The sequence below is a fragment of the Armatimonadia bacterium genome, assembly GCA_039679385.1.
Lineage (GTDB): Bacteria > Armatimonadota > Zipacnadia > Zipacnadales > JABUFB01 > JAJFTQ01.
Genome location: JBDKVB010000050.1, coordinates 1 through 57671, shown reverse-complemented (window position 1 = coordinate 57671; position 57671 = coordinate 1). Strand labels below are relative to the sequence as shown.

Annotated in this window: 52 protein-coding genes (1 of these 52 running past the window's edge); 20 read left to right on the top strand and 32 right to left on the bottom strand. The window is 64.8% G+C overall.

Annotated elements, in window-relative coordinates; genetic code table 11:
• The 4 genes from ABFE16_04995 to ABFE16_04980 form a co-directional block, all read left to right on the top strand.
• Positions 1–240: the 3' portion of an O-antigen ligase family protein gene (locus tag ABFE16_04995; protein ID MEN6344640.1), read on the top strand. The gene continues 1845 nt to the left of window position 1, outside the view; the window shows 240 of its 2085 coding nt (coding positions 1846–2085); the start codon falls outside the window, past its left edge; the stop codon is at positions 238–240.
• 107 nt (positions 241–347) lie between these two features.
• Positions 348–794 carry a type II 3-dehydroquinate dehydratase gene (aroQ, locus tag ABFE16_04990; protein MEN6344639.1) on the top strand — a complete coding sequence of 149 codons (447 nt, stop codon included), beginning with the start codon at positions 348–350 and terminating at the stop codon, positions 792–794.
• Positions 791–1858 (top strand): Xaa-Pro peptidase family protein, encoded by a 1068-nt coding sequence (locus tag ABFE16_04985; GenBank protein ID MEN6344638.1) that lies wholly within the window; start codon positions 791–793, stop codon positions 1856–1858. The genes aroQ and ABFE16_04985 overlap by 4 nt, the downstream gene beginning before the upstream one ends.
• Before the next feature lie 109 nt (positions 1859–1967).
• A complete protein-coding gene (locus ABFE16_04980; GenBank protein MEN6344637.1) occupies positions 1968–3116 on the top strand; it encodes a copper amine oxidase N-terminal domain-containing protein in 1149 nt (382 codons plus the stop codon).
• Between the two features lie 96 nt (positions 3117–3212).
• Here the strand turns inward: ABFE16_04980 and ABFE16_04975 are convergent, their stop codons facing one another.
• On the bottom strand, positions 3213–3953 hold the full coding sequence (locus ABFE16_04975; protein MEN6344636.1) for a hypothetical protein: 741 nt from the start codon (positions 3951–3953) through the stop codon (positions 3213–3215).
• Positions 3954–4159: 206 nt separating this feature from the next.
• Between ABFE16_04975 and trxB the strand changes: the two genes are divergently transcribed.
• The 3 genes from trxB to ABFE16_04960 are packed head-to-tail and all read left to right on the top strand — an operon-like array spanning position 4160 to position 7199.
• Positions 4160–5086, top strand: a complete 927-nt coding sequence (gene trxB, locus ABFE16_04970; GenBank protein ID MEN6344635.1) for a thioredoxin-disulfide reductase — start codon at positions 4160–4162, stop codon at positions 5084–5086.
• A 27-nt stretch (positions 5087–5113) separates the two neighbouring features.
• Complete coding sequence (locus tag ABFE16_04965) at positions 5114–5656, top strand: tetratricopeptide repeat protein (GenBank protein ID MEN6344634.1); 543 nt, start codon at positions 5114–5116, stop codon at positions 5654–5656.
• The gene (locus tag ABFE16_04960) at positions 5646–7199 is read left to right on the top strand and encodes a glycosyltransferase family 39 protein (protein MEN6344633.1); all 1554 of its coding nucleotides are present in this window, start codon (positions 5646–5648) and stop codon (positions 7197–7199) included. Before ABFE16_04965 ends, ABFE16_04960 begins: the two co-directional genes overlap by 11 nt.
• A gap of 32 nt (positions 7200–7231) precedes the next feature.
• On the opposite strand, the gene ABFE16_04955 is transcribed toward ABFE16_04960, so the two are convergent.
• From ABFE16_04955 to ABFE16_04880, 16 genes are all read right to left on the bottom strand, one after another.
• The gene (locus tag ABFE16_04955; protein MEN6344632.1) at positions 7232–8428 is read right to left on the bottom strand and encodes a glycosyltransferase; all 1197 of its coding nucleotides are present in this window, start codon (positions 8426–8428) and stop codon (positions 7232–7234) included.
• A gap of 59 nt (positions 8429–8487) precedes the next feature.
• Complete coding sequence (locus ABFE16_04950) at positions 8488–9366, bottom strand: hypothetical protein (GenBank protein ID MEN6344631.1); 879 nt, start codon at positions 9364–9366, stop codon at positions 8488–8490.
• A 36-nt stretch (positions 9367–9402) separates the two neighbouring features.
• The gene (gene rho / locus ABFE16_04945; protein MEN6344630.1) at positions 9403–10668 is read right to left on the bottom strand and encodes a transcription termination factor Rho; all 1266 of its coding nucleotides are present in this window, start codon (positions 10666–10668) and stop codon (positions 9403–9405) included.
• Between the two features lie 140 nt (positions 10669–10808).
• Positions 10809–11366: a hypoxanthine phosphoribosyltransferase gene (gene hpt, locus ABFE16_04940; protein ID MEN6344629.1), complete on the bottom strand. Its 558-nt coding sequence runs from the start codon at positions 11364–11366 to the stop codon at positions 10809–10811.
• A 2-nt stretch (positions 11367–11368) separates the two neighbouring features.
• Positions 11369–12922: a glutamine-hydrolyzing GMP synthase gene (gene guaA / locus ABFE16_04935; protein ID MEN6344628.1), complete on the bottom strand. Its 1554-nt coding sequence runs from the start codon at positions 12920–12922 to the stop codon at positions 11369–11371.
• A gap of 379 nt (positions 12923–13301) precedes the next feature.
• On the bottom strand, positions 13302–14141 hold the full coding sequence (locus ABFE16_04930) for an amidohydrolase family protein (GenBank protein ID MEN6344627.1): 840 nt from the start codon (positions 14139–14141) through the stop codon (positions 13302–13304).
• A gap of 58 nt (positions 14142–14199) precedes the next feature.
• Complete coding sequence (locus ABFE16_04925) at positions 14200–15030, bottom strand: amidohydrolase family protein (GenBank protein MEN6344626.1); 831 nt, start codon at positions 15028–15030, stop codon at positions 14200–14202.
• Positions 15031–15094: 64 nt separating this feature from the next.
• Positions 15095–15496, bottom strand: coding sequence for a hypothetical protein (locus tag ABFE16_04920; GenBank protein ID MEN6344625.1), 402 nt, complete (start codon positions 15494–15496; stop codon positions 15095–15097).
• A gap of 31 nt (positions 15497–15527) precedes the next feature.
• Positions 15528–16316: an HAD-IIA family hydrolase gene (locus ABFE16_04915; protein ID MEN6344624.1), complete on the bottom strand. Its 789-nt coding sequence runs from the start codon at positions 16314–16316 to the stop codon at positions 15528–15530.
• Positions 16317–16362: 46 nt separating this feature from the next.
• Positions 16363–17118, bottom strand: coding sequence for an S-methyl-5'-thioadenosine phosphorylase (gene mtnP / locus ABFE16_04910; GenBank protein ID MEN6344623.1), 756 nt, complete (start codon positions 17116–17118; stop codon positions 16363–16365).
• A 40-nt stretch (positions 17119–17158) separates the two neighbouring features.
• Positions 17159–19141, bottom strand: coding sequence for a DUF6785 family protein (locus tag ABFE16_04905; protein ID MEN6344622.1), 1983 nt, complete (start codon positions 19139–19141; stop codon positions 17159–17161).
• A 144-nt stretch (positions 19142–19285) separates the two neighbouring features.
• Positions 19286–20743, bottom strand: coding sequence for a hypothetical protein (locus ABFE16_04900; GenBank protein MEN6344621.1), 1458 nt, complete (start codon positions 20741–20743; stop codon positions 19286–19288).
• Between the two features lie 148 nt (positions 20744–20891).
• On the bottom strand, positions 20892–21890 hold the full coding sequence (locus ABFE16_04895) for a 2-hydroxyacyl-CoA dehydratase (GenBank protein MEN6344620.1): 999 nt from the start codon (positions 21888–21890) through the stop codon (positions 20892–20894).
• 37 nt (positions 21891–21927) lie between these two features.
• Positions 21928–22698 (bottom strand): 7-carboxy-7-deazaguanine synthase QueE, encoded by a 771-nt coding sequence (locus tag ABFE16_04890; GenBank protein ID MEN6344619.1) that lies wholly within the window; start codon positions 22696–22698, stop codon positions 21928–21930.
• Positions 22695–23252, bottom strand: a complete 558-nt coding sequence (locus ABFE16_04885; GenBank protein MEN6344618.1) for a DUF366 family protein — start codon at positions 23250–23252, stop codon at positions 22695–22697. The genes ABFE16_04890 and ABFE16_04885 overlap by 4 nt, the downstream gene beginning before the upstream one ends.
• 184 nt (positions 23253–23436) lie before the next feature.
• On the bottom strand, positions 23437–24081 hold the full coding sequence (locus ABFE16_04880) for a hypothetical protein (GenBank protein MEN6344617.1): 645 nt from the start codon (positions 24079–24081) through the stop codon (positions 23437–23439).
• 302 nt (positions 24082–24383) lie between these two features.
• Here ABFE16_04880 and pyk point away from each other — a divergent pair, with 302 nt between their 5' ends.
• From pyk to ABFE16_04855, 5 genes are all read left to right on the top strand, one after another.
• On the top strand, positions 24384–25835 hold the full coding sequence (pyk, locus tag ABFE16_04875) for a pyruvate kinase (GenBank protein MEN6344616.1): 1452 nt from the start codon (positions 24384–24386) through the stop codon (positions 25833–25835).
• A gap of 89 nt (positions 25836–25924) precedes the next feature.
• Positions 25925–27715: a phosphodiester glycosidase family protein gene (locus ABFE16_04870; GenBank protein ID MEN6344615.1), complete on the top strand. Its 1791-nt coding sequence runs from the start codon at positions 25925–25927 to the stop codon at positions 27713–27715.
• A 91-nt stretch (positions 27716–27806) separates the two neighbouring features.
• Positions 27807–30755 (top strand): prolyl oligopeptidase family serine peptidase, encoded by a 2949-nt coding sequence (locus tag ABFE16_04865; GenBank protein MEN6344614.1) that lies wholly within the window; start codon positions 27807–27809, stop codon positions 30753–30755.
• Between the two features lie 125 nt (positions 30756–30880).
• Entirely contained in the window at positions 30881–31762 is an 882-nt protein-coding gene (locus tag ABFE16_04860; GenBank protein MEN6344613.1) for an SUMF1/EgtB/PvdO family nonheme iron enzyme, read from the top strand.
• Positions 31763–31838: 76 nt separating this feature from the next.
• Positions 31839–32987, top strand: a complete 1149-nt coding sequence (locus ABFE16_04855) for a hypothetical protein (protein ID MEN6344612.1) — start codon at positions 31839–31841, stop codon at positions 32985–32987.
• 40 nt (positions 32988–33027) lie between these two features.
• Here ABFE16_04855 and ABFE16_04850 read toward each other — a convergent pair whose 3' ends face one another.
• The 3 genes from ABFE16_04850 to ABFE16_04840 all read right to left on the bottom strand — a co-directional run bounded on the left by ABFE16_04850 (position 33028) and on the right by ABFE16_04840 (position 36362).
• The gene (locus ABFE16_04850; protein ID MEN6344611.1) at positions 33028–34113 is read right to left on the bottom strand and encodes a M14 family zinc carboxypeptidase; all 1086 of its coding nucleotides are present in this window, start codon (positions 34111–34113) and stop codon (positions 33028–33030) included.
• A gap of 22 nt (positions 34114–34135) precedes the next feature.
• Complete coding sequence (locus ABFE16_04845; protein MEN6344610.1) at positions 34136–34846, bottom strand: phosphoribosylanthranilate isomerase; 711 nt, start codon at positions 34844–34846, stop codon at positions 34136–34138.
• A gap of 160 nt (positions 34847–35006) precedes the next feature.
• The gene (locus ABFE16_04840) at positions 35007–36362 is read right to left on the bottom strand and encodes a TrpB-like pyridoxal phosphate-dependent enzyme (GenBank protein MEN6344609.1); all 1356 of its coding nucleotides are present in this window, start codon (positions 36360–36362) and stop codon (positions 35007–35009) included.
• A gap of 260 nt (positions 36363–36622) precedes the next feature.
• Here ABFE16_04840 and rlmN point away from each other — a divergent pair, with 260 nt between their 5' ends.
• The 5 genes from rlmN to sfsA all read left to right on the top strand — a co-directional run bounded on the left by rlmN (position 36623) and on the right by sfsA (position 41659).
• On the top strand, positions 36623–37693 hold the full coding sequence (gene rlmN / locus ABFE16_04835) for a 23S rRNA (adenine(2503)-C(2))-methyltransferase RlmN (protein MEN6344608.1): 1071 nt from the start codon (positions 36623–36625) through the stop codon (positions 37691–37693).
• Positions 37694–37743: 50 nt separating this feature from the next.
• A complete protein-coding gene (locus ABFE16_04830) occupies positions 37744–38685 on the top strand; it encodes a bifunctional enoyl-CoA hydratase/phosphate acetyltransferase (protein MEN6344607.1) in 942 nt (313 codons plus the stop codon).
• Positions 38686–38775: 90 nt separating this feature from the next.
• Entirely contained in the window at positions 38776–39822 is a 1047-nt protein-coding gene (locus ABFE16_04825; protein MEN6344606.1) for a PfkB family carbohydrate kinase, read from the top strand.
• A gap of 155 nt (positions 39823–39977) precedes the next feature.
• Positions 39978–40964: a M28 family peptidase gene (locus ABFE16_04820; protein MEN6344605.1), complete on the top strand. Its 987-nt coding sequence runs from the start codon at positions 39978–39980 to the stop codon at positions 40962–40964.
• The gene (gene sfsA / locus ABFE16_04815; GenBank protein ID MEN6344604.1) at positions 40964–41659 is read left to right on the top strand and encodes a DNA/RNA nuclease SfsA; all 696 of its coding nucleotides are present in this window, start codon (positions 40964–40966) and stop codon (positions 41657–41659) included. The genes ABFE16_04820 and sfsA overlap by 1 nt, the downstream gene beginning before the upstream one ends.
• Positions 41660–41689: 30 nt before the next feature.
• On the opposite strand, the gene ABFE16_04810 is transcribed toward sfsA, so the two are convergent.
• The 11 genes from ABFE16_04810 to ABFE16_04760 form a co-directional block, all read right to left on the bottom strand.
• Complete coding sequence (locus ABFE16_04810) at positions 41690–42661, bottom strand: riboflavin kinase (GenBank protein MEN6344603.1); 972 nt, start codon at positions 42659–42661, stop codon at positions 41690–41692.
• 12 nt (positions 42662–42673) lie between these two features.
• Positions 42674–43627, bottom strand: a complete 954-nt coding sequence (truB, locus tag ABFE16_04805; protein MEN6344602.1) for a tRNA pseudouridine(55) synthase TruB — start codon at positions 43625–43627, stop codon at positions 42674–42676.
• Positions 43624–44631 (bottom strand): bifunctional oligoribonuclease/PAP phosphatase NrnA, encoded by a 1008-nt coding sequence (locus tag ABFE16_04800; protein MEN6344601.1) that lies wholly within the window; start codon positions 44629–44631, stop codon positions 43624–43626. Before ABFE16_04800 ends, truB begins: the two co-directional genes overlap by 4 nt.
• Positions 44624–44998, bottom strand: a complete 375-nt coding sequence (gene rbfA / locus ABFE16_04795) for a 30S ribosome-binding factor RbfA (protein MEN6344600.1) — start codon at positions 44996–44998, stop codon at positions 44624–44626. Before rbfA ends, ABFE16_04800 begins: the two co-directional genes overlap by 8 nt.
• 55 nt (positions 44999–45053) lie before the next feature.
• On the bottom strand, positions 45054–45341 hold the full coding sequence (locus ABFE16_04790; GenBank protein ID MEN6344599.1) for a DUF503 domain-containing protein: 288 nt from the start codon (positions 45339–45341) through the stop codon (positions 45054–45056).
• Between the two features lie 73 nt (positions 45342–45414).
• Entirely contained in the window at positions 45415–47502 is a 2088-nt protein-coding gene (infB, locus tag ABFE16_04785) for a translation initiation factor IF-2 (GenBank protein ID MEN6344598.1), read from the bottom strand.
• Positions 47503–47635: 133 nt separating this feature from the next.
• Positions 47636–49048 carry a transcription termination factor NusA gene (gene nusA, locus ABFE16_04780; GenBank protein ID MEN6344597.1) on the bottom strand — a complete coding sequence of 471 codons (1413 nt, stop codon included), beginning with the start codon at positions 49046–49048 and terminating at the stop codon, positions 47636–47638.
• Positions 49049–49070: 22 nt separating this feature from the next.
• Positions 49071–49556, bottom strand: a complete 486-nt coding sequence (gene rimP / locus ABFE16_04775; GenBank protein ID MEN6344596.1) for a ribosome maturation factor RimP — start codon at positions 49554–49556, stop codon at positions 49071–49073.
• 229 nt (positions 49557–49785) lie between these two features.
• A complete protein-coding gene (locus ABFE16_04770) occupies positions 49786–50436 on the bottom strand; it encodes a DUF1559 domain-containing protein (protein ID MEN6344595.1) in 651 nt (216 codons plus the stop codon).
• Between the two features lie 301 nt (positions 50437–50737).
• Positions 50738–53095 carry an endopeptidase La gene (gene lon / locus ABFE16_04765; protein MEN6344594.1) on the bottom strand — a complete coding sequence of 786 codons (2358 nt, stop codon included), beginning with the start codon at positions 53093–53095 and terminating at the stop codon, positions 50738–50740.
• Positions 53096–53162: 67 nt separating this feature from the next.
• Positions 53163–53567 carry an Hsp20/alpha crystallin family protein gene (locus ABFE16_04760; GenBank protein ID MEN6344593.1) on the bottom strand — a complete coding sequence of 135 codons (405 nt, stop codon included), beginning with the start codon at positions 53565–53567 and terminating at the stop codon, positions 53163–53165.
• A 208-nt stretch (positions 53568–53775) separates the two neighbouring features.
• Between ABFE16_04760 and ABFE16_04755 the strand changes: the two genes are divergently transcribed.
• The 3 genes from ABFE16_04755 to ABFE16_04745 all read left to right on the top strand — a co-directional run bounded on the left by ABFE16_04755 (position 53776) and on the right by ABFE16_04745 (position 56623).
• Positions 53776–55053, top strand: coding sequence for an asparagine synthetase B (locus tag ABFE16_04755; GenBank protein MEN6344592.1), 1278 nt, complete (start codon positions 53776–53778; stop codon positions 55051–55053).
• Positions 55054–55191: 138 nt separating this feature from the next.
• The gene (purQ, locus tag ABFE16_04750; protein MEN6344591.1) at positions 55192–56025 is read left to right on the top strand and encodes a phosphoribosylformylglycinamidine synthase I; all 834 of its coding nucleotides are present in this window, start codon (positions 55192–55194) and stop codon (positions 56023–56025) included.
• Positions 56026–56095: 70 nt separating this feature from the next.
• On the top strand, positions 56096–56623 hold the full coding sequence (locus tag ABFE16_04745; protein MEN6344590.1) for a hypothetical protein: 528 nt from the start codon (positions 56096–56098) through the stop codon (positions 56621–56623).
• Between the two features lie 101 nt (positions 56624–56724).
• On the opposite strand, the gene ABFE16_04740 is transcribed toward ABFE16_04745, so the two are convergent.
• The coding region (locus tag ABFE16_04740) for a hypothetical protein (protein MEN6344589.1) at positions 56725–57671 on the bottom strand (947 nt) is incomplete at its 5' end.

The following is a 57671-nucleotide window of genomic DNA, read 5'->3' as shown; positions in this document are numbered from 1 at the left end:
GCGTGGCTGGCCCTTGGTCGGGATGCCGCAGAGCATGGCGACTACCGGCGAACTGCGCAGGAGGCTCAGAAGGCCATCGAGACCGCAGACGCCTACCTGAACGCGCAGAAGGGCTTCCAGGAAGTCCTCGGTATGGCCGGGCAGTATGACCCGCAGCGCCTTGAGAAGGTCCAAAGGGCGGCCGAAGAGGCACACGAACTGCAGGACTCCGCTCGGAGCAAACAATCCGCTCGCCCCTGAAGGTATGGGCGGAGAGGGCGTCGAAATACCGCTGCCCGAGGTCAGGCTGGACCGAAGCCAAGCAGCCCACCTGTCCCGGTCTCTCGTGATTCGGAGGGAGGGCGCACATGCCGCGAGTGTTGGTCGTACACGGCCCCAACCTCAATATGCTGGGGATGCGTGAGCCGCAGATCTACGGAAGCCACACCCTGGAAGAGATCAACGCAATGCTGCGCGAAGTGGCTGAGGAGCTTGGCGTGGAGTTGCGCATCATGCAGTCGAACTTCGAGGGTGAGCTGGTCGAGGCGATCCACAAGGCCCATGGCTGGGCGGACGCCATCATCCTTAACCCTGCCGGCTACACGCACACCAGTGTCGTCCTGCGCGATGCACTGATGACCGTTAGGCTCCCGACTATTGAGGTACACCTGAGCAACATCTGGGCGCGAGAGGAGTGGCGGGAGAAGTCGGTCACTGCTCCGGCTTGCGTGGGAGTCATCGCGGGCTTCCAGTCCATGAGTTACGTGCTGGCGCTTCGGGCTGCCGTTTCGCTGGTCGAGCGAGGGTCTCGATGACGACTTGCGCGCCCCGGAGACGGCGGCTGCGCCAGTGGCTCGCCGAGAACAACTGCGACGCCTTCGTTGTCACCTCGTCGGCGAACGTGTTCTACCTGTCAGGCTTCCGCGGCGAGGGAGTGCTGGTGATCGGTGCCCGCGATGGTCTGAGCACCGATCGTCGCTATGAGATCGAGGCAGCCTCCGTTCCCGGGCGCTGGCAGGTCTATCACCATCGCGAGGGACACCTGAGCGGCGCCGCCGAGCACCTGCGGAAGCTCGAGGCCAAGCGTGTAGCCTTCGAAGCGAACCACCTGGTATACTCGGGCTTCGAGACTTTGGCCGGCCAGGTGGGCGGGCTTGACCCGGTGCCCACTCGCCAGGTCATCGAGCGCCTGCGGGCCGTGAAGGATCGCGCTGAGATCGCCCAGATGGCTCATGCGGCACAGATCATGGACGGCGCTCTCGAGCGCGTGGCGCGGAAGCTCAAGGCCGGGAAGGTCGAGCGAGACATGGCCAGGGAGCTGGAGCACCTGGCCCTCACCGACGGCGCAGAGAGCATGGCTTTCGAGACCATTCTGGCCTTCGGACCATCCGCTGCTCTTCCGCATGCGCGCCCGGGCGACCGTGTACTGGAGAGTGGCCAGGTCGTCACTATCGACTGCGGCGCGAAGGCCGGCGGGTACTGCTCGGACATCACGCGAACCTACGTGGTCGGCAAGCCGGACAAGACGACGCGCGAAGTGTACCAGGCGGTGTATGACGCGCAGCAGGCGGCCGTGAAGGCTGCACGGGCTGGAATGCGAGCGGCCGAGCTGGACGCAATCGCTCGCGAGAGCCTCAGTCGGAGCGGGTTCGTGAACGAGTTCAGCCACGGCCTCGGACACGGGGTCGGGCTGGAAGTGCACGAGCTGCCCAGAGTGAGCCCTCGCAGCGAAGACGTGCTGGAACCGGGGATGGTCATCACCATCGAGCCGGGGGTGTACCTCGAGGGCTGGGGCGGCGTGAGGATCGAGGACAGCGTTGTGATCACGAAGTCGGGCTGTGAGGTGCTGACTCAGGCATCGAAGTACCAGCTCCGATAGAGTTGATCTTCGCACCTTTTTTGACATCCGATTCGGCCGTATGCTATACTCACAACAAAGCCCAAGGCATCTTGAGCCTCGGTGCGCCGTGCCCGGGAGGAACCCAACCGTGCCCAAGCACCTCATTCTCTGCCTCTGCGCCGTTGCTTTGGTCGTCCCCAGCTTCGCCGACTCCAGGATTCTGGACAGCGGCGCGCCGCTGGCGATCCAGCTCCAAGCCGACGACGCCATCCTCGACACTGCAGCAGGACCGGCGGTGCGCGGGACTCTCGTCCTGTCTCCCGCACCCCTCAAGCCTGCCTGCGACAAGCTGCTGTTCTTTGTCGACGACCAGGTCAAGCTCGAGTCCACAGAGGCCAACCCCACCTTCGCGCTGGATACCACCAAGCTCGAAGATGGTGAGCACGCCCTGCGTATCGAGGCCCATCGCAAGGGCGGGCTCTTCATCAGCACCGGCTCCCTGCAGATTCAGGTAGCAAACAAGGGAGGCTCTGCTGTCCTGGGCGCCTTTGATAAGGTCACGCCCGACGAACCGGCGCCGCCCTTCGAGAAGCTGTATCGTGCCCGGCTCTCGCAGGAGGCCATCTGGTTCAACGGTCAGGAGGGAGACGTCGAGCGTCATCCCTTCATCAGCAGCGACCGCATGTACGTAACCCTCACCGACCTGCTGCGCCACATCGGTGGCCGGCTCGTCTGGGGGCCGAAGTCGGACTACGTCGAGGTCTACCGCAACGACAAGACCGTGCGCGTAGTCCCCGGCAGCAAGATCGTCAAGGTCAACAACGTCCCCGTTGACCTCAAGGACCCGGTCATCACCCGCGGCGGCCTGGCTTACGTTCCGGCGCGAGCCTTCTGCGGCCTCTTCAACATCTACGTCGAGTGGAGCAAGCCGGAGAACCGAGCGTACGTCTACGCTCCGCAGCCGGGCTACGCTATCGAGCGACGCGATTACCCCTGGATGACCAACGCGGCCGGCTATCGCACGACCTTCGGTGCCGAGCCGGGACGACTGAGCTTCGACAACCATAGTGGCCTGCCCATCCACATTCTCTTCCAGGGCAACGGCTTCCGCGCTGACTTCCAGGTCCGCGGTCTCAGTGGCATGGGGCCAGTCTACCTGCCGGCAGGAACCTACCGGGCTACCGTCTGGTCACGGCAGGGCGAGGACTTCGAGACCTACGTGTCCGTCGTCTCCGGCATCCACGAGCACTTCGATATCACGGTCGGCGGCATGACCCTGGACAAAGAGCAGCGCTAGGCTGACCACTGGCCGGCGACCTACCATGGCAAACGCGGAGACGCCCCTTGCGGGGCGTCTCTTTGGTTTCCGGGATGGCGTTGCCGCGCCGGGCACTCAGCGAAGGAGGGTTCCCTCCCACTTCTCGCCATGTCGCGGCGTCTCCTGGCGGATCAGTGCGACGAAGTCCTCCAGGCAGCGGCGTGCATCCCCCAGTGGGTAGTAGAAGGCGTCCCAGTTCTCGCTGTCTTCCCCGTCATGGTTCGGCAGCACCCACTCGAAGCGCCAGGCATACGCCAGTTCCTTGTAGGCGGCCCCACAACGCGCCTCGATGTCCTCCAGGTCTCGCAGCGAGAGTATCCCCTTCTGCCGCTGAGTGCGGCGCAGCAGCTTGCGGCGCATCACGTCTGTGACGATGCGCGATACCTCCTCAGGTGCCCGCTCCTGGAGCATCACCAGCTCTTCACGCGACAGGGGAGACAGGAAGCAGGACACGATCGGTGTCTCGCGAAGCTCTGGAGCCTCCATCAGCGCCGAGGCGATGTACGGGTTGCCCTCGAAGAAGGCATCCTTGCCCGAGGCAAGAACGGCCTGGAGGTCTTGCAGGGCCAGTGCCTGGATGTCCTTTCGCACCTCCAGCACTACGTAGCCGTCGCGACCGCGCAGGCTCTCGAGGAACTCGCGCGACCGGAAATGATAGTCCACTCCGTCCCGCTCGCCCGGTCGTGGTTCGCGGCAGTTGTACAGAACGGGTGCTTGCAGTGTCTCCCACAGCCCGGGGTACAGCCTGGCGAGGGCCTTGGTAAGCGGGCTCTTGCCGATGCACGACGGGCCGGACAAGATCACAAATCGGGGCATGGGCTCACTCCCTGGAGGTAGTGCCGGGGGCACAGGTCGCTCTGGACGGCGTGCAAGTTGCCGCGCGGCAAGCGGTGTGCTAAACTCCCCCATATCATACACTAACCGTAGCTCCCCGTCGCCATCATCGCCGTCTGGTCGATCGTGTGCGAGGGCCGTGCTTGCAGTGGACCGCCGGCCGGGAGTGAACGTGGAGGGCCTGCAGCGTGGCCACGAACATGACCAAAGAGCTGGTGGTAGTCGGCGGCGGTGTGGCCGGCTGCACCGCAGCGATCTATGCGAAGCGCTACAACCTCGACCTGGTTCTGCTCGAAAAGGCTGCTCCAGGTGGGCAGACGGCTACGGCGTCGCACATCGAAAACTACCCGGGCTTTCCCGAGGGCATCAGTGGTATCGAGCTGGCAGAGCGAGTGCACCAGCAAGCCCAGAACCTCGAGGTGGATTTCCTTCTCGGTGTCGCCCAGGGCGCTCAGCGCGAGGACAAGGGCTGGCTGCTCTCGACCTCGAAGGGCCCGATCCTGACGACGGCGCTTGTCGTCGCGACCGGAGCATCGCCACGGCATCTCAAGGTCCCTGGTGAGCGTGAGCTCTTCGGGATGGGTGTCTCATACTGCGCCACCTGTGACGGGATGTTCTATCGCGGCAAAACCGTGGCCGTGATCGGTGGCGGAAACACCGCAGTCGACGAGGCCGTCTACCTGTCCGACCTGTGCGAGAAGGTCTACCTGGTTCACCGTCGCAAGGAGCTCCGTGCCGAGGCCTTTCTGCAGGAGCGCGCCTTCGCTCGCCCGAACCTGGAATTCGTCTGGGACTCGGTTCCCACGCAGGTCCTGGGCAGCGGCGAGGTCAGTGGTCTGCGGGTGCAGAACAAGAACACCCTGGAGGAGCGCGACATCCCGCTCGACGGTGTCTTCGTCGCCATCGGTCACGAGCCGCAGACTGACTGGCTTGCCGGCGTGGTTGCGCTCGAGAACGGGTTCATCGTGACCGACTGTAACATGGCGACTTCGGCGCCGGGCATCTTCGCCGCCGGGGACATCCGCAACACACCGCTGCGGCAGATCACCACGGCGGTCGGAGACGCGTCGATTGCTGCTTACTCGGCCTGGCAGTACGTCCTGCGGACACGCTGAGGCCTACCACGGACCGGAGAGGGCACTATGCCCTTGCTGATCTGCCCGAACTGCGGGCAGTCCTACAACCCGCGGTACATTATGTACTGCGCCCGATGCGGCGAGCCGGTTCCGAACGAGCGCGGGAAGCTTCCGCGCCCGGGGCCCTACGACGGCTTGGGCTCACGTGGTGGCTTCCAGGGCACCCGACGTGCCCCGACCCACGCTGCGACGTCCGGTGCACCCTCTGCTGAGCCGCGACCGCTTACGCAGGCCGTGCAGGACATCGTGCTCGAATACCGCAACCACCTCGTCGACAAGCCCGAGGACCATGAGACGCGCTTCTCGCTCGCGCTGGCCTACCTGTACGCAGGGCAATGGCAGCAGGCCGAGACAGAGCTGGTGACCGTGGCTGAGGCCCTGCCCGACCTCGCCGATGTCCACGCTCGACTGGCCCTCTGCAGGGCGCGGCTGGGACGGGTCTCGGAGGCCCTCGCGTCGGCTCGTCGTGCACTCCAGCTTGAGCCCGAGAACCCTCGCTACCGCTCCCTGGTCGAGCAACTCGAGCGAGCCGGTGCCAATGCAGGCTGAACCGTCGCCCCTTGGCCCGCCCTCTCGTCTGGGAGCCCTGCTGAGCCTGGGCTCCCTGGTCGTCTTTGCCCTCCTCCTGATCCCTGCTCTGGGCAGCCGCGAGTTCTGGACTGACGAGGTCGTCACCGCCGGTCATGTGGTCGCCCTCAACAACACCTACGACGCCTTTCACCCCCGCGCGTACTATCTTCTCCTGTTCGAGTGGAAGCAGCTCTTTGGGGACTCTGACCTGGCTCTGCGAGCTTTCTCCTTGCCCTGGGCGTTCCTGGCCTGGTTCCTGCTCCTGCGCCTCTCCAGGCTGATCGTCCCAGCGCCTGAGGCCCTGCTGGGGCAATGGCTCTTCGTGCTGTCGCCCTTCGTCGTGCTCTACTTCCGGATGGCGCGGTTCTACTCGCTGGTGACGGCCGCTGCCTTGTTGGTCGCTTACGCCGCGTTGCTGGTCCTGCAGCAGGGCCGTTGGCGCCACTGGCTGCTGTTGGGGTTCTCCTGCCTGGGGCTGCTGACGGTCAGCTACTCGGCCTCAGTGCTACTGGCGCCGCTGATGCTGCTCTGCGCCTGGCGGGCCTGGCAGCGCCGTCAGCTCCCTCGGCTGATCATCTGTGCACTGCCCTATCTGCCCTTCCTCGTCTACCTCTGCTTGCATCTGCCGGCGACGGCCCAGCGCATCTCGACGATTGAGGCGGCCGGTCATGCCAACTTCCTGCGCAACCTCGTTGTCATGCTCGGTTTCCCTGTCTACTCGCTTCTGATGGGGGAGACCACCGACCCCTGGCGGATCTACCTGACTGTTCCGGCGTTGCTGGTGGGTTTGCTTGCCCTTCTGCGTGGGATCAGGCGGGAGGGCACGTCGAGTGTCGAGGGCTGGCCACTGGTGGTGTGGGCCTGGCCTCTGGCCGTGGTCACGGTGTCGCTGGTCGTCGCCTTCGTGGCCCGCAGCGAGCCGCTGAACAGCACCGCCCGTTCGGCCATCTTCGCCGCACCCCTGGCCTATCTGGTGCTCGCCGTCGGACTCACGGGTCTGCAGCGCCGAGGCCTTCGTGCCTTTGCGATCGCCCTGTTCCTGGTAGCGGATGTCTACGGGCTGGCGAACTACTACCTCGGGCGCCAGTTCCTCAACCCCGCCTATGCGGTGCCCTGGCGCGAGATCGTGGGGGCGATCGAGGCCCGGCAGCAACCCTCCGACCTGGTCCTCTCCTACTTCGACAGCACGCCGCAGCGTTACGGGAGCCTTCCCAACCTCATCGTCGGGCGTCCGGACTTCTTCCCGGAGGCGTTGGTGCCTGTACAGGAGTGGCCACGCTGCGGGACTCGACTGTGGCTTATCGCCAGGGATCGTGGTTCAGGGGAGGCGCGGCGTCTGCAAGGTGAGACGATCGAGCAGCTTACGCCGCGGGCGTCGCGCGTTGAGGTGCTCTCCTTCATGCCCTACGAGACCCTGGACCGCAGAATCCGCGAGGCGGTCCTGCACCGGCCAGTCGAAGAGGCTTACGTGAGGGTGTACCTGTTCACGCCACCGGAGCCCACGCAGAAGCGAGCGCCGTGATACCTCGGCGAGAGTGAGGGACAACAGGGGAGTCAGGACGTGCGGCGCTTGCGGCGGGGTGGCTCTTCCTCAGCCTTGTGCCGTTCCTGCGCCAGGGCGTAGACTGCGAGCAGCCGGTCGGTGACCACCGACAGGTCATAGCTGCGAACATGCTGCAGGGCCCGCTGTGTAATCCCCGAGCTCAGAGACGGGTCCTCCATGAGGCGCAGCACCTGGGTCGCAAGGCCCTCGGCACCCTCCTCCGCATCACTCAACAGCCCCGTCTGCCCATGCTCAATCATGTCCTGCGCGCCCGGCGCTCGAACCGCCACCACCGGGGTGCCGACCGCCATCGCCTCAGTGTACGACAGCGGCTGGGTCTCGCTCATGCTGGCGGTCATAAACACGTCCAAGGCTGCCTGATAGTGTGGGACGTCCTCATGCTCCACGACGCCGGTGAAGGTCACACGGTCGGCGATCCCCAGGTCGTCGACGAAGGTCTGCAGCTCCCGGCGTTCGGCTCCATCTCCCACCATCAGGAACACGGCGCGCGGGTTCTGGGCCATCACCTTGGCCGCTGCCTCCAGCACTGTCGGCAGGTCCTTCTCCGGCGACAGCCGTCCGATGAAGCCCATGACGAAGCTGTCGGGGGCGAGGTTGTGTTGTTGCCGAATCCGCGGCCCCTCGGGTTGTGGTAGCCTATCGAGTTCGATCGGGTTTGGGACGATCTCGATGGGGGAGACAACGCCCTGGGCTCGCAGACGTTGCCGTGCCGAGGCCACGGGTGTAGTCACAACCTGGGCCTTGTTCAGGTAGCTGGTGACGCTGGTCTTCAGGTAGGCATCGACGAGGGCTTCAGGGAGCGGAACAAGGCGAGCGTAGAGCTCGTACTCGGTATGCACAGTGGTGACCAGCGGGAGACCTGCCCAGCGAGCAAACCAGCCTCCCCAGACGCCCACCCACATCGGGTGCTGGGTGTGCACCAGGTCGAAGCCGGTCTCGCGCAGAGCGCTCAGCACGGGCTTCGAGTAGGGGAAGGCGATGTCATAGTCCCAGTCGCCGGGCATTGGGACGGCCGGGAAGCGTAGCACCCGCGGTGGGTCGGTCTCGGGGTCATAGTCGCCGGGGCAGGGCGCGAAGATGTAGACCTCGTGCCCACGGGACTCCAGACCACGTCGATAGGCATCGACGCAGTTGGCGACGCCGTTGAGGGTCGGATGGTAGGTGTTCGTGAAAATCGCGATGCGCACGGCGGGCGGTCTCCGGTAGAGCAGATCGGGCGGTGCCTGACGGTGTTCTCCGCCGGTCCCTATTTGCTGGGCGTTCCCTTGGCCTTCATCTCGAGAACTTGCAGCACCTGCGGATGGGCGAACACATCGACCAGCAGTTGGTCCTGCGCCTCGCCGGCCGGCGCGAAGAGCGGCTCCAACTGGCGCACCAGCTTGTCCTTGTTCGCCTTGTACTCCGGCTCCGTCAGGGACCGTGCCTCTGTGAACAGCGCCTGAACCTGCTCGGCCGTCATGCTCGAACCGCGCGACACCAGTTCCTCCGCGAAGGGCCGAATCTCGGAGCTGAACTCTTCCTGCGGCAGTTGCCGGTACCCCTCAAGCATCTGTGTGGCCTGGATGCGAGCGTCGAGCTCGCCGGCCGCAAGGGCGATCTGCTGTTCGTTCAGGACGCCTCGCAACTGCGCGGCAATCCGTTTCACGGCTTCGGCAGTGGGCCACTCAAGATCAGACATCTTCGCCTCAAGGCCGCGAATCTCGTCATCCAGGGAGACGGCCCCGGGCGAGTTGGTCTTCGCTGCGCCGCCCCGGTCGCTGGTTGGCGCTGCCTCATGCTTGGGAGCGGCATCGGCTGTATCCGACAGCAGTTCCTGCCGGCGGCGCTGCAGCAGCGGCACGAGTTGGCTCAGAAGCTTGCCCTTCTCGTCCTCGCTCTTCTGGCGGTCGACGGAGGCTTGCTGCAGGACCTTGGCGAGGCCCGGAAGCTGCTTGCTATCCAACTGCAGCGAGTTGACGAACTGCAGTGCCTCGATCTGCTGACGAAGCTCGGTCACGCTCGTCGCCGGGTCCTTCTTGGGGGCTGGCTGGCAGCCGACCAGACAGAGGGCCGCCAAGGCCGTAAGGCAGAGCACGCCAGTGACTGACCTGGGGTTGAAGAGCCTGGACTTCCAGAACTTCAGCATCTGTCTGCCCACCCGTCTGGCCGGAGGTCCGGCCATCTAGCGGCGCTTGAAGGACCCCATCGCCATGCTCAGGAATTCCTGGTTTGTCTTCGTGCGTCGCAGGCCCTGGATGAGGGTCTCGGTAGCGTCCACGGTCTCCATCGCGTTCAGAGCGCGGCGCAACTGCCACACGCTCTGCATCTCTTCGTCGGAGAACAGCAGCTCCTGATGGCGCGTGTTGGACTTGGCGATATCGACGGCCGGGAAGGTGCCACGGTTCGCCAGGTCGCGGGAGAGCACCAGGTCCATGTTGCCGGTCGCCTTGAACTCCTCGAAGATCATCTCGTCCATTCGGCTGCCGGTGTCGATGAGGATAGTCGCAAGGATGGTCAGGCTGCCGCCGTTTTCGATGTTGCGGGCAGCGCCCAGGAAACGCTTGGGTCGATACAGAGCCGCCGGGTCAAGACCGCCGGACAGCGTTCGGCCGCTGGGCTCAATGGTCAGGTTGCTCGCACGGGCCAGACGCGTGATGCTGTCCATCAGGATCACGACATCCTCGCCCTGCTCGACGAGACGCTTTGCGCGTGCCAGGACCAGCTCGGCGACCCGCATGTGGTTCTCCGGCATCTCGTCGAAGGTCGAGCTAATGACCTCGCCGTCGACCGAGCGGGCGATGTCCGTGACCTCTTCAGGGCGTTCGTCGATGAGCAGCACCATGAGCCGAATGTCGTCGTAGTTCTGGGTGAGGCAGTTGGCGACCTGCTTGATGATTGTCGTCTTGCCGGCCTTCGGGGGCGCAACGATGAGACCGCGCTGCCCTCGTCCTACCGGGGTCACCAAGTCCAGCATACGCCCCGTGGTGTTGCTTGGGTTCTCGGTCTCAAACCGAAGACGGTCCATGGGGTAGATCGGGGTCAGGTCTTCGAAGTGGGGCCGACCGCGCACTGCCTCGGGCGGCATTCCGTTGATCGTCTGGACGCGCAGCAGGGACCAGTATCGCTCCGTGTCCTTCGGTGGGCGCACCGGACCACTGACCAGGTCGCCGTGGCGCAGATCGAAGCGCTTGATCTGCGTGTCGGCCACGTAGACGTCCTGCTCCGGATCGGGCGTGTAGCCGCTGGTGCGCAGGATGCCACGGCCATCAGAGAGGGTCTCCAGAACGCCATAGCGGTAGCTGTGGCCGTTCTTTTCGCTCTGGCCCGCAAGGATCCTCATGCACAGATCGTGCTTGCGCGCCGTGGAGTAGCCCGGAATCTGCATGTCCGAGGCGATGCTGCGGAGTTCGTCAACCGTCTTTCGCTGCAGGTCTGCCAGTTCGAGCATGTTCTCACATCACATTGTGTAGGGTGGGGCGGCACACGTGCCGTCCTGGCAACGCGGGTGCGTTTGCTGCCTCCCTCGGCACGAGGAACCTATCCCCGGCCCAGGGCGAGATACGCCTTATGGGGTTTGTCTACAGGGCTTCACTGATACGCTTCCGGCCTGAGCACTGCCACGAAGGGAAGACTGCGGTACCTCTCCGCATAGTCCAGGCCGTAGCCAACCACAAAGTGGTCGGGTATCTCGAAGCCCACATATTCGGGACGGAAATCTACAGCGCGGCGGGAGGGCTTATCGAGCAGGCAGCACGTCTTCACCGAGGCAGCGCCTCTTGACCTCAGGGACGCAACGAGGACGGACAGGGTTCGGCCGCTGTCGACGATGTCCTCCACCACCAGCACGTGGCGACCCTTCAGGTCACCACAGGTCTCGTAGCCCACACGCACTTCACCTGAGGACACGGTGCCGCTGCCGTAGCTGGAGGCGGCCACGAAATCCAAGCATAGCGGCACCTGCAAGGCTCGCATCAGGTCCGCTGCGAACACAACAGCACCCTTAAGCGCAACTACCAGCACAAGGTGCTGCCCCGCATAGTCGGCGGAAACCTCGGCGGCCAGCTCCTGGACCCGTTGCCGAATCTGGCCCTCGGTCAGCAGCACGTCGCCGATGTCGTTCTTCCAGGGACATGAGTCGTCCGGCATAGCTACTCCCACTCGATGGTGCCTGGGGGCTTGGAGGTGATGTCGTAGACGACCCGGCTGACGCCCCTGATCTCATTGGTAATGCGGTTGGAGATCCTGGCCAGCACCTCGTAGGGGATGCGGGCCCAGTCGGCGGTCATGAAGTCATCGGTCTCGACCGCGCGAACGACAACTGGATGGCCGTAGGTGCGGCCGTCTCCCATGACCCCGACGGTATGCATCGAGGTGAACACTGCGAAGCTCTGGGCGATCTGACGGTCGAGGCCGGCTGCCTTCAGCTCCTCGCGAACCACCGCATCCGCCTCTCGGACGATCTCTATCCGCTCCGGGGTTATAGCGCCAACAATCCGCACTGCAAGTCCCGGGCCGGGGAAGGGCTGACGCCACACGATCTCCTCAGGGAGCCCGAGGCGCAACCCAATCTCGCGTCCCTCGTCCTTGAACAGCCAGCGGAGGGGCTCCAGATTCGTGTGCTTCATGTCCTTGGGCAGGCCGCCGACGTTGTGATGAGTCTTGATGGTGGCCGTGGCGCCGCCGCCGCTCTCGATCACGTCAGGATAGAGCGTGCCGTGGGCGATGTACTTGAAGTCGCCGAGCTTGGCGCTCTCCTCCTCGAAGGTGCGGATGAAGGTCTCGCCGATGATCTTGCGCTTCTGCTCCGGGTCCTCGACGCCCTCAAGCCGCTTCAGAAAACGTTCGCGGGCGTCGATGCCAACGAAGCGGTCGCCCAGCAGCTTCCCGAAGTGCTCGCGCACGCCCTCCGGCTCGTTCTTGCGCATCAGGCCGTGGTCGATGAACATGCACAGCAGGTGGTCGCCGACGGCCCGGTCGAGCAGAGCCGCACAGACCGAGGAGTCGACGCCGCCGGAGAGAGCGCACAGAACCCGGTCCGGGCCGACGGTCTCCCGCAGCCACGCGACGGATTCCTCGATGAAGTTCTCAGTCTGCCAGTCCTGCGTGCAGCCGCAGACCTCCAGCAGGAAGTTGGCCAGCAGCTTCTCGCCCATGGGCGTGTGCTGGACCTCGGGGTGGAACTGAACGCCGTAGAGGTGGCGCTTGGGATCGGCCATCGCGGCGACCGGCGAATGCTCCGTGGAAGCAAGAACTTCGAACCCAGGCGGGGTCTGCGTGACCTTGTCGCCGTGGCTCATCCAGACCTGCATCTCGGGCCCGCAGCCTTTGAGCAGCAGGTCCTCCTGCCGAACCTGGGCCGTCTGCCGGCCGTATTCACGCCGGCTGCCACCAGGCGAGACCGTGCCCCCCAACAGGTGTGCCATTAGTTGCTGACCGTAGCACAGCCCCAACACCGGGATACCGGCCTCCAGCAGCTTGGGATCAAGGGTCGGTGCGCCTGCCTCGTAGACACTGGCAGGGCCGCCCGACAGAATGATGCCCTTTGGCTGCTGAGCGAGAATCTCGGCAGTGGGAGTGTTGAAGGGGATGACCTCGGCGTACACCTTCTGAGCCCGAACTTTGCGCACGATCAATTGCACATACTGCGCGCCGAAGTCGAGCACGAGAACGCGCTCGCCGCGATGCCCGTGGCGTTGTGTCACTGACGCTCATTCCTGTCCCAAAGAGGGTTCATTGTTACGGGTGAATTGGGGTATAGGTTCCTGTCCGCCGCCTCATACCGGGGAGCGGGCCCAGCTCGACGCGCCCTCCGTTGCCAAAGGGCCAAGCCTCCCTATCCGGAACCACCGGTTAGCGAGGGCAATCCGCGTGTAGGCCGGAGCATGCCTGAAGTCTCACAAGAGCGCGCGACGGCGCTCGGGAGGTTCGTGTCCTCGGAATGAATCAGGGCTAACGACATCCTGGGAAGTGCGTAGGAACGCTGGGGGATCCGCTGAAGTCACCGCGAGTATAGCAACGCCTCTGGCCTTTGTCAACAGAATCTGTCGATCCCAGCCCTTGAGTTCAAGGGATGCAGACCGTCTACCAAGCCACTGACTCCAGCCGCAGCAGCCTCATCGCGTTCCCACTGGCGATGGCTTCTCGTTGACTCTCCTCCAGCGGTGCATCGTGACGCAGCCACTCGACCTGTGGCAAGGGGTGGCCGGCGTACATGAAATCCGTCGCGAAAAGCAGCTTCTGCCAGTGCCGCTCCAGGAACCCCGGTGTGTAGCCCTTGTCCCTCGTAAGGGCATTGTACCCCGATCCCGCTGAGATATCCGCCCACATGTTGGGATACTGCATCATGAGCCGGTCGACAGCCCCGCCTGGTGTGATCGGGCCGGGCGGATAGCCACCCTTGCGGTTGTCATCGCCCGAGATGGCCGTCCAGAAGCCCGGGCCATGGCCGACGAAGGTGCAGTCGGGGAACTCCTTCAGGCACCTCTCCAGCCGGGGCAGACCGACTTCGTCCCACAGGTAGGTCGGCCCCATGTCAAAGACCATCGCCCAGCCGCGGTCGGCACACTCGGCATAGATCGCCCGGTTGAGCGGATCGTCGAAGGCCAGCCCGTTGTACATCTCGCCGAAGCCGCAGCAGCCGCGGCTCTCATAGAGGCGGATCAGCTCCGGCATCTGGGGCATCCGCGGGTCGATGTTCACGAAGGGAATCAGGCGCTCGGGGTACATCTCGTAGGCCGCCAGCGCCTCACGAGTGAGCCAGTAACCCGGACAGACCTCCGGGCTTTCCAGGGGAAGCAGGACAGCCTTGTCGATGCCCTCGCGGTCCATGCGGTCAATCCACTGGTGCACCGACATCTCACGTCGTCCGCTGAGGGCGTGAGGGACCGTGTCGCCGAGATGAACGTGGAAGTCGATCAGCATGTCTCGCCCCCCTGGTCAGTCGCTTGCGGAAGTCTTCGTGCGCCCTTGGCGGCGGGTGCTAGGCTTCCATACCAATGACCCGCAGAGCGTTGCTGCCGCTGATGGCGTCGAACTGCTCGGGCGTCAGCTCGATCTCTTCGTTGATCCAGTGCACTTGCGGCAGGTGCTGCCCGCAGAACATGAGGTCTGTGGCGAACAGTAGCTTCTGCCAGTGGTTGTCGATGAACTTGCGGGTGAAGTCCAGGTCGCGAGTGAGACCGTTGTAGCCCGAGCCCGCCGAGAGGTCGGCGTAGAGATTCGGGTACTCGCCCAGCAGTCGGTCCGCGGCGCCACCAGGAGCGATCGGTCCCTTGGGGTAGCCGCCCTTGCGCTCATCGTCGCCGGACAAGGCCGCCCACCAGCCGGGACCGTGCGCCACGAACTTGCAGTTCGGGAACTCCTTGAGGCAGGCCTCGAGTCGGGGCAGGCCGACCTCGTCCCAGCAGAGCGTTGGGTCGCTGTGGAACACCAGTGCCCAACCACGCTCGTCGCACTCGCGGTAGATGGCCTTGTTCAGCGGATCATCGAAGGCCAGACCGTTCTTGAGCTCTCCGAAGCCGACGCAGCCCCGGGACTCGTACAGCTTCACCAGGGCCGACATGTTCGGCATCCGCGGGTCGATGCTGACGAAGGGGATGAGCCGCTCGGGGTACGTGGCCCAGTCCTTGAGTGCATCGCGGGTGAGGTAGTACCCCGAGATGGCCTCCGGGCTCTCCAGCGGCAGCAGCACCGTTTTGTCGATGCCCTCGCGGTTCATGCGGTCGATGAGTTGGTGTACCGAGATCTCCAGACGCCTCAGCGACCCCACTGGCACGGTATCAGCGAGATGGACATGGAAATCGATCAGCATGGCAGGACTCTCCTGGACTCAGCGCTGGCGACACAACAGCGTGTCGCAAGGACTCTGGAAGCAGCTAGTGCGGGGCCACAGTCGGCTGTTGGACCGGTGCGACCTTCCGCAGCAGCATGTCCGCGTGTTTCGACCACACCAAGGCGATACCCTCCATCGTGCTACGGTGGAGCTTGGCGTCCTGTTGGGTGACACATATCAGGCGCAGACCGGCGGCATAGAGGACGGGTGCCCCTGCTTCGGTCCTGATCTCCACTTTGGGGTCCTGCCCCGCCCGCAGAATGCTGAGCACTTCGACCAGACGGTGGGCAACGACCTGCTGACGTTCGGCCGCGGTCATGCCGCCACCCGAAGCCACGGTGAACAGCGTGTCGCTGCCGATGCCGACGACAGCCGTGTCTGCCGGCGCCGCCCAGGCGCAAACAGATGCCAGCGCCAGCGCAAGTGCGATGATGAATCCTCGCATGGGAATTTGCCTCCTCAGAGGAAACGGACTATCAGGGGAGCGTAAGCTCGCCCACACTCTCGAGCACGAAATCCGGCTGCAGGGCTGATTCACCGAGATTGCTGCGACTACCTGCCCCCGTCAGGACCAGGGCCGACCCCATGCCATTGTTCCGTCCGAAGGCGATGTCCGTCTCCAGGCGATCGCCAACCATGAGGCATTCCGCCGCAGGGACGCCGAGTCGGTCCAGAGCCAGCCGGGCCATGACAGGTGAGGGCTTGCCGGAGTACAGCTCGACCTTCCTGCCACTGCAGGCCTCGACCGCTGCAGCGATCGACCCGCAGTCGGGAACGAAGTCGCCACCCTTCATCGGGCAGGCAACATCGGGGTTCGTCGCCAGCAGTCGCGCACCCTTCCGTAGCGCATGGAGTGCTATGTCGAGCTTGCGGTAGGTGAAGTCGCGGTCCCAGGAGAGCACGACGACCTCGGCCTCCTCGGGCTCGTTCACCAGTCGGATTCCGACTGCCGTCAGGTCCTCAATCACCGGGGCCTCGGCAATGACGTAGGCGCGTGCACCAGGCATCTCCTGCGCCAGGTAGTGGGCCATCGCACCGGAGGAGTTCAGCACCTCGTCCTCGCTTGCTGCAATTCCGAGCGCAGACAGCTTCGCCGCATAGGAGCGCCGGGTGGCGATGGGCTTGTTGGACAGGAACATGACCTTGCGCCCGGCTGCACGCAGGGAAGCGACAGCCGCCTCTGCCCCGGGGATCAGTTCCGGTCCGAGGTAGATCGTGCCGTCGAGGTCAAACAGGTAGGCCTGGTAGTCGTGCGGTGTTCTCACGGGATCCGTCGGTCTCCCTTTGGGCTACGGGCCGAGTGACAGCAGGTCAGGGGCAGGAGCACTCCCAGTCCTCCTCAAGCGTCCGTGCGACCTCGACGAGGACCTCACGCAGGAAGGGCAGACGTCGGCTCATCAACTCGCCGACTTCGCCGCCGGTGAGCGGCTGGTCTGCGATGCCCGCTGCGTAGTTTGTGACCACGCAGATCGTGGCGTAGCACAGGCCTGCCTCCCGAGCCAGCACGACCTCCGGAACGCCGGTCATCCCGACGAGATCGCCTCCGAGTTGCTTGAACATGCGGATCTCGGCCGGTGTTTCGAAGCGTGGCCCCTCGGTGCAGACATAGACAGCCCCGTTCTCGATGGGCTCGCCCTTGCCTGTCACGACCTGCACGGTCTTGTCGCGCAGGACCGGGCAATAGGGCTCGGTCACATCCACATGGCGCACTCCGCTGTCCTCACCATCATAGAACGTGAGCGGGCGCGCCCGGGTGAAATCGAGGAACTGGTCGGGAAGGACAAGATGGCCCGGAGGGAGGTCGCGGCGAATCGAGCCAACCGCATTGGTGGCAAGGACGCAGCGGCAGCCCTCCTGCTTCAGCGCCATAACGTTAGCCCGGTAGTTCACGCGATGAGGCGGAATCTGGTGGTGAGAACCGTGGCGCGGCACGAAGAGAAGCTCCCGATCTCCCAGGGATACTCGTGCCAAAAGGGCTGTACCGTAGGGTGTCTCGACGGCGACCGGAGCGACCGCCGAGTCCCCGAGTTGGTACACGCCCGTTCCGCCGATGATTCCGATTCTCATAGCAGATCCACCTGTCTTCCTTCACGCGCCGCTTCGCCGGCTACGGGAACACGCAGTACCCGGGTCGTGGGATGAGTGCCCCGGCGATACCGAAGACGCCGCCGATGAAGAAGTCGCCCAGCACGAGGCCGAGGAACAGCGGCAGCAGCTTGCGGTAGAGCTTGTAGCCACCGTAGCGCAGGATGTTGGTCTTGAGCAGCCAGGCGAGGAAAGCCGGGAACCACGTCCAATGGACGGTCCGCTTGCTCATGGTCACCGCAAAACCGATGGGGTGGAAGGGCCACCAGACCTGGCTGATGCGCATGTAGGTGAGGAAGGCCATGAAGGCGCCGCCGAGCAGCGTGAAGCCCAGGGACAGCCAATTGGTCGGCTGGGGCGTCGTCAGCCAGGAAGCCAGGCGCTTGTAGGGCGTCACCGGCACATCCATGAACCGCCAGTTGTTCATCGAGATGCCGCCGTGCTGGTAGACCACGGTCATCATTACGTAGGTTGCGAGGATCGCCGTATACAGGATGGCCATGCCCATTCCGGCCACCGTCTCACGTGTGCTGATCTTGCTCTCCCCGGCAAGTTTCAGCCCCTCAAGCTGGCAGGGCATGAGTGTTGCCGGTCCTCGGAACTCCACCGTCTGCCAGTGAAAATGCTGCAGGGCAGTCAGGTTCCGCGGGCCGAAGCCGCTGGTGCCGACGAGCGTCACCAGGAACTCTTGCACCGTCGAGGGGCCGCTGATACATCCGAGACCGGCCTCCGCGCGAATCCTGGTCAGCGCCATTGCGAAGACGAAGTAGAGGATGAAGAACACTGCACCCACCACGAGCCCCATGCCGAGGTAGGCTGCGAACACCAGCATCGCGACCATTCCGACAAGGGCCCCGAGAAGTGCCCACCGATAGGTAGCCGCATCCTCGCGTGACATCCAGGAGACCGTGCCGCCGAAGGCCGCTCGGAACACATCGGCGTAGTAGCGCCGACTGATCCACAGGCCGAAGACGATCAGCACGATCCAGGCGCCGATGCCCTGCTGCTCCTCGAAGGGGAACATGGACATCCCCGCCTGGCCGACACCGGTCCAGCCAAGGGCTCGCCCAATCACCCGCTCAAACTTCCCGAAGAGGTAGAAGAACCAGACGGAGAAGGCGACCTCGGTGGTCAGCAGGTAGCTGAAGCCGATCAGACACGGGTACAGGTTGAGAGTGAGAGTCCCCATGGCGTTCCAGGGCGGCTCCCGGAAGTACTTGTTCATCGGGATGGACTTGATCTCCATGAAGGGGATCTGCGGGTTGTACACATGCAACCCCTGGAAGGTGTGGGGGATGGCTGCCATCAGCACGCCAATCCAGGTATAGGGGTTGCGCAGGAAGCCGTTGATGAGACGCAAGCGCCCATCTTCACCCTCTTCGTCCTTGGCCATCTCCAGTGGTAGATACACCAGAGGAAAGGTGAGGCGTTCGCGGTCCACCCACTGCTTGCGGATGATCAAGTTCAGGCACACCATCACCGCGAACATGCTCAAACTGTACAGCAGCCACAGCGACAGCGGACGCCACCACACCTCCCAGGGCACCCCGGACACCCCTGATTCCCAGAACTCGCGCACGGCCTTTGCGTCCTGTGGTGCTGCCCACGCGGGTCGGAACTCCCCGAACATATCCTCCCACTTGTTCTCCGGGCGCTGGAAGTAGTACGACGAGGAGATCGAGGGAAGCAGGAAGTGGACCAGTCCGATGTCGGCAATCGGCGAACCCACCATGAGCATGGTGTACAGCATCACCAACTGCCGTCCCCGCAGCGCCACGGAGGGCCATAGCGCTCGCAGGAGCGGGTTCAGAACCGCTACCACCACGAAGAGCATGAACACGGCGCTGATGGAGGGCTGGAGGCTGTTGAAGCTGGTGCTGTCGACGACCAGGGTCGAGGTCTCGATCCACAGGACCATCACGGTCATGAGGACGACGAAGAGAACGATGACCCGGCCGGTCAGGGCCCGGGAGGACTCAGAAGAGGCGGAGGCTGCTGTCTTCATGGAATCGGGATCGCGGTGCGTTGGGAGTACGTGCCGTCAGTCCTGCGACTGCACGCCGGGGGAGTGCCTGCATGCGCCAGACACAGAAGGCCGGGCAGACGCACGTGCTGCCCGGCCCTCTTGTCTCAACTTTCGTCAGAGAGGCTACTTCTGGGCCTGGTAGTTGGCCTTGGTAACCTCTGTGATTGCGCCGGTGAACAGGTCGATCTTGATGCACTTCTCGACCTCGCCCAGCACCGTTCGCGCGTAGACGGATTCCTGGCCGCGTACGATCGGGACATCCATGGCGACCGTGCCGTCGGCGGCGATCTTGTCCTGCGCTACCTGCTGCTCTTCGCCCGCCTTCGGCGAGACGAACAACTGGGCGCCCGGGGTCACCATGAAGGTGATGGACATCTTGACTGCGCCGCTGAGGGTCGCTGTGCGGAAGCTTGCGCTGACCTGGCGACCGAGCTCCTCATAGACCAACTGCTTGCCGCCATCGGGGGTGGCGCGGTACCGCAGGGCCTCGACCAGCGCCGGGAACTTCGAGACGTCCTCGAGAGTGAAGCTCATCGCCACGCCGCCGTCCTCCTGCTTCGTGACCTCGACAGCCTTGTCCAGAGCATAGCCTGCCACGAGCTCCTTGATGCGGTTTTGCTCTGCCTCGTCGGTGAGGCTGGAGAAGGACAGCGAGCTCTTGACCGATACCGGCGGGATGGCGGGTTCTGCAGGCTTGGCCGGTTCCGCTGGAGCTGCCGGTGCCGCAGGTGCTGCCGGAGTCGTTGCCGCCGGAGCAGCGGGTTCCGCAGGCTTGGCGGGCTCTGCCGGAGCTGCCGGAGCTGCCGGTGCCGCGGATGCTGCCGGGGTCGTGGCGGCCGGAGCAGCGGGCTCCGCAGGCTTCGCGGGTTCTGCCGGAGCTGCCGGTGCAGCGGGTGCTGCCGGGGTCGTTGCCGCCGGCGCAGCGGGCTCTGCAGGCTTCGCGGGTTCTACTGGAGCTGCCGGTGCCGCAGGCGCTGCCGGAGTCGTTGCCGCCGGAGCAGCAGGTTCCGCTGGCTTCGCGGGTTCCGCCGGAGCTGCGGGTGCCGCAGGTGCTGCCGGTGCGACTGGTGCCGCTCCCTTGCCAATCGTGATGGTGGCGATCAGGTTGTCGGGGGAGAAGCTCTTGGGCTCGAGAGGGATGGCCCAGATGCGCTTCGCGTCGCCACTATCGAGGACCATGCTGAGGGTGCTGGAGTGGAAGGGCCAGGTCGGCTGACCGGTAACCTTCGTGCCATCCTTGCGCAGGACGGTGACCTGCTTGAGCTTCCACTGGGCATCGGAACCGGTGGCCCCGTCGCCCCAGTCTGCCTCAATGCTGGCGATGTCGCGGGCCTGAATGCTGACCTGCTGATCGCCGGCCTGAAGGTTCATCTGGCCGTAGCCGGGGAGTAGGTTGCCTACACCGGAGCCGAGCACGACGCCCAACTCCGCAAGCTTGATGACCCCGGAGAAGGACTGACCATTGCGCAGTGTTACGGTTCCGACGAAGTCGCTCCCCGCCTCCTGGGCCAGTACCGGGATAGTCAGGGCCAGAAGCAGACACACGACTGCCGCTCTGGCTCCCCACGCTGCTCGTTTCACGTCGGTCACCTCGCTTGGAGAGATGGTTCAGGCTTACCTTGCTGTGCAACCGGACTGATCTGTCGGACACCCCGGTCGGTGCCGGGGAAGGGTGCATCCTTGTGCGTACTCCTCGACAACAGAACGCACAAGAGCTCTTCCTGATCCCTCAACCTCTCCGCCGTCGGGCCTCCAGCATCTCCACGAAGGCCTCGATCCGCAGCCGATTCCGCGCGTCCAAAACTGCGGGCTTGTCGCCCTCCAGCGTCAGCACCGGCACCGGCAGTTCGCGCTTGATCAGCAGGTCCTGAATCTGGCGGAAGCAGAAAGTCTGGACGTAATGGACAACCCCGTCCAGGCGCCGCCGCTCGATCTCCTGACGTACATCGGTGATGCGCCCAAAGACGTCATAAGGATAGGTATACCGTGCATACTGCTCCAGCAGCTTGCAGCCCAGATACGGAAGCATCGCGAACTGCCGCGGGATCTCATTGAATACTACCTGCACGCCGAGCTTCTCGAGCGCCGGGTACAGGTCGCTGATGATGGTCGGGACGCCAATCACACCCAGGCGAACCCGGCCCCGTGAGGGCTGCCGCGTCTGCGCCTGTGCAATAGTCTTCTCCACCTGTACTGCAAAGCCCTCCACGTCTGAAGCAAAGTCGCTCGCACTCACCAGGTAGTACTGATTCTCAGCCCCGGTGACGAGTTCCTCCTCCCAGGTCAGCCGGTCCAACTCGGCCAGTCGACGACGAAGGGGGACGAGACTCTCCCGTGCCTGCTCCGCAGCCTCCCAGGTTGTGCCGAGACGCTCGGCCAGTCGCTGGATCTGGTGGCGCAGCAACTCGCGGTCGCGGTCATAGGGGTAGGCGAAGGGGATGACCTCGACGCCCGCTGCCTGAAGGGTCTCAACCATCGCGTGAGTCTGGCTGCAGTCGCCCTGGGTGACCGCAATCACCCGGTCGATGCCGCGCTCCAGCACCGTCGCGTAGATCCCCTTGATCCACCCGCACACATTCCGTGGATAGCCGTCCATCTCGGCACGGGCCACCAGACCGTCGCGCTGCAGGTCGCTGATGAACAGGTTGTTGAGGTCGACCGGCGTCACTTTGGCCGCCAGCAGCACCTCCACAGGGACAGTTGTCGTCAGCCCGACACGGTCTTGCATAGCCCACCTGGTCTTGTGAGACTCCGGCGCAGCGGCTCTAGAGGATCCCCAGCAATCGGTGACACTGAGGAATCACACGTACGTCCTCCAGGAAGGAGGCGGCGGCTTCGTACAACTCATGTAGCTTCGCCGGGTTCGGCGCCGGGAGACCGCAGTCCAGGGGCGTCACCGGTTGCAGGATCAGCGGGCCCCGTGGCGAGACTTGGGCCAGCGCTGCACAGGCCTCGGCGACCTCGCAGGCGCAGGTGTCGCCCGTCACCACCATCTTGAGCCAGACCTGGGTCTTCTGGGCAACCTCGTAGCTGTGGACGAACCGCTCGGCCGGCACGGGAACCTGCAAGGTCGAGGCCAGCTTGAAGTCCATCGAAACGTAGTCGAAGGCGCCGATCACCGCCTCCAGCTCCTCGGGACGGTGGCCTGCAGTCTCCAGATAGGCGCCAAGTCCCAGTCGCCTTGCTGCCTGGGCGAGGGAGAGGGCGAAGTCAGGGTAAAGGAGCGGCTCGCCACCGGTCAGCGCCATCGAGTGGAGAGGAAGCGGACGGGTCGGCGACTCCGCGGTGACGTCGAGCCCTGCTGCCGACAGCACCTCTTCCGCCGTCAACGATCCAGGTAGCTCCAGCCAGTCCCCGGAGGCTGCCTGCTGCTCGACACGACAGGCTCCCGTAAGCTGCCTGGCGGCCCTTGTGTCGCAGTAGCGGCAGGTGAGGTCGCAGCCTCGTACCCGCACGAACAACTGCCTGACTCCCACCAGTGGCCCCTCCCCCTGGAAGGAGGTGAAGACTTCGGCCAGCGGCGCGACCGCACTCATGGTACCGGCCTCACCTTGCAGCGGGCGACTCGAGCGCTGTCCAGCTCCGCGAGGTAGGCCGCCATCAGCTCCTGGGCGAACTGCGACGGGTCAACGCCCAGCTCAGCCAGACCGATTGCCGCCACCGGGGCGCCGGTGGGGTCGATGTTGATGCCCAGGTGGATCAGTGTCGACACGGCTGAAGCTGTGGCGATGGACACCGACAGCTTTCGCTCCCGGACGAACAGATCATCGCCCTTGCGCTGCAGGTCGGCCACCTGGAAGTGAGTCTGCAGAACTTCGCCGGCCAGAGCCACCAGAAGCCGCTGACGCAGTACCGCCCTTTCCAGGTCGGTGTCAAAGAACTCGACCAGGAAGTGCTGCATCAGCCGCGCCCGGATCGACTCGGAGGCGGCCACGTCGGCTAGGTCTACCATGTGCTGCAGCGCCACCTCACAGGGCCCGGCGAAACTCACGATCGCATCGCCGAGGATCCCGAAGGTCTCGAAGGCCCAGTGGGAGCGCAACTCCTGGCCGGTGTAGGCGATCGACTGACTGGACAAGTGGGACTTCATGGTATGACTTGCTCCACGGCGACAGGAAGTTCCTTCAGCCAAAGCACAGCGACCGGCCCGTGGGCCGGTCGCAATCACTTCCCTGGGTTCGTTACCTCCGGGTCGAGGGGTCGCGTCAAGCCGGTCGACGATGGAGGAGACTGCGTGAGCCTCATCGACCTGGACCTCCCCGACGCCGGGGACCTCACTGCTTCTGGGCGCGTCGCGACGCCTTGTACCGCATGTACTCCAGCGCCACCTGGGTGGACGACAGGTCGCAGAAGGTCCCGACCTTGTCGAAGACGCGGTTGAGTTCGCGGTTGTGAAGTGCTTCGCCGCCCGGGTCACTGGTGCGGACCTGGGTGTCGACTTCGTACAGCATCGGGAGCGACTTGACCAGCAGGTTCGCCAGTACGGCGGGCATCCGGCGTGCCTCGGTTGCGGAGAAGAGGACGACCAGACGCTGGTGGAGGTCCGCCCAGGCGGACATACTCGTGCGATGGGCCTGAAGCTGCTCTACCTGGGCCCGCAGCTTGTCTTCGTTCTCGGCCTCGCGTCGCTTAGTGCTCTCCCAGGCCTCTGGGGTCGCGCCCTCAATGCACTTGATGTCGAGACGCCGACCGGTGCGCGCCTGGAGAACCTCCAGAATGCGGGTCTTGTTGATCTGGGTCTCAATGTAGCTGGCGTGGCGCATGTCCCGCGGCTCGAAGCCGATGATGAGCGTATCGTCTTCCAGTGCCAGCGGTTTCGCGGCGGCGGCCGCCTCCCAGAACGGACGGTTGATCGGGCCCCGTCGTATCGCCTCATTAACCTGTTGCCACAGTGCCTCAAGGTCAAGACCGTCAGCCATCGATGATGCCTCCCGGCTTCCTGGCGCGTTGACTTTCCGCCCTGCCCCTTGTACCATGCCCCTGGCCAAACCGCAGCACGCACCACGACAACTCGCTCGGCCGAAACGACCAAGCAACGTCTGCAGATTATAACACAACCCGGGGGAATGCGGAAGTCTCGCAGGAACGGCCGGCAAAGACCACCCGGCCCCGTCTGTGGCCCTGAGGGCGAGCCTCGCCTTGTGTCTCGCTCCCTGGCTTTCGCTTGTTGACGCCCGAGGGACACTAGCCCCGGCGGCACCCACAGCAAGGATGTTGTCTGATGCGCGAACGAGCCCCGATCCTGAGTACGGAAAGCCCTACCAAGATCATTGCCACCCTTGGCCCGGCCTCTGCGGAGGAGGACGTCGTCCTGGGCATGATCGCAGCCGGCGCAGACGTCTTCCGCCTGAACTTCTCTCATGGTGACCACGACTCCCATCGCGAGACCTTTGAGCGCCTTCGCCGCCTCGAGAAGCAGACGGGACGCTATCTGGGCACGATCGCCGATCTCCAGGGCCCCAAGATCCGCACCGGCTGCCTGGTCGGCGGTGGCCCCGTTGATCTCGTGGCCGGTCACTCGCTGACCATCACCACCGAGGAAGTCCAGGGGACCTGCGAACGCGTCAGCACGACCTACCGGGCACTCCCGGAGGACGTTAAGCCCGGCGACCGCATCCTCATGGATGACGGCCTCCTGGAGCTGCGCGTGGTGGAGGTTGCCTGTCCCGAGGTCCGCTGCGAGGTCGTCACCGGCGGGCCACTTGGTGAGCACAAGGGGATCAACCTGCCGGGCGTCAAGGTCACCGCACCAGCCCTCACAGCCAAGGACCGCGCCGACCTGGAGTTTGCCCTTAAGCTCGGCGTCGACTACATCGCGCTCAGTTTCGTGCGCTCCGCCGTCGATGTGGCTGTGGCAAAGGACGCCATCGCCGCCCTCGACAGCGACGCGCCGGTCATCGCCAAGCTGGAGAAGCCGGAGGCCATCGAGGACCTGCCCGGCATCCTCGACCATGCCGACGCCATCATGATCGCCCGGGGCGACCTCGGCGTGGAGCTATCGCCGGACCGGGTGCCGATCCTGCAGAAGCGGATCATTCGGGAGTGTGCCGCGCGACGGATTCCGGTCATCACGGCGACGCAGATGCTGGATTCGATGCGCGAGCATCCCCGGCCGACGCGCGCGGAAGCTTCCGATGTTGCGAACGCGATCCTTGACGGCACCGACGCCGTGATGCTTTCCGGTGAGACGGCGGCGGGGCGGTACCCGGTCGAGTCCGTGGAGATGATGCGCCGGATCGCTCAGGCTGCCGAGGAAGAGCTGTTCCTCGGACCGCACCTGGAGACCCGGATGGAGGGCGAGGACTACCTTAGCATTGATGACGCTCTCAGCCGGGCCGCTGCACGGATTGCCGAGGACCTCAAAACCGTGGCCATCGTCGCCTTCACACAGACCGGCAGTACGGCCCGATTGGCGTCGAAATGCCGCCCTCGCGTTCCGATAATCGCCGCAACACCCTTGCCTCGGACGGCGCGACGGTGTACCCTCTACTGGGGCGTACACCCGGTCCTGATCGCTCCCGTGCAACATACGGATGAGATGTTTGACGGCATCGAGCGTCATCTGTGCCAGGAGGGCCTGGCGCAGCCGGGGGATGTGATTGTCGTCACCGCCGGCACACCCGTTGGCCAGCGTGGAACCACGAACTTGATGCGGCTCCTGGTCGTCAAGTAGCCGCGAGGGTCCAGGCTTGCGGTCCTCCGATTCACGTGAGCACCACCCGCAAGCAACCTTCTTGCCTGGACCGGTAGACTGTGACCTTAATGATTGCCAAACGAACCCTATCCGTTGCCATCCTGCTTCTGATTCTGGGACTGTCCCCGTCGGCCTTTGCGGTGACTGTGCGGGTCGCCGGTCGACTCGCAAGCTCAGACCCCGCACCCGTTGAGTCCTCTGGGCAGCTCCTGTTACCCTCCAGCTTTCTCACCGACCGGCTGGGTCTTCGCATCGATCCGGGCTCCGACGCGAGCTCCTGGTGCCTCTCCGCCTACGGGCGAGTCGTGACCGTGCGCCGTGACTCGACAAGCTTCCTGGTGGGCAGCTTCAGCGCGCGCTCAATCCAGGCTCCGCGCGTCATCGGCGGGCGCCTCTTTGTTCCGCTGGAGATCCTCTCGCGGGGCTTCTCCTTGCTGTGGGACAAGTCGGGCGACACCTACGACCTGCGTCCCCTCGGCGGCGCTGTGGACGAGGTCCGCGAAGGTTGCTACAACGACTATCTGCGCTTAGTGGTCGACCTTTCGGCCTCGGCCGTCTACTGGTCGGCCTGGTCCGCCGGCGAGTTGACCGTGGACATCGCTCCACCCTCGCCTCTGCCGCGAGACTGGGGCGCCCTGCGGCTCTTCACCTTCACCGACTCGCTGCAGCCGCGGGTGAAGGCCTCAATCACGGACGCCGGCTGGACACGTCTCACGATCAGCTACGCCGCGAACACCCAGCCACGTCTCTTCACGCTCGGCGAGCCCTATCGTCTGGTGGTGGACATACCACGTACGGCGCCGCTGGTCACGCCCTCGCCGACGGTCGCGGCGCAGACGCCGGCTGTGCAGCCTCTGCCCGAACCTACCCTGGCTTCAGCCACGCCGTGGGCTGTGCGCAACTTCTCGACAGAGCGCGGGCCGGTTCGCGTGTATGTGCTGAAGGCCTTGCCTACGTCTCTGCGCCCGGCCCTGGCCGCCTCGACGCTCCGCCAGCGCTCGCGCACCAGTGCCATCGCTCGTCGCGAGAAGGCACCGGCCGCTGTCAATGGCGGCTACTTCGACTGGCCCGGCCCAGCCCTCGGCTGGCTCGTGATCGACGGTGAGTGGATCAAGCACCCGATGCTGAGCCGGTGTGCTTTGGCGATCACCGAGTCCGGGCAGGCCCTCATGGGCCGTGTCCGCTTCTCCGGTTACGTACAAGTGGGCGCCCTGGGGACTCTCACGCTCGAGGGGATCAACACCGGACACCAGGCCACGAACGGGACCGTCCTGTACACGCGGCGCTGGGGTCAGGAAGTCCCTGCAGCTCCAGGGAAGGTGCGCCTCGCCGTCTCGCAGGGCGGCAGCATCACCCGCGTAGACCTCGACGGCAGCTACATGGCGATCCCGGCCGACGGCTATGTCCTCTCGGCCTCAGGAATCGCCGCCGACAAGATTCGTTCCGCCCGTCCCGGAATGTCCGTCTCCATCAGCCTCGGTACGCTTCCCGAGTGGCCGAAGGTCCGGCATGCTCTCGGTGCGGGCCCGCAGCTCGTGAGGAACGGTCAGTTGTGTGTCACGTCGGCTGAGGAGTCCTTCCGCGGCGACGTCACCCGTATCAGTTCCCGGCCGGCTGTCGGCATTGATGCCACGGGTAACATCATTGTCGCCGCTGCGGAGGCCGAAGAAGCCAGGGGCGTCTCCTGCACCGAGATGGGGCAGATCATGCTCAAACTCGGATGCCGCGACGCCATGGCTCTTGACGGCGGCGGGTCGACCACCGTCGTCTCCGGAGATCGGGTGCTGAACAGTCCCGCTGACGGCTCTGAGCGCCCCGTCTCCAACGCGCTTCTCGTTTTCGGCCAGCCTCCCTCCTGAGCCTGGCTGAGGGGTCTGGTCCGCAAGCCGGTCGCAGCAATCTTCTGACGCAACCCTTGGGGCCCGATACCCACTGCCCGGGAGCCTGCGCATGGCAACTCGCCGACGCTGGTCTGTCCTCCTCTCCCTGCTGCTAGCCTCGGCAGGGGTCTGCTGCGGACAGCCCGCTGACCCTCCTGCTCTCACGATCGGCCCCACGCGGGTGACGCTGGACGACGCCGGCGACACGACGCCGATCACCGGCTATGCCCAGCTTGAGACCTATCGCTCTCCCATCGACAGTACCGACCAGAGCTATGGTGTCTACGTCCCCGGGAAGCAAAGGCCCCGTGGTGGGTACCCGGTTGTCCTCCATGCCCACGGCTACGGCTGGTCAGTGAATGCCAACTTCTCCGACTGGCAGAAGGACTGGGCCGATACCAAGGGCTGGCTTCTCGTGCAGCTGAATGCCCGCGGGCCGCAGTTCTACTGGGGCATTGGCGATATCGCGACCAAGGAGGTCATCGACGACCTCGATCAGCGCTTCGGCATCGACCGTCAGCGGGTGTACATCACCGGCGGGTCAATGGGTGGCACCGGAGCCTATCGTCAGGGCATAGCGCACCCGGAGCGGATTGCTGCAGCTGTGGGTGTCGATGGCTGGACCGACTTCCGCGAGTGGCACTGGCACTACTACTCCCGCAAGGACCAGCCCGACGACATCGAGGAGTTCCGTCGCCCGCTCCTGGAGGCCGCTTCGCCGCTGTACTGGGCCGACCGCGCACTCTGGGGCGACGTCTACATCATCGCCGATGCCCTGGACAACGTGGTGTATCCGTGGCAGGAGTCCAACCTGTACGCCCGCTTCCTCGACCTCAAGGGGGCACAGCGGCACACCTACGACTCGGGTATGACCTTCAACGCCGGCAAGGGCCATGGCGGCGGCTATGACCTCCCCTGGATCTACAACTACTTCCTCACCCGGGCGGCTCAGCCGCAGCAGCGGAGCTTCCGCATCGTCACACCGCTCCTGGAGTTCGGCGAGATGTACTGGGGACGCATCGACCGCTTCCACTTCCAGGGCGAGAGAGCGCTGCTGGAGGCTGCCTGTCCGGAAAGGACGCAGGGAACGCCGACCGTGGAAGTCATCACCGACAACCTCGACACCTTTACGCTCTACCTGCCGCTGAGTCCCGCGGCCGAGGCGCCGCAGGTACAGGTCTACGTCGACGGCATTCCCTCCTACCTGGGTCCAGCCCGCAACCTGTCCTTCGGAAGTATGCGCGACGTGGACGGCAGAATCATGGGCTGGGAGCCCGTCGAGGACGTCCCTGCGTCAGCAGCCGGGCACTCCTCGGCGAACCTGGTCAAGACGCCTGACCTGTGCGGTCCGCTTGGGCACGCCTTTCTGACAGCTTTCCGGGTCTGCTACGGAACCATCGGGCCTGAGGAGGATCAGCGCCGGCATCGGGAGGAGGCCACGGCCTTCGCCAAGGGCTGGAACGACTTCATGGTCCACGGCCCGGGCATCGAGCCAGTGCCTGAGGAAGACCTCTCCGAGGCTGACCTGGAGCGCACGACCCTGGTGGTCTTTGGCTCGCTCGAAACGAGTCGGCTCCTCAGCCAGGCCCAGGCCTGTCGGCCCATGCCGGTCGAGGTCCACAACGATAGGATTGTCGTCCGCGATCCGCTTACCGGCGACCGCGAGTACCTGGGGCGAAAGTTCGGAGCCTTCGTCGTCTACCCGAACCCGCTGACCGAAGGCCGCAGCTACCTCGTAGTCTGCACGGGCCGCTACGCGAGCAAGGCGGACGGCACCGAGTTGCGCGGACTCGAGTACGACCTGGAGAAGCTGTGCTGGGGCTATCCCGACTACCTGGTCCTCAACACCTCGCAGGCCGACTTGCCGCACGTTATGAACGTCAACAACAAGCCGCCGGTCACCTGCTATGAGGCGGGCTACTTCGTCGAGGGCGGGTACTTCGACCAGGACTGGCAGCCGGATCGGCGACTCACTTTGGAGCGGGTTCGTCGCACAAAACCGGACGGCGTACGTCTGATTCACGTGGCCGAGGTGAAGGTCGAGAGCACGAGCCAGTCCTTGCCCGTGATCTCCGCGGTGGACGGCACCCCGGTGGATCCTCCCCGGACGGCACTTCGAACGCCAGTGCTTTGCGCCACGGTGAAGGTCGTCGACAGCGTGGGGAGCCCGGTGCGCCAGGCGAGAGTCACAGGCAGATGGCTCGGGCTGGATAGTGACGCTCTCTCCCGGCCGACGCTTACCACGGGTGTTGCCTACTTCCCGTATCCTGCTGCCACCTGGGGCACGCCGCTGCCACGGTTCCAGGTGCTCAATGTGATGGCGACGGCGGCGGAGTATGACTTCGAGGCCGATGCCCTGCCGGGCAGTTGCTGGGCATCCGCCGACGGGATGCTGGCCTTGCGACCGAAGCCGCAGGTGCAGTGCGTTGAGGGCGATCTCCCTGTAAACGTGACGCTGGAGGTCGCGAACCTGTGCGACAAACCGGCCTCGGTTCTGTCCAACCTTGTGGGACCGACGGGTGAAGTGACCACACCTGAAGAGCCCCTCCCTCTGGATCCAGGCAAGTCCGCTCTGCGAACGATCCGTTGGCTACCCGGGGGCCCCCTTCCTTCGGGTCGGTACAAAGGACTTGCTCAGGCCTGGGGCGACGGCGAAGTCCTTCAGTGTCCCGTCGAGTTCCTGGTAGCACGCCCACCATCGGCGCCGGTCCGCATCACTTCGGTCAGCGCCAAGTCAATCGCCACGGACGAGTCCTACCAGGTGAAGGCCAAAGTGCGCAACCTTGACACGCGTAGCCCTGTGACTGTACAAGTTGTGTGCACTCTTGTGCAGGGCTTCCGACACCTGGCCTTGCAGCAAGCCACCCTGGGGCCCGGACAGGCCCTTGAGTTCACCTGGAATCCGGAGCCCGACGAAGACCCCTTGCCCCAGGGAGAGTACAACGCGCGCGTGACGGTGCTGGGGGCTGTTGGAATCTCCGAGGCCGCGACCTTCCAAGTCCATGCTTCGCTCGACTAGCAGACCTTCGAAAACCGGGAGCCGAAGTGATGCGACCAGAAGCGTCCTCCGACGCTTCACTTGTGAGTGGACTTCCTACTCATCGTAGTACCGCACAATTCCCTCCATCGAAGGAGCTCAGAAAGATGAACCCTATCCTCCACAGACTCGCGACGGTGCTCTCCGCACTCGCCCTGCTTCTGACTGTAGGCCTCGTGCAGGCCGAGCCCGATACCCCGACCACCATGCCGGCGACTTCTGGTACCCAGACCACCTTGCCGACGACGCCGGTAGCCCCGGTGAAGCCCTGGCTCGTACCGGGCATGGCAGCCGGTCAGGAGATCGTTGGCCCGGACGGGGCCACCCTGGTCTGGGTGCCGGCCGGCCAGTTCCAGATGGGCATGGAGGGTGCCAACCCCGACGCCCGACCGACACATTGTGTCAGTATCAGCAGAGGATTCTGGCTGGGTAAGTGCGAAGTCACCAATGCTCAGTACAAGGCCTTCTGTCAGCAAGCCAAATACACTTTCCCGGCGCGCAGCGATCAGGGCGACGATCACCCGGTAGCCTATGTGAACTGGGACGACGCCATGGCCTACTGCAAGCGCTTTGGTCTGTCACTGCCCACCGAGGCGCAGTGGGAGTGGGCCGCCCGGGGTCCGGAGAATCGCAAGTACCCCTGGGGCAACGACTACGACCCGAGCAAGTTCTGCTCCAAGCAGAACGTCGGTCCGAACGGCGCGACCTATCCCGTGGGTAGCTTCCCGACCGGCGCAAGCTGGTGTGGTGCGCTGGACATGGCAGGCAATGTCTGGGAATGGTGCTCTGACTGGTACGACGCGAAGTACTACGGCAAGTGCCCGGCCAACGACCCTGCGGGACAGCCTAAGGGCACCTATCACGTGGTTCGTGGTGGCGGCTGGCTGAACTTCGGCAACCTGTGTCTGACCTCCGTGCGTAGCTACTACCTGCCCTTCGCCGGCTACAAGCACGGCGGCTTCCGCTGCGTGTTCGTTCCCGCCAAGTAGTGACTCTCCGGGAGCGCACCTGCGGAAGCTTGCTGCGCTCCCACCGGCACTCGCCTTGCGGAAAGGACTTCCGACCATGAAGCGTGTCCGTCTCTTGCTGCCGGTCCTGCTGACCCTGGGCGTCGTCTGCCTGTGCTCCGCCGACAACCCCGTACCCCTGTCGCTGATCTCCTCGGCACAGGCGCTGCACGTAACCTTGTCAGCAGGTTCCGATCGTGCGCTGGTGCGCGAGAGCTGCTCGGTGCTCCTTCCTGCCGGTAGGAGCGAGGTGCGGTTCCGCTGGACTGACGAGCAGATCGACGCAGCCTCGCTGGACCTGCGTGGTCCGGCGGAGGCCAAGATCGGCGGGGTCCGGCAGCCGGTGGGCGAGACGAACACCTACGCTTGGCCCGTGGACTGCCCGACCGCGGGTGCCCGCGACTTCACCATCTCCTACTTCCTCAAGGGCCTGACCTGGACGCCCACCTACCGCCTCACGCTCAGCGCGGACGGAAAGACGGCTTCGCTCACCGGTCGGATCCACCTGACCAACGACAGCAAGCTGGCCCTGCGCAACGCCTCCCTTGACCTGTGTGTAGCGCCCACGGTGGCGCTGAGCCAGGACGCCGATGTCGCTCGCGAGGGCACCTACTCCATCGCCGACTCAGCGGAGATCCTGCCGGGTTGGCAGCGTCGCTTCGTGTTCGTGAGACTTCAGGACCTGCCCGCGAGCACCCTCTACCGGGCCGATACGGATGCCTTCAAGCAGGACGTCCACCGGCTCGTGCTCCTGGACCTGCGCAACCTGCCGGGAGCCGGCATCCTCCCCAAGGGTCACGTCGAGATCGAGCAGATCCGCGATGATGTGCGGGCCTGGGTCGGTGCCGACGATCTTGAACAGCAGAGCGACAAGGTGACCGAGTTCGATCTGGGCGTGGAGCGCAACCTGGTCTTCGAGCGCAAGACGCTCTCGCGCAGCAAGACCAGCCTTGAGATGGACAAGACGGGGCGCGTGTCGGGGTACGACGTCGTCGAGGAGACCTCGGCCCTGTTCCGCAACCACCTGGACACCGCGGCAACCGTCGAGTTGGTCGAGAAGACGCCGGGGAAGGCCGTCATCGCCGGCAAGCTCGCACCGACCACCAAGACCGCCAATGAGTCGCGCTGGACACTGACCGTCGAGCCACAGACGGAATCCGAGGTCCGCTTCACCTACACGCGCAAGATCGGCACTCGCGCCGACTAGGCGAGCCTCTTGCCGCGGCAAGCGGTTCGGGCCTGCTGCCCTAGACTGCGGCGGCAGGCCAGGCGTTCAGCCGTTCGTGGGCGAACTTGAGGGCTTCCTGGTACAGCGTCAGTTGGATGTCCAGCATGTCCTCGTGGGTGACCTGGAGTTTCCCGGCGATTCCTGAGGGTGATTCGAAGGTCATCGAGAGTGCACCGCTCACATGATAGAGTGCGCCGGTCAGGTTCAGGGGCTCGATGGCTCCGCTCTCGCCGTCTGCTCTGGGCGTGAAGGGGCGCGAGTTTGGAAGCCCCGCCGCTTCGAAGGCCACCTGTACTCGCCGGGCGAACTCCGCCGCTTCCCTCTTGATGTGCAGCGGAACATAGGCCGGCTGCAGTATCGCCGGCGCCGCTTCATGCGAGTGCAGGCCAAGGATCAGCTCCGGCGCCTCCTCGCGGGCGACCTTCAGGATCGCCGGTGCCTCGGTGCTCATCGGCGCGGTGAACTCGTCGTGCATCGGGTTCACTCCGGCGTCGTTGAAGTAGGCGCCCCGATGGCCGACGTTGTCGCCGACCATCGGGTGCTGGGCCTTGCACTCCGGCCAGTCGCACAGTCGGCCGTCCTTGTAACTCCCCTGCGCCCAGTAGCGGAACTCATAGAAGTCGCAGTTCATGACGCATCCCGGGCCGAACCGCGCCAGCCCATCCGGGTTGCCCACCGGGATGACCAGTAGTCGGCACGACTGCGCCAACTCCGTAAGCTCTGGCCACAGCTTTCCCCTCAGATCCTTGCCTGTCTCCAGCACCTGCAGCAGGTTCACGCAGCCGGTGCTGGCGGTGGTTTCCTCCCCGTGCACCGGCCCCAGGATCATGACCACCGGCCGTGTCCGGTGCGTCTTGTCCGCATAGGCCGTGAGGTCGCGGGCGCCGACCGCGGAGTTGAAGTTGGCCTTCGAGACAAAGGGCTCTCTGTCGTTGTACTCCGCCACGAAGAGCGGACGGCCACCGGGTGACGTCGCGATCTGCCGCACCGAGCCCTTCTGGTAAGCCTTCACGCGCGCGCAGATGGTGGTCAGGTCACCGGCCCAGAAGGCCGGATGCTGACAATGGAAGCTGGGCTTGAAGTCGGGTTGTGGCTCGGTGCGCATGACGGCCTCCTGTGGTCAGGGGTCAGCTTATCTCTCGCGGCGAGTCCTCGCCGGGTTCCCAGTTCGCCACTGCCAACGCCAGTGCTCGCACTGCCTGCGGCGACTTGACCCCCGGACTCGCCTCCACGCTGGAAGAGACATCCAGGCCGGCAGCAGCGCTCACGGACAGTGCTTCCGCGGCGTTCGCCGGGGTTAAGCCTCCCGCGAGTAGGACTGGTACCCGGCAGCTTGTGACGACCTGCGCGGCAAGCTCCCAGTTCATAGGGACGCCAGTGCCGCCGCTGATGCCCTTCACCTTCGAGTCGAGAATCACCTTCGCCACTCCGGCCTGCGCGAGTTCCTCAGCTTCCGCGGCCAGTTCGCCGATTCTCCGCCGGGCTTCATCGCTGTCCGCAGGCATGGCCAGCACGCCCCAGATCTCGGTGGGGGAGGGGAGACGCTGTGCGAGCTTGTGTGCCAACTCGGGGCTTTGCCCGCCATGGAGTTGCACGGCAGCAGCCTGCGCAGTCCTTGCGACCTGCTCCAGCAGGCTCAGGTCCTCGGAGACCGTCACCACGACTCCCTGCCGGGGAGCGCAACGCAGGAGCTTTGGCAGCGTCTCGCGCGACAGGCTGCGTGGCGACCGCTCGACCTCCAGGATGGCGCCCAGGTAGTCCACCCCGAGGCGCTGGGCGAGCCGGAGGTCCGTCACTCGTGTCAGCCCGCAGACCTTCAGCAGTCTCCGCTGGAACATGCTGCTCGGCACTCCTTGCAGGGGTTCTGCAGAACCCAGTTCCGCCCCGGGGCCTCGCGGCCCCTTGGCTGAATTCCGGCGTAGTCCGGGTACGAAAAGCGGGCGAGAGGCAACTGAACCCTCTCGCCCGCAAGGGCGTCGGTGCGTTCTGTCCGGCAAGCTACAGCTTCGGGAGCTCTGCCAGGGACTTCTCCAGGTCGGCGTCGGCCATGGGCTGGTCCGTGAGCTTGCCCTCGAAGTAGGCGTCGTAGCCCGGGAGGTCCAGCAGGCCGTGACCGCTCCAGTTGAGCAGGATGACGCGCTTCTCCCCGGCCTCCTTCGCCTCGAGAGCCTGGTTGATAGCGCAGCGGATTGCGTGGGAGGTCTCCGGCGCCGGAATCCAGCTCTCGCTGCGGGCGAACTGCACGGCGGCCTCGTAGCACTCCAACTGGTTGAAGGCCTGGGCCTCGATGACCTTGTCCTTGAGCAGTGCCGAGACCAGCGGCGAAGAGCCGTGGTACCGCAGACCACCGGCGTGAACCGGTGCCGGGACGAAGTTGTGCCCCAGGGTGTACATCCGCAGCAGCGGGGTCATGCCGGCCGTGTCGCCGAAGTCGTAAGCAAGCGGGCCGCGGGTCAGGGTCGGCGAGGCTGTTGGCTCTGCGGCGATGATCCGAACCTGCTTGCCCTGGGTCAGCTTGTCGTAGGCAAAGGGGAAGGACATGCCGGCGAAGTTGGACCCGCCACCGTGGCAGGCGATGACCACATCCGGGTACTCGCCCGCGATCTCCATCTGCTTCTTGGCCTCAAGACCGATGACCGTCTGATGCAGCATGACGTGGTTCAGCACGCTCCCGAGGGAGTAGTGCGTGTCGTCACGCTTGACGGCGTCCTCGACGGCCTCAGAGATAGCCATCCCCAGCGAGCCGGGTGTGTCCGGCATCTCGGCACGGATCTTGCGGCCGAACTCGGTCTGTTCGCTCGGGCTGGAGTAGCAGGTTGCTCCCCAGGTCTTCATCTGCAGCCGGCGGTAGGGCTTCTGCTCGTAGCTGACCCTGACCATGTACACGATGCATTCCATGTCGAACATGCTGCAGGCCATCGCCAGCGATGCGCCCCACTGCCCCGCGCCGGTCTCAGTCGTCAGACGGTTGATGCCTTCTGCCTTGTTGTAGTACGCCTGCGCCACGGCGGTATTGGGCTTGTGGCTCCCCGCCGGACTTACACCCTCGTTCTTGTAGTAGATGTGCGCCGGGGTGTCCAGGGCCTTTTCGAGGGCGTAGGCGCGGAACACGGGCGTCGGCCGCCAAATCTTGTAGACCTCGCGGACCTCGTCCGGAATCTCGTGCCAGCGCTCCGCGCTCATCTCCTGTGCCAGCAGCGCCATGGGGAACAGCGGCGCCATGTCCGCTGCGGTCAAGGGCTGACCTGTCACCGGGTTCCGCGGCGGCTGCAGCGGCGTCGGCAAGTCTGCGGCGACGTTGTACCACTTGTCAGGGATCTCGGATATCGGCAGGTCGATTCGTCGTTCGCTCACAGGTACGTCTCCCCTTTCGGCAGCCGCGCAACTCTTGGGCTGCGTCTGCCTCTTGACGTGGCCCTGCTCTCCAGCGCGGTCGCGGCTCTCCCTTCCGCAACCGGCCCACCTTGCCGGCCAATAGGAACCAGCGAGAATTGACTTATTCTACCCCGTCTGTCAAGATACCTGCTGCACACGCTTAGCGTCAACACGCCGCCTCAGGCGGGTCCAGATCTGGCCTTCGCGTATCCCTCTTCCACGAAATGATGTGACTGCTCTTGCCCGAACGGCTCCTGTATAACCTGACCTTCGATGAGTTCGCCGCCTGGATGAACAAGCACGGCGAAAAGCCCTTCCATGCCCGCCAGGTCTTCGAGTGGGCGTACCGGCACAACGCCGCCTCCTTCGAGGACATGACGAACCTCAGCAAGGAGCTACGCCTCGACCTCGCCGAGACCTTCCGCGTGGGACCCTTGCAGCCTGCGGCTGTCTCTGCCGGTGCTGAGGCCACCAAACTCCTGCTGAACCTGCCCCATGAGAAGGGCGGTTCGGTGGAGTGCGTGCGGATCCGCATGGGCAACACCTACACCGCCTGCCTCTCGACCCAGATCGGCTGCAACGTCCGCTGCACCTTCTGCGCCACCGGTCAGCAGCAGTGCGAGCGCAACCTGTCCGTGGGGGAAATCCTCCTCCAGCTCATCAGCCTGCGCGCCAAGGGCCTCACCGGTGAGGAGCCTGCGACCGCCGACGAGCCCTTCTACCCGGTCTCGAACGTGGTCTTCATGGGCATGGGCGAGCCCTTCCACAACTACCCGGGGACTGTGGCGGCTGTGCGCATGCTCACGGACAAGCGCGCCTTCGGGATGTCACCCTCACGGATCACGGTCTCTACTTCGGGCGTCGTGCCGATGATCCGGCGCTACACCCAGGAGGGGCTGCGCACCGAGTTGACCATTTCGCTGAATGCCTCCAACGATGAGGTCCGGCAGCGGCTCATGCCCGGCGCGTCCAAGTGGCCCCTTTCCGAGGTCGTCGCCGCCTGCAAGGAGTACAGCGAAGCCACTGGCGGCCAACCGGTGACCTTCGCCTACGTGATCATCGAGGGCGTCAACGACCTCCTTGACCACACGCGAGAGCTGGGGAAGCTCCTGCGTCACCAGCCTCACCATGTCAACGTGATCCCCCTCAACCCGGTGAGTCACGCGAACCTGCGGGCCCCGAGCAAGGAGCGGATCAACGCCTTCATCCATCACTGCCGTCAGTTCGGTCTTAACGTCAGCTTGCGCCACAGCAAGGGCGTTGAGATCGACGCAGCCTGCGGACAACTGCGAGCCCGCCGTCAGGGCTAAGTCACGCCTGGCCGGCAACGCGCCACTCACTCTACCGCCCGGAGGCCACCATGATCACCAACTTCCAGGGGATCCTCGATGCCGTCCGTGACGTGCCGCGCCAGACCGTAGCCGTGGCAGTCGCCCAGGAAGGCAACCTGCTGGAGGCGGTCCGCGATGCCCGCACTCAGGATATCGCCGACGCGGTCCTGGTTGGTGACCGGCCGCAGATCGAGAGCCTGGCCGCCGAGGTCGGTCTCGATCCCGTCGGCCTGCAGATCCTCCACGAGCCTGATGACCTGAAGGCGGCTCGGATGGCTTGCGAGTTGGTGCGCTCCGGGTCGGCCCACCTTCTGATGAAGGGCCTGATCCATACCGACGACTTCCTCCGGTCAATCCTCGACAAGGAGACCGGCCTGCGCACTGAGAGCATCATGTCCCACGTCTTCATCCTGGAGACCACGGCGCGAGGCAAGCTCACCCTGGTCACCGACGGGGCCATGAATATCGCCCCCGACCTGGAGGGCAAGGCCGAGATCATCCTCAACGCCGTGTACCTTGCAAACGTCTTGGGGATCGACCGGCCCAAGATCGGCGTGCTGGCGGCCACCGAGCAGATCAACCCAAAGATGCAGGCAACGCTGGATGCCGCCGCTCTTCATGCCATGTCCCACCGCAACCAGTTCCCGACTTGCCAGGTCGACGGTCCTCTGGCCCTGGACAACGCGGTCTCGAAGGAGGCTGCGGTCATCAAGCGGATTCCGGGAGAGGTCGCCGGCGACTGTGATGTCCTGCTGACGCCCGACATCGAGTCCGGCAACATCCTCTCCAAGACCTTCGCCTTCCTCGCAGGCGGCCGCACTGCAGGCGTGCTTGTCGGCGCAGCCGCTCCGGTGGTGCTGACCTCGCGGGCCGACAGCGCCGAGTCCAAGCTCTACTCCATCGCCGCCGCCGTGCTGATGGCCGGGATGCAGCGCAGCGGTCGCCTGAAGATCGGCCGCGTGCACTTCTGAGCCACGTGGCCCTGAAGCTCACAGCTCACAGCCGCCTCCTGTCCGGTCGGTCCTTGACTGCCGACGTGAGGCCTCATGGGACCAGATACCATGGATTTGAACCACCTCCAAGAGCTCCTGACCGGCTTCCGCAGTGCTTCCGTCGCTGTCTTCGGTGACTTCTTCCTGGATAAGTACCTGACGCTGGAGGAGGCGCTCACCGAGGTGTCCCTGGAGACCGGGCTGGACGCTTACCAGGTCGTCGGCCGTCGCTGCAGCCCCGGTGCCGCAGGGACTGTGACCAACAACCTGACCGCCCTGGAGGTGGGGAAAGTCTACGCCGTCGGCTTCACCGGCGAAGATGGCGAAGGGTACGAGTTGCGCCAGGGCCTCGACCGCACCGGTGCTGACAGTACCCATCTGCTGACCTGTGCGGACGTGGCGACCCCGACCTACATTAAGCCAATGCTGCGAAACGCCGCCGGCGTCGAGCGCGAGTTGAACCGCCTGGACATCAAGAACCGCGAGCCACTCGCTGCGAGCCTGCAGGAGAGGCTGCTGCAGGAGCTTGGCGACCTGCTGCCGCAGGTGCAGGCAGTCGTCATCGCCGACCAGATTGCCGAGCCTGAGCTGGGCGTAGTCACCGACACAGTTCGCGCAGAGCTGTCCGCCCTGGCGCGCAGTCACCCGCAGGTCGTCTTCTTCGCGGACTCACGGGCCTGCATCTCCCGCTTCCGCGACGTCATCATCAAGCCCAACAAGCTGGAGGCTGCGCGGTCCTGTGGTTACGAGGGGGAAGAGGAAGCCCTGACCGCCGCAGACGCGGCCAGGTTCGGCGCTCAGATCGTCGCCCGCAACAATCGACCAGCCTTCGTGACCGCCGGCGCGGAGGGGATTGTAGTCTTCGAGGCAGGGCGCTCCACACACATCCCAGGCATCCCGGTCTCCGGTCCCATCGACATCGTCGGCGCCGGTGACAGCACCACGGCCGGTATCGTCAGTGCCCTCTGCGCGGGAGCTACCTTGCAGGAGGCTGCCGTCATGGGCAACTGCGTCGCGTCGCTGACGATCCAGCAGCTTGGCACCACGGGCACCGCTAAGCCGCAGCAGGTCGCGCAGCAGTTCGCCGACCACGCCGCACTCTACGCCGCCGTCTGACTTCGCGAAGGAAGCCGGGACCGAGGTCGATCGCTTGCTTCCGCCCCACCCTGGTCTTGAGGCGGGCGGCGCTCCTCAGTATACTCATAGCACCCGGGGCGACAGACCTTCGTGCCGCAGCAGTTTCTATCCTCGATTGGTTCGAGGTGATGGCCGTGGTTTGCAGTGTCCGCCCATGGGTATGCCTTGTCGTCTTCTACGCGGCGCTTCCCGTCGCCCCCTGCCTGGCCGCCTCGATCTCAACCATCGTGGATGACGTCAGTGAGACCAGCTACACCTACTACCTGCAGGACATGCTCTACACCGAGACCGGCGACAACCGCGGTTACGGTGCCGAGCACGACCTGGCGCGCACCGCCATCTACAACGCCTTCTCGAGCTTCGGACTCACGACCAGCCTGGAGTACTTCTCCCACGGGGGCTACACCGGCTACAACGTGGTCGGCGTCTGGGGCGGAACGCGACGGCCTAATGACATCTTCGTCGTGGGCGCTCACTACGATTCCGTCAGCAACCCGGGAGCCGACGACAACGCCAGCGGCGTTGCGGGAGTGCTTGAGTCGGCCCGGGTACTCAGCCAGTACGACTTCGAGGCTACGCTGGTCTTCATCGCCTTCGACCGCGAGGAGCAGGGCCTCCACGGCAGTCGGGGCTACGCCGCTGCCCACAGCCTCGACCAGATACTCGGTATGGTCGATCTCGACATGATTGCCTACAACCCGGCGACCAGCAGCCATGATAGGGTCGCCCTCTACAAGGGCACCGGCAGCCTGCCCGGCGATGCGGCCCTCAAGACGGAACTGGCCTACGCGATCAACACCTATGGGCAGGGGCTGCAGGCCGTGGATCGGGGCGCCATCGGCGCCAGCGACCATCAGAGCTTCCAGGAGGTCGGTAAGCCCGCCTGCCTGCTCATCGAGGACTCCTTCTCCTCGAACCCGTACTACCACACCGCCCAGGACAGCACCGACACCTTGAACTACATCGACTACAACTACGCCACTCGCGTCACCCGAGGCGTCGTCGGCTACATGGCCGAGAACGCTGTCACGCCCGAACCTGCGAGCCTCGCACTCTTCGTCGCCGGGCTTTTCGTCCTGGCGCTTGTGCGCGTCGGCCGTCGAGGTGCGCAGAAGACCTGATGCGTCTCCCGCCGAACCTTCTCCGCGCCAAGTTCCTCAGTCGCCCTAATCGCTTCGCTGCCTGGGCTGAGCTCGACGCCGAGGCGGTCTACTGCTACATGCCCAACCCCGGCCGGATGCACGAGCTCCTCCATCCCGGCGCTGAGATGTGGCTGAAGCACAGCCCGGCCGACGGACGCCACACGAGCCATGAGGTGGTGCTGGTCCGCCACCCGCAGTCACTGGTGTGCCTCGACACGCGCCTTCCACCCTCTTTGTTCCTCGAAGCCCTGGAATCCGGTCTGCTGCCTGAGCTTGGGGCATGTCTCGAAGTGCGTCGGGAGGTCCCCTTCGGCAGGAGCCGACTTGACCTTGCCCTGGCCTGCGATACCGGCCACTGGCTGATCGAGACGAAGTCCTGCACGCTGACGATTGATGGTGTCGCCCGCTTCCCGGATGCGCCGACTCTGCGCGGAGCCCGGCATATGGAGGAGCTGATCGAGGCCGGCAAGCAGGGCCACACCCCGGCGGTCGCTTTCGTGATTCAGCGGCCCGATGCGACGGTCTTCGCACCCAAGGCGGACACCGACCCGGTCTTCGCGGCCGCCCTACGTCGAGCCGCCGGCGAGGGAGTGCAGGTCTTCGCGCTCACCTGCAAGGTCACCCGTCGCGCTGTCACGCCGGTCGGAAGGATTGCAGTGGATCTGGATCGTTGAGGGGGAGAGGGCAGAGGGGGATCGCCGATGCTAGTCCCAGAGCTCGTCGTGCGCTCTCTGGTACTCGTCACGCACGAGTTCTACGTCGCGGCCAATCTGCGCAGCCAGGGCCTGCACATCGCCGAACTTGCGGATGTCCCGCAGCCTTCGCAGGAACACCAGGCGCACCGACTTGCCGTCGAGGTTCAGGTCCTCCACGTCCAGCAGGTGTGCCTCGAGTGTCCGCCGTGAGGCATCGACGGTGGGTGTTGCGCCAACATTCACAGCAGCGGGAAGCCAGGGTCCGGGATTGGTCCCCGGCGCCTCGACACGGGCGGCACAGGCGTAGACGCCGTCGCCGGGAACAAGCTTCTCCGGAGTAGGCCGCAGGTTCGCAGTCGGGAAGCCGATACCCTTGCCGATGCCGTGTCCATGCACCACCTCGCCGGCGAGGTCGAAGAACCGCCCCAGGCGGTCACGAGCTCCCACCACATCGCCTTCGCCTATCAGCCTGCGGATCTGGGTGCTGTTGATCTGCACACCGCCGACCAGAATCGGCGGCAGCACGTGCACCTCAAAACCCAGGTCCATGCCCAGTTCGGCAATGCGGCGCACGTCGGCCTCGGCGCGGCGTCCAAAGGTGTGCGTCTTGCTGGCAATGAGCGCGACGACGCCCAGCCTCCCGACGAGGACATCGCGGGCAAACTCCAGCGCCGACAGATTGCGGAACCGCTCGTTGAAGTCGATGACGATCGCGCTGTCCACGCAGTACTTGGTCAGCTCGCGCTCACGCTCATCGGCCAGCGTGAGTCGGACGTTGCGGGAGCCCCCGGACCGGAAGACCTGCGCCGGGATCGGCTCCAGGGCCATGATGCTTGATTCGACGCCGTAGTCCGCGGCCGTGCGGCAGACATGGGCCAGCAACCGCTGGTGCCCACGGTGTACGCCGTCGAAGGCCCCGACCGCCAGCACGCGCTCGGTACGCTTCAGGTCCGGTTCGTCGAGCCCACGGAAAATGCGCATAGGTCGTCCTGTTCAGGCCTCGCGGTCGGTGCGCCCTTCGGGGATGAAGACTCGCTTCGGCTGGAGCCACAGTGACCCGCCCCGATGGGTCACTTCGGCCAGGCACACGGCTTCTTCCTCATGCAGCACCAGGCACATCGTCCCCGGCTCCAGCTCTGGAGGTGCGGGCACACGATTCCCGTGCTGCACCTTCGTCACCTCGGACGCTCCGACGCTCACCGAGGGCATGTGAGGCAGTGCCTCCGTCATCGGGGTCAGAGCACCCGCGAGCTCGCCTCTGCGCACAAGCGCCTGCACTTCCTCGAGGGTGTGAGAGTGCTGAAGCCGATGCGGCCCCTGGACTGTCCGCAGAAGGAACCCCAGGCATGCACCGCAGCCCAGACGCTCTCCGAGCATCTGCGCCAGACTCCGCACATAGGTCCCCTTGGAGCACTCCACCTCGCACAGCACCCGTGGCAGGCCCTGCTCCGGATACTCGGAGCGGGATGAGCCGGGCTCTCCCTCCCACATCTCGAGGAGGTCAAACCGCGTCACCGTGACCGTCCGGAGCTTGCGCTCCACCTGCTTGCCCTCGCGCGCCAGTTCATAAAGTCTCCGGCCGTCGTGCTTCACGGCCGAGAACATCGGTGGCTCCATCTCCAGGATGCCGGTGAGGCTCTCAAGCGCCCTGACGACCTGTTCTCGGCCAAGCTGCACATCCTCGGCGCGTCGCAGGACGGTGCCTTCGAGGTCCAGCGTGTCCGTCTCGAGACCCAGGATCAGCTCGGCGCGGTACGCCTTGTCCCAGCCTGCGAAGTAGTCCGTCAGCTTCGTCGCCGCGCCGATGGTGACAATCAGTACTCCTGCCGCGAGCGGATCGAGCGTCCCGGTGTGACCGACCTTGCCGTCAACCAGGTGCCGCACGTAGTAGACCACATCGTGCGAGGTCATGCCCGGTGGCTTCAGGACGTTCAGGAGGCCGTTCATCTGCTGGCCGGCGCCTCCAGCGCGGAAGCGGCCTCGCTACCCAACTGCCCGACGACAGCCTCCAGCGAGCCGGTCATCTCACAACCGGCGGCGAGGCGATGGCCGCCTCCACCGTGCTCGCGACAGATAGCTGCGACATCCGCCTCCAGCGACCGCAGGCTCACTCGCCAGGTCTCCGGCGCCTGCTCTCGCAGGAGCACGATCACCTGTGCGCCCTCGACGCGCTTGAGCTCATCGATCACTCCGTCGGTATGCTCGGGGAGTGCCTCGGCGGCATCGAAATCCTCCTCGGTGAGGACCGCGACCAGAACCGCGCCTCCCTTCACCAGCCGCAGCGAAGTCAGCGCTCGGCCCAGCAGGCGCGCCTTGGGAGCCGGCAATCGGTCGGCGCAGCGACGGGCGATGTCACTGGCGTCTGCTCCGAGTGCAACCAGTTCGCCGCCGACCCGCAGCGCCTCAGCCGTGGTGTTCTGGAACCGGAAGATACCGGTGTCGGTCGCGATGGCGGTGTACAGGCAGGTGGCGATCTCCGGCGTGACGGCGACTCCGAGTGCGCCAAGCAGTTCCCAGATCATCAGCCCCGTCGCCGGACGGCGGCCATCGCACCAGTTGTGGTCTGCGAAACGGCACTCCGCCTGGTGATGGTCGATGCTCAGCCGCAGTGGGGCCGAACGGAAGGACGCACTCAGGTCGGCCATGCGACCTTCCCCGTCACAGTCCAGGGCCACGGCGCAATCATAGGAATCGGCAGGTGCCTGGGCGAGGAGCGTTTCAGCGCCCGGGAGGAACAGGTACTTGCGGGGACACCCCTCAGGGGCAACACAGGTGACGTCCTTACCGAGAGCAACCAGCCCGAGTCGCAGGGCCAGGACGCTCCCGATGCCGTCGCCATCGGGGTTCTCGTGGGTCAGAAGCAGAATCCGTGAGCAGGCTCGCAACTCACGGACAAGGAGGCTCACCGGGTCGGCGGAGGTGTCGTTGGAGCCACAAGACGCGCTACCCAACAGCACCCTCCTCCTCGTCACCGGGGTTCTCAGCGACCTTGTTCAGCAGGATCTCCATGCGCTGAGCCTTCTCGGCCGTCTCATCCAGCACGAACCGCAGTTCCGGGATGTTGCGCAGATCGAGCCGGTCGCCCAGGAGACCCCGGATGAAGTTGCGGGCCCGGATGAGGGCCGACATGCTCTCCTTCTTCGCCGCCTCGTCGCCGAGAACGCTGACGAAGACCCTGGCATGGCGCAGGTCCGCCGCCACCTCGACACCGGTGAGCGTCACGAACCCCAGGTGTGGGTCCGTGATCTCACGGCGCAGGATGGAGGCGATCTCCTGCTGCAACAGATTGTTCACTCGAAGCTGACGTTGTGTAGGCATAGGGTTAAGGTTAGGGTACGACAGGAAGGAGGGGAGACGCGAGCCCCGCAGGTCCTCAGAGCAGCTCCAGGCTGCTGTCCTCCACTACGGCTCGCGGCTCTCCCTCGACGAAAGCCAAGACGGACTCCAGCATCTGCGTCACATGCTGGAAGTCATTGGACACACAGGCGAAGGCGAGTTCGGCACGTCGGACGCTATCCAGCTTGCCGACTTCGGCGGCCGCCACATTGAACCGGTCGATAGCCCGGTCCAGGACGCTGCGAACGACCTGGCGCTTGTCCTTCAGCGTCATCGCCTCGGTCACACACAGCGAGATTGTCAGCAGACCAACTCGTGCAGCCATCGCTTCACACCCGGGCCGTGAGCCGTGCGACCTGTGGCTCTCGACCTCCGCTTCACGAGTGCGCGTACGGCAGCTAGGACACTTCCTGCTTGAGCGGCAGCGTCCGCTCTACCTGCACGCGGGTCCAGATCTCGGCCTGGTCACCGATCTCCCAGCCGCGGAAGGCAGTGGTCGAGATGCCGCACTCGTTGGGAGCGTCCAGGCTGCGCACGTCCTGATCGAAGTGGCGCAGGGCCTGCAATGGACCACGCCAGATCTCCTCGCGGTTGCGGATGATGCGCAGTTCGGCGCCGCGCTCCACACGGCCGTCGGTGATCCGGCAACCGGCAATGACGCCGATGCGCGAAACGCGGAAGAGCTGTAGCACCTCGGCGCGGCCGATCAGGACATCTTCGTAGGCAGGAGCCAGCAAGCCGAGAAGGGCTTTCTGGATGTCCTCCAGGGCCTGGTAGATGATGCTGTAGAGACGGATCTCGACGCCCTCGTTCTGGCCGGCCTGACGGATGTGAGCATCGGCACCGGCGTTGAACCCCAACACGATAGCGCCGGAGGCCTTGGCCAGCAGGATGTCGGACTCGTTCACGTCGCCGACGCCGGTGCTGATGATGTTGATGTCCAGCTCGTCGAGTTGGCGGTCAAGTTGCAGGAGCTTGGCCTCAAGAGCCTGGACGGTGCCCCAGACGTCGCCCTTCAGCACGATGTTGAGTGCAGCATGACCGCTCCTGCTCTCATCATACAGGTTGCGCAGCGAGACACCCGTGGTGTGACCGGCCAGTTCGGCCCTGTGCTCTGTCTGCGCTCGTTCCTCGGCGATCTGACGCGCTTCCTTGGGCGTCTTGACGCGTGTCATCACTTCGCCCGGCTCAGGAGCGCCGGTCAGACCGATGACCTCCACGGGCGAGCCCGGCCCCATCTCCTTGATCGACTTGCCCTGCCAGTCACGCAGCCGTCGGACGCGTCCGTGCGTCGTGCCACAGACCACCGAATCGCCCACGCGGATCGTCCCATTGCGTATCAGGGCGGTGCACAACGGGCCCTGACTCGCGTCGACGCTGCTCTCGATGATGATACCCGTAAAATCGGCCTTCGGATCGGACCACAAGTCCTGCACCTCGGCCACCAGGAGGATCATCTCCAGCAGTGTGTCGAGGCCTTCCTTCTTGACGGCCGAGACCGGCACGACGATCGTGTCGCCGCCCCACTCCTCCGGGACCAGCTCATGCTCAAGGAGCTGCTGCTTGACACGATCGACGTTGGCGTCGGGGAGGTCGCACTTGTTGACGGCCACAATGATCGGCACCTTGGCGGCCTTCACGTGCTTGATCGCTTCAACCGTCTGCGGCATGATGCCGTCGTCGGCGGCGACGATCAGGATGGCGACATCGGTCACCATCGCCCCCCGGGCACGCATGGCCGTAAAGGCCTCGTGACCGGGCGTGTCGATGAAGACAATCCGCTTCTCGCCGACGGTTACTTCAGACGCGCCAATGTGCTGGGTGATGCCGCCGCTCTCGCCGTCAGCCACATGGGTGTTACGGATGGCGTCCAGCAGCGTGGTCTTCCCGTGGTCGACGTGTCCCAGGACGGTTACCACCGGCGGCACTGTGACCGCGCCTTCGGGTCTGTCACCAGTCGGGCGGCGCACCAGTTCGGGTAGCGGAACGACTTCGCCCTGCTTGGCCTTGCGGGCGCGCTCCTCTTCCTCCTGGGCGGCCAGGGCGGCAAGCTGTCGCTCCAGCTCGGCCAGACCGTCGGACTCATCCAGCCGCGACGGGCCACGGCGACGGAAGTACTTCTCCGTCTCCTTGTCCTCTCTGGTCGCTGCCGGCTCCGCCGGTGTCACCACGGACGCCGGTGCTGGCTCGCCAGCGGGCTCCTCCGCAGGCTGTTCCTCGGCTGCGCCTGGCGCTTCGAGCTCTGTCACGGCCGCAACAGCCGGTGTCGGCTCTGCTACCTTTGCCGCTGCGGTGGCCGCTGCCTTCTCCGCCTGTGCAGCAGCCTCCCGAGCCTGCCGGGCCTGTTCGGCCAGCAGCTCTGTGGCTGCAGCTGCGGTCTCATCCTCAATGGCAGTTGCCGAAGTGACGTTCTGAATCCCGAGCTCCGCCAGCGCAGCGACGAGGGCCTCGCTCCGAAGACCTAGTCGCTTGGCAAGTGAAAACACCCGAACCTTACCCAAAGGGGGACACCTCCGCGGGAAATCCCGCTTCATTTGCACGGACTTCTGGCTCCGTGCCCCGCTACTGCCGTTCCCGTCTCGCACGGAACGGCTTCCTGTTACGTTGTCTGTTCTTGCCTTACTTCGTCGATGCGTCGTCGCCTGAAGGTACAGCGTCCTCGGACGCCTCGTCTTCCGGCTTCGCCGCGATTAGGATCGCTCCGGCTTCGAGTTCCTCCAGCGTCCCCTCGCCACCCAGCAGCAAGTCTCGCACTGTCTTCGCCTGCTGAGCCGTGATGCTGCTGGCGTGACTGGTTACCTCCACGCCCTCTTCCTGCAGGATCTCGACGAGGTCCTTGCTCTCGACACCCAGTTGCCGCGCCAGTTCGTAGATGCGGATGCGGTCGCCCTGGATCAGGACTTCCTCAGCCTGTGCGGGGGCCCCAACAGCGGCAGCCGCCGGCTTGGCAGTGACCGGGATCTCGATGGGCGCCTCAGCCCACTGCGTCTCGCTCCGGATGTCGATCCGCCAGCCCGTCAACTGAGCCGCCAGGCGCACGTTCTGCCCGCGACGGCCGATAGCCAGCGAAAGCTGGTTATCCGGGGCGATCACAACCGCCGACCGCTCCGGCTCATTGACCAGGACCTGACTCACCTTCGCTGGCGACAGGGCGCTGCGCAGGTACTCCTCAACGGTGTCATTGTACCGGACGATGTCGATCTTCTCGCCCCGGAGCTCGTCCACAATCGCCTGGACGCGCGCACCACGGTGACCGACGCAAGCGCCTACCGGGTCGATCTGCGGGTCTCTTGACAGCACGGCGACCTTGGACCGGGCGCCGGGTTCGCGTGCCACCGACTTAATCTGCACGATGCCATCGTAGACCTCCGGCACCTCCAGCTCAAAGAGCCGTAGGACGAGGCCCGGATGCGTGCGCGACACGATGATCTGCGGGTTCTTGGTGGTCTTGCGCACGTCCAGGATATAGATCTTCACCCGGTCGTTGAACCGATAGGGCTCACCGGGGATCTGCTCGTGAGCCGGGAGAAGGGCCTCGACGCGACCCAGTTGCACGATCACGTTGTTGCGGTCGCGGCGCTGCACTTCCGCCGTAACAGCCTCGCCGACGCGATGGCTGAACTCGTCGTACACGATCTCGCGCTCCGCTTCGCGGATGCGCTGCATGATGACTTGCTTGGCCGTCTGAGCCGCGATGCGCCCGAAATCGTTGGCATCGATCTCGTGCTCTTCGTACTGGGTTTCCACCTCAGGGATACCGGCGACCAGTTGGCCCTCCACCACAGCACCGGAAGCCACGGGAGCCGAGTCCTCCTCAAGCTCCGTGACGCCCTCGGGCAGGATCGGTTTGCGCGCAAACATCCGCACCGTGCCCCGCTGCTCATCGATCTCCAGCCGTACTTCCTCGCTGACCCCGTAATGCTTGCGGTAAGCAGATTGCATGGCGGCCTCGATCGTCGCCTTCAGCGAGGCCATGGGGATGCCCTTTGCCTTCTGAATCTGCTCCAGAGCCTCGATAAACTCGCCGTTCATCGATTAACTCAGCTCCCTGCTCTTATTGCTCATTGTCTCGCTCCCAGTCGTACACGATGTTGGCGGTCTCGATGTCTGCCAGTGGAACCAGCACCTCTGTACCATCGACATCCAGTCGCACCTTGTCCTGCTCCACCCCGAGTAGAATGCCCCGCACGGTCCGAGGCCCTTGCTCCGGTGCTGACCACCGAAGGGCCGCTTTCTGGCCGCTGAACCGTTCAAAGTCGGTGTCCCTCGTCAGCGGCCGGTTCACTCCCGGCGATGAAACAACGAGCGTATAGTGCCCCTCTATTGGGTCAAGGGCATCCAGCAACACCGACAGCCGGCTTGCCGCGTATCGGCAATCGTCGGCCGTCACTCCGCCTGCCTTGTCGATGGATACCGTCAGCGTCCGGTTCCCCGGCCTGCCCCCAAGCTTCATCTGCACCAGTTCATAGCCGAAGGCGTCGAGGGTCTTCTCGAACTCCGGCATGAGTCTCTCGCTGACAGGATCGATCTTGCGCTTCATCGGCAAACCTCAAACCCCTGCGCCCAAACAAATGGGAGTGGGTGAAATCACCCACTCCCAGGAGTTGCAACCCTGAGATAACAACGACAACGATATGATTATATCCACAAGCCCCCAGTAAAGCAAGCCCTTTCGCCGACTTGCCCTTCACGCACCCCTCGGCCGAGGTCTGACCGTCCCGCGCCCCCGTTCCTGCGAGTGGAGAGGAAGCAGGGGATGAGGTGCCGCCTCACCACGAGATCGAGTGTGTATACGCGTTGTCCCGGTCATCCGGCGTCAGCATGAAGATACCTGCACTGTGCTTGTCCTCGGTGAGCCACTTCGCGTGGCCGTCCGCAAAGGCGCAGTTGCCCCCGCCGTTGTGCATGGCCCCGTACCGTCCTGCCGAGACGGAGCCGCCCCACAGCGCCGGTGTGCCCGAACTTGTGGGGCGCCGATAGCTGGTGTTCCGAGCCTCAATGAACTCCCAGAACACTACGCTGCCCGCCGGGTTCGACAGCCGCGCATCGTTCGGGTAGTTCTGGAAGATCACGCCGTTGCCGAAGTAGCTGCAGGACACGCCGTTGATGTTGCTCACCACACTGGCCGAGGGGCAGCGCCAGATCTGTGTGTTCTTGATGTAGGGGGTGAGCCGGAACACGAAGCTCGTGGGCGTGTCCAGCGTCACGTTATCTGCGGCGTAGGGGAACATCTGGTCGTAGTCTTGCATGTACATGTTGTTGGCCAGGCCGATCTGCTTGAGGTTGCTCAGGCAACTCGTCTGCCGGGCCTTCTCACGAGCCCGCGCAAAGACTGGAAACAAGATCGCCGCCAGGATCGCAATGATGGCGATGACAACCAACAGCTCAATCAGCGTAAAGCCCCTTCCGTGCCCTCTCATCTCGGTCATCTCCTTGGGGTCCCCAGACTGAAGCCGAAGGCGCGCTTGCACCTCTCTCTGCCCTTTGCAGTGCCCCTCCTTAGCGACCTACCTGTGATCTTTCGACGCGGGGGCGTGCCATCCTTTCGCCGGCTCGCCCTGCTGCGCAAAATGTTGTGGATAACCGTAACACCAGACTCATACCCGCACCCCGCACAGGCGAAACGCCGACCTCAGTAAGGAGGTCGGCGTCTTGGTCACAGGTCGTCCGATTTCCTTGGACACGCTCTCCCAGGCGAGGCTCTCGGCCGGAGGTGCTGGGCTACTGCGGAGCGGGCTCCAGCGCCGCCTCAAGCACGTCGTCGATCGTCGAGGCCAGGACGAAGTGCACGTCACTGCCCAGATCATCGCGCAGCTCTTCCACATCGCCCTTGTTCTGCTCGGGGACGATGATCGTGTCGAGGCCGGCCCGGCGAGCTGCCAGGCTCTTCTCCTTCAGGCCGCCGATCGGCAACACTCGCCCTCGCAGCGTGATCTCGCCGGTCATCCCCACACTGCACTTCACGCGTCGGTTCGTCAGCAGGGACACCAGTGCAGTCACCATCGCCACACCGGCCGAGGGACCGTCCTTCGGCACCGCCCCACTCGGCACATGGATGTGTATATCGTAGTGCTCAAAGAAGTCCTCCTCAATCCCCAGTTGGGCTGCGTTCGCCCGGACGTAGCTGAGCGCCGCCTCTGCCGATTCGCTCATCACGTCGCCGACTTGCCCCGTGAGCTTGAACCGCCCCTTACCCGGCATCTTGGTGGCCTCGATGAACAGAATCTCACCGCCGACCTGCGTCCAGGCGAGACCGGTCACGACGCCGGGCTGGGTCACCCGCTCGCAGGCCTCGGGGAAGACCTTCTGCCGCCCGAGGAAGTCCTCGAGGTTATCGACTCCGACGGTTGGCAGGTCCTCGGCTCCTTCGGCTACCTTCCGCGCGACCTTCCGGCAGATGGTGCCGATCTCGCGCTCCAGATTGCGCACGCCGGCCTCGCGAGTGTACTTGCCGATCACGCCGCGCAGGGCTGCGTCGGTGATCCTCACCTGCTTTGCGTTCAGACCGTGCTCCTCCCGCTGGCGGGGGACAAGGAACCGCTTGGCGATATGCAGTTTCTCCTCCTCCGTATAGCCCGCAAGTTGGATGACCTCCATGCGGTCCAGGAGCGGCGCCGGAATCGTCTGCAGCACGTTCGCGGTGCAGATGAACAGTACCCGCGACAGGTCGAAGGCGACCTCCAGGTAGTTGTCGCTGAAGGAGAAGTTCTGCTCCGGGTCCAGCACCTCCAGTAGGGCGGAGGTCGGGTCGCCCCGGTAATCCTGACCCACCTTGTCTACCTCGTCGAGCATGATCACCGGGTTGTTCGTGCCGGCATCCCGGAGGGCGCGCACGATCCGCCCCGGCATGGCCCCAACATAGGTCCGCCGGTGTCCGCGAATCTCCGCCTCGTCATGAAGACCACCCAGGGACATCCGCATGAACTGTCGCCCCGTTGCCCGGGCAACACTGCGTCCCAGCGAGGTCTTGCCAACACCCGGAGGGCCGACGAAGCACAGAATCGGCCCCTTCGCGTCTTTCCTGATCTTGCGCACCGCCAGGTACTCGACGATCCGGTCCTTGATCTCCTCGAGGCCGTAGTGGTCCTCATCGAGCACCTTCTGGGCGGCCTTCACGTCGAGCTTGTCCTCGCTGGATTTGCTCCAGGGAAGGTCGGCCATCCACTCCAGGTACGTCCGCACCACACCATACTCGGCCGCCGCCGGGTTCATCTGCGCCAGGCGGTCGAGTTCGCGGTCGGCTGCCTTCTGGGCCTGCTCGGGAAGCTGGGCCTCGGTCAGCCGCTCCCGCAGCCGCTCAACCTCCTTCTGCTCCTCGTCCTCCTCGCCAAGCTCCTTGCGGATGGCCCGCAGTTGCTCCCGGAGGATGTACTCGCGCTGGTTCTTCTCGATCTCCTCCCGGGCATCGGTTCCCACTCGGTCGGCGAGCTCAAGCTTCGTCAGCACTTCCTGGGCCTGCCGGCTGACCAGCTTGAGGCGTGCCTCAATGCTCAGTTCCGCCAGCACCGCCTGCTGGTCCTCCACCTTGAGCGGCAGGGCCGCCGCCACCAGGTCACAGAGGGTAGCGGCCGAGTCCACGTTGAGCGCCTGGACGTAGGCCTCCTCCGGCAGGTACGGCGACAACTGCACGATCTGCTGGAAGATGCGTAGGACGGTGTGGAAGAGCGCCTCGGTCTCGGCTGTCTCCTGCCCGACTTCGGCCACCGACTCCACCCGGGCCACAAGTACCGGCTTTGTCTCCTCGTAGCCGACCACTCTCATCCGCCCCATGCCTCGCAGTACCAGGCGGCGCGACCCATCGGGCATCTGAATCATCTTCTGCACGCTTGCCAGGGTGCCCAGGTCGTACAGCGTCTCCGGGCCGGCTTCCTCCTCGCCCTCCTTGGCGGCCACCAGCATCAGCGTGCGATCCGCCGACACGGCCCGGTCAACCGCCAGCAGGTCGGCCTCTTCCACGACCGCTATTGGGATCACCATCTGCGGAAAGGCGACCATCCCGCGCAGGGGAAGCACCGGGACCACTGTCGGCGTAGTCTGTTCGCTCTGCGTCCCGCTATCCTTCGTCGAAACGTCTACCATCGGGTACCACTCCCGTAAGGGGCGCGCGCCTCATGCCCCAGACAATTCCACCTAGCCCACTCATCCTTCAGTCGTCGATCGGGATCCGCCTGCGCTCCACCGGCCGCTCCTTCTTCGGGAGGCGGATCACCAGGAAGCCATCCACGTAGGAAGCCTCAGCGCCCTGCCCCTCCACTTCGACCGGTAGGCATACCTGTCGCGTGAAGGGACCGTACTGGATCTCCAGATTCAGCAGGCGGACAGGACCCGAATCCGGGGCCAGTCGCACTCCCGTAACTGTGACCGTGCGGTTGTCGGGGCCCACTTCTGCCTGGGTCTGCGCCGGATCGATCCCGGCAAGCTCCATGCGGATCTCGAAGCCCGCTTCCGTCTCGAGCACATCGGTCGGGGGCCCGAACTGGTTCTGCGGCTCGCCGGAGGGGGTCGGCGTATGGTTGGTCACTCTGTACATCGTGAGTCGGTAAGAGGGCATGGCGCACTCCCACTGTTGCCTTCGAAATAGAAAGAACCCTTAGTGCAATGCGCTAAAGCATAATGCATATCTTCCAATAAAGCAACACCTCGCCGAACCCAGGAGTTCCCGCTTCACCAATCGCACCTCTTGTCCGTTCCCTTCCTCCGCCCGCTGGTGTATCATCTAGTTCACTTCGTGTGGTCCGGTCCGACTCTTGAGGCACTCCATGCCCATCAACCTCGGCCTCAGAACCTTCTGGGCTCTCGCTGTCGCCCTGCTGCTGTGTCTCCCGGTCGGGGCGCAGTCCCTACTCGTCCCCATGGACGCTGCACAGAGCGACCATCTGCGGGCCTACGGCCTCACCTACTGGTGCCTGCAGGAGCCTCGTGGCCTCGAGTGCGAGTGGCTGCTCAACTATCGTGGCGGCTCCTTCCTCCTGCCCGACTCGCCGGCCGTGCGAGATCACGCCAATACCATGGGGGTCGCCGTCGAGCCCCTCGGCGATGCTGCCCGTCAGTCGATCTACGCCACGATCCGCACCGCCAACATGGAGCGCGTGCAGCTCACCAAGGCGCCCAAGATCGCCGTCTACGTCCCGCCCGATGCCGAGCCCTGGGACGATGCCGTGCGCCTGGCCCTCGAATACGCCCAGATCGAGTACGTCAAGCTCTGGGACCGGGAGGTCCTGGCCGGAAAGCTCGCCGACTACGAGTGGCTGCACCTGCACCACGAGGACTTCACCGGCCAGTTCGGACGGTTCTTCTCCACCTTTCAGAATCAGCCGTGGTACCGGCGCATGGTGATGAGCTCACGAGCGGTGGCGCAGGAACTGGGGTACACCTCGGTTCAGGAGGAGAAGGGTGCTGTCGCCGGGCGCCTTGCCGACTGGACCGCCGCCGGAGGCTTCCTGTTCGCCATGTGCAGTGCGCCCGACAGCCTCGACATCGCTCTATCGGCTCGGGGCAGAGACATCGTGCCGGCCGAGATCGACGGCACGCCCGTCGACCCCGCAGCCGATGCGAACCTCAACTACGCTGCGACGCTGGCCTTCCGCGGGTTCCACCTCGCCAAGAACCCCTTCGTGCCCGAGCTGTCGGACATCGACGTTCCGCCGGCCCCCGGTGACCTGGTCTATCGTGGCCAGACCTTCGAGCTCTTCGAGTTCTCTGCCAAGCAGGACCCGATCGCGACCATGCTCAACCAGTGCCACGTCAAGGCTGTGCCCGATTTCCTGGGGCTGACGACGGCTTTCCGCCGGTCGCTGCTGAAGAGCACCGCGATCGTGCTGGGCGACTTCCCCGGCGACCTCAAGGTCAAGTACATCCACGGCGACTTCGGGAAGGGCACTTACACCTTCCTGGCGGGTCATGACCCGGAGGATTACGCCCATGTGGTGGGCGAGCCGCCTACCGACCTCACGCAGCATCGCCACTCGCCGGGCTATCGTTTGATCCTCAACAACGTCCTGTTCCCAGCCGCCAAGACCAGGGAGCGGAAGACCTGATCACCCGGCCCTTGCTGCACTCTCCGCAAGCATCGTCGGGCCACCCGGCAGGTTCTTCCTCGCCCCGGACTTGAGTCCGGCGCCGGAGCCTGCTATGATAACAGCCGTCAAGATTGCCTGCTTTGAGGAGTGCCACTCATGCCGTCGGATGCCCCCCGTGTTGCCCTGATTCAGTTTCCTGGCTCGAACTGCGAGTGGGAGAGCAAGCGTGCCGCGGAGGTCGCGGGTATGGCCTGCGACGTCTTCCGCTGGAACCGCGATCCCGATATCCTGGCCGATTACGATGGCTACATCATCGGCGGCGGGTTCTCTTACCAGGACCGTGTCCGCAGCGGAGCCATCGCTGCCAAAGAGCCCATCGTCAAGCGCGTCTTCTCCGAAGTCATGGACAAAGGCAAGCCCTGCCTGGGCATCTGCAACGGCGCCCAGGTTCTGGTCGAGGCCGGCCTCATCCCCGGTATCCAGCCCGGCAAGGTTGAGATGGCCCTGGCTCCCAACTTCCATGACCCTGAGGGACGCATCGCCGGCTTTTGCTGCCGTTGGCTCTACCTGCGACATTCCTCGTCGCGCTGCAAGCTCACCTCGGCCATGGAGCCCGGTCTTGTCTGGCCGGTTCCGATCGCCCACGGCGAAGGGCGCTTCACGACCAGGATCGAGGGCCTGCTGGACACTCTGCGCGCCAACGATCAGATCGTGTTCCAGTACTGCGACGCCGAAGGCGAGCTCGACGAGAGCCGCGATGTGAACCCGAACGGTGCCCTCGCCAACATCGCCGGCCTGTGCAACCCCGAGGGGAATGTCCTGGCCATGATGCCGCACCCCGAGCGGGCCAGCTTCCTGCGACAGGTGCCCGGTGAACTCGGCGGCACCTGGGCGGAGTGCAAGGCTGAGGCCTACGGCGATGCCGAGGCGTCCCTGAAGCCCGGTCCTGGCCGCGCTGTGTTCGAGTCTCTGCGTGCGCTGCTGCAGTAGCCCTGCAGCCGTCTCGCTTCTGTTTCGATCCGCACAGGTTTCTGCATCTCACACCCAGAGGATGTTGACCATGGAGTCCGTCGAACTGCTGGTTCGCCTCAAGATACCCGATGTCACAGCTCTCACCGCTGCCGGTGCTCTCCGCCGCCGCATGGGATACGCCGAGGTACTCAAGTCACTCAAGCGTGCAGACTACTTCCGGCTACAACTCAACGTTCCCGACTCGGCCGCTGCGATCGAGTTGGCTACGGAGCTGGCCGAGAAGACGAACGTCTTCGTCAACCCCAACAAGCACGTCTACGAGCTCCGTGCAGGCAGCCATCAGGCTGTCGCCGAGTCGGATGGACGTCACGTGGTCCAGGTTCTCGTCACCGATCCAACCGACGGTTCGGCCGAAGGTGCCCTCTCGGCTCTGCAGGGACGGCTGGGTTACGGCGAGCGCGTTACCGGTCTCGTCAAGGGCGTCCTGTGGACGCTCGAGCTGGCCTGCGAGAGTCGCGCGCGTGCCGAGGAGCTTGCCCGCGAGATCGCCGTCACGACCGCCCGCGATCAGGGCCTCCTGCTGAACCCGCATTTCCAGGAGTGCGAGATCTGGTAGTCGCCTGATCCACGCACACCCTTAGCCACACACACGAAGGGCCCGACGGCGTACCGTCGGGCCCTTTTCCATCCTTGGTGTTTGGTGATGCCGCTCCCGGTCTACCAACCGCCCTTCGGCGCTCGGATCTTGATCAGCGCGTACACGTTCAGCCCGTCGTAGACCACGTCCTTGCCTTCGGCGCGAAGGCCTCCACCGTCACTTTCCGTCCGGTTGAGCTGCCCCAGGGCCACCTTCGGCCCCAGGATGAGCTTGAGCCGCTGGATTGGCTTCCCGCCGACATTGACCATCAGCAGCCAGCGGTCGTCGCCGTCCTCAAACACCCGCCAGTACACCGGCCCGTCGCCCTCTGGGTAGTCCACCGAGGCTACCGGCCGATCCTTCAGCGCCTCCGCCAGGTAGTCCAGCAGGTAGTAGCGCAGCTTGCCCGGGTCTGCCTCATACACCGGAAGGAGGCCGATCTGACCGTGCCCGTAACCTCGTGCCACAGGGGTCGTCTCGCCACCGGGTACGAACTCTGGGGGCAGTCCCGTCTTCCCGTAGAGTTGCTGCCAGGGCATCCGTGAGATGTACAGCAGATTCCCACCGTTCTCGACATAGCTGATGAGGCGCCCCACAGCGTCCGCACTGCCGTCCGGATTGCTGCCCAGAATACTGTCACACAGCACCAGGCGCGGAGTCGTCTGCGGGTCGAGAGACAGCAGTCCGTCCGAGTCCACGAACCGGAAGGACACCCCGCTGCGATACAGCTCGGCAGCGATGCGCTCGTGGTACTGCGAATCGGCGATCCCCAGCTTCCACCAGTCCAGGTCCTGCTGGCTCACCAGCACTCTCGCCGGTGATTTCCAGCGCAGGATCAGCTCCTCATTCCGCAGGATGAGCCGGAACATCTCGGTGGCAGCTCGATAGGTCTGCTTCGGCGTTCGCTCCGCCGTGACCAGTCCCCAGAACTCGCGTGCGTCCGTATCCTCCTGCACCTCCGGCTTTCCTGCGCGGGCCCACTGGTCGCAGTACTCGTACAGGCCGATTCCGGCGACCTCAGGGTGCA

Excerpts from the sequence above, each read along its gene's own strand:
- ABFE16_04985 (MEN6344638.1), top strand. The coding sequence starts at position 791 with ATGACGACTTGCGCGCCCCGGAGACGGCGGCTGCGCCAGTGGCTCGCC.
- ABFE16_04885 (MEN6344618.1), bottom strand. The coding sequence starts at position 23,252 with ATGAAGTCCCACTTGTCCAGTCAGTCGATCGCCTACACCGGCCAGGAG.
- rbfA (MEN6344600.1), bottom strand. The coding sequence starts at position 44,998 with ATGCCTACACAACGTCAGCTTCGAGTGAACAATCTGTTGCAGCAGGAG.
- ABFE16_04745 (MEN6344590.1), top strand. The coding sequence starts at position 56,096 with ATGGAGTCCGTCGAACTGCTGGTTCGCCTCAAGATACCCGATGTCACA.
- ABFE16_04850 (MEN6344611.1), bottom strand. The coding sequence starts at position 34,113 with ATGCGCACCGAGCCACAACCCGACTTCAAGCCCAGCTTCCATTGTCAG.
- ABFE16_04880 (MEN6344617.1), bottom strand. The coding sequence starts at position 24,081 with ATGGCTGACGGTCTTGACCTTGAGGCACTGTGGCAACAGGTTAATGAG.
- ABFE16_04760 (MEN6344593.1), bottom strand. The coding sequence starts at position 53,567 with ATGCCCTCTTACCGACTCACGATGTACAGAGTGACCAACCATACGCCG.
- ABFE16_04855 (MEN6344612.1), top strand. The coding sequence starts at position 31,839 with ATGAAGCGTGTCCGTCTCTTGCTGCCGGTCCTGCTGACCCTGGGCGTC.
- ABFE16_04960 (MEN6344633.1), top strand. The coding sequence starts at position 5,646 with ATGCAGGCTGAACCGTCGCCCCTTGGCCCGCCCTCTCGTCTGGGAGCC.
- purQ (MEN6344591.1), top strand. The coding sequence starts at position 55,192 with ATGCCGTCGGATGCCCCCCGTGTTGCCCTGATTCAGTTTCCTGGCTCG.
- ABFE16_04790 (MEN6344599.1), bottom strand. The coding sequence starts at position 45,341 with ATGGCTGCACGAGTTGGTCTGCTGACAATCTCGCTGTGTGTGACCGAG.
- ABFE16_04895 (MEN6344620.1), bottom strand. The coding sequence starts at position 21,890 with ATGCAAGACCGTGTCGGGCTGACGACAACTGTCCCTGTGGAGGTGCTG.
- ABFE16_04755 (MEN6344592.1), top strand. The coding sequence starts at position 53,776 with ATGCCCATCAACCTCGGCCTCAGAACCTTCTGGGCTCTCGCTGTCGCC.
- hpt (MEN6344629.1), bottom strand. The coding sequence starts at position 11,366 with ATGCCGGACGACTCATGTCCCTGGAAGAACGACATCGGCGACGTGCTG.
- ABFE16_04865 (MEN6344614.1), top strand. The coding sequence starts at position 27,807 with ATGGCAACTCGCCGACGCTGGTCTGTCCTCCTCTCCCTGCTGCTAGCC.
- ABFE16_04860 (MEN6344613.1), top strand. The coding sequence starts at position 30,881 with ATGAACCCTATCCTCCACAGACTCGCGACGGTGCTCTCCGCACTCGCC.
- ABFE16_04905 (MEN6344622.1), bottom strand. The coding sequence starts at position 19,141 with ATGAAGACAGCAGCCTCCGCCTCTTCTGAGTCCTCCCGGGCCCTGACC.
- sfsA (MEN6344604.1), top strand. The coding sequence starts at position 40,964 with ATGCGTCTCCCGCCGAACCTTCTCCGCGCCAAGTTCCTCAGTCGCCCT.
- ABFE16_04810 (MEN6344603.1), bottom strand. The coding sequence starts at position 42,661 with ATGCGCATTTTCCGTGGGCTCGACGAACCGGACCTGAAGCGTACCGAG.
- ABFE16_04870 (MEN6344615.1), top strand. The coding sequence starts at position 25,925 with ATGATTGCCAAACGAACCCTATCCGTTGCCATCCTGCTTCTGATTCTG.
- rho (MEN6344630.1), bottom strand. The coding sequence starts at position 10,668 with ATGCTCGAACTGGCAGACCTGCAGCGAAAGACGGTTGACGAACTCCGC.
- rimP (MEN6344596.1), bottom strand. The coding sequence starts at position 49,556 with ATGAAGCGCAAGATCGATCCTGTCAGCGAGAGACTCATGCCGGAGTTC.
- ABFE16_04965 (MEN6344634.1), top strand. The coding sequence starts at position 5,114 with ATGCCCTTGCTGATCTGCCCGAACTGCGGGCAGTCCTACAACCCGCGG.
- nusA (MEN6344597.1), bottom strand. The coding sequence starts at position 49,048 with ATGAACGGCGAGTTTATCGAGGCTCTGGAGCAGATTCAGAAGGCAAAG.
- ABFE16_04770 (MEN6344595.1), bottom strand. The coding sequence starts at position 50,436 with ATGAGAGGGCACGGAAGGGGCTTTACGCTGATTGAGCTGTTGGTTGTC.
- aroQ (MEN6344639.1), top strand. The coding sequence starts at position 348 with ATGCCGCGAGTGTTGGTCGTACACGGCCCCAACCTCAATATGCTGGGG.
- ABFE16_04950 (MEN6344631.1), bottom strand. The coding sequence starts at position 9,366 with ATGCTGAAGTTCTGGAAGTCCAGGCTCTTCAACCCCAGGTCAGTCACT.
- ABFE16_04975 (MEN6344636.1), bottom strand. The coding sequence starts at position 3,953 with ATGCCCCGATTTGTGATCTTGTCCGGCCCGTCGTGCATCGGCAAGAGC.
- lon (MEN6344594.1), bottom strand. The coding sequence starts at position 53,095 with ATGGTAGACGTTTCGACGAAGGATAGCGGGACGCAGAGCGAACAGACT.
- ABFE16_04920 (MEN6344625.1), bottom strand. The coding sequence starts at position 15,496 with ATGCGAGGATTCATCATCGCACTTGCGCTGGCGCTGGCATCTGTTTGC.
- ABFE16_04930 (MEN6344627.1), bottom strand. The coding sequence starts at position 14,141 with ATGCTGATCGACTTCCACGTTCATCTCGGCGACACGGTCCCTCACGCC.
- pyk (MEN6344616.1), top strand. The coding sequence starts at position 24,384 with ATGCGCGAACGAGCCCCGATCCTGAGTACGGAAAGCCCTACCAAGATC.
- mtnP (MEN6344623.1), bottom strand. The coding sequence starts at position 17,118 with ATGAGAATCGGAATCATCGGCGGAACGGGCGTGTACCAACTCGGGGAC.
- ABFE16_04830 (MEN6344607.1), top strand. The coding sequence starts at position 37,744 with ATGATCACCAACTTCCAGGGGATCCTCGATGCCGTCCGTGACGTGCCG.
- ABFE16_04925 (MEN6344626.1), bottom strand. The coding sequence starts at position 15,030 with ATGCTGATCGATTTCCATGTCCATCTCGCTGATACCGTGCCAGTGGGG.
- truB (MEN6344602.1), bottom strand. The coding sequence starts at position 43,627 with ATGAACGGCCTCCTGAACGTCCTGAAGCCACCGGGCATGACCTCGCAC.
- ABFE16_04890 (MEN6344619.1), bottom strand. The coding sequence starts at position 22,698 with ATGAGTGCGGTCGCGCCGCTGGCCGAAGTCTTCACCTCCTTCCAGGGG.
- ABFE16_04845 (MEN6344610.1), bottom strand. The coding sequence starts at position 34,846 with ATGTTCCAGCGGAGACTGCTGAAGGTCTGCGGGCTGACACGAGTGACG.
- ABFE16_04825 (MEN6344606.1), top strand. The coding sequence starts at position 38,776 with ATGGATTTGAACCACCTCCAAGAGCTCCTGACCGGCTTCCGCAGTGCT.